Origin of the sequence: Streptomyces marincola (assembly GCF_020410765.1) — a bacterium.
GTDB classification, from domain to species: Bacteria; Actinomycetota; Actinomycetes; order Streptomycetales; family Streptomycetaceae; genus Streptomyces; species Streptomyces marincola.
Genome location: NZ_CP084541.1, coordinates 5009280 through 5065794, shown reverse-complemented (window position 1 = coordinate 5065794; position 56515 = coordinate 5009280). Strand labels below are relative to the sequence as shown.

Annotated in this window: 50 protein-coding genes (2 of these 50 only partly in view); 19 read left to right on the top strand and 31 right to left on the bottom strand. The window is 73.1% G+C overall.

What is annotated here, in order from left to right; translation table 11 throughout:
* Window positions 1–1998: the 3' portion of a S8 family peptidase gene (locus LC193_RS22345; protein ID WP_226076877.1), read on the top strand. The gene continues 1308 nt to the left of window position 1, outside the view; the window shows 1998 of its 3306 coding nt (coding positions 1309–3306); its start codon lies off the left edge, out of view; its stop codon occupies window positions 1996–1998.
* An 84-nt stretch (window positions 1999–2082) separates the two neighbouring features.
* Here the strand turns inward: LC193_RS22345 and LC193_RS22340 are convergent, their stop codons facing one another.
* The 4 genes from LC193_RS22340 to LC193_RS22325 form a co-directional block, all read right to left on the bottom strand.
* A complete protein-coding gene (locus LC193_RS22340; protein ID WP_226076876.1) occupies window positions 2083–3009 on the bottom strand; it encodes an RNA polymerase sigma-70 factor in 927 nt (308 codons plus the stop codon).
* Window positions 3006–4103, bottom strand: coding sequence for an NAD(P)/FAD-dependent oxidoreductase (locus LC193_RS22335; protein ID WP_226076874.1), 1098 nt, complete (start codon window positions 4101–4103; stop codon window positions 3006–3008). The genes LC193_RS22340 and LC193_RS22335 overlap by 4 nt, the downstream gene beginning before the upstream one ends.
* Before the next feature lie 173 nt (window positions 4104–4276).
* Entirely contained in the window at window positions 4277–5008 is a 732-nt protein-coding gene (locus LC193_RS22330) for a PaeR7I family type II restriction endonuclease (RefSeq protein ID WP_226076872.1), read from the bottom strand.
* A gap of 12 nt (window positions 5009–5020) precedes the next feature.
* Window positions 5021–6697, bottom strand: coding sequence for an Eco57I restriction-modification methylase domain-containing protein (locus LC193_RS22325; RefSeq protein ID WP_226076871.1), 1677 nt, complete (start codon window positions 6695–6697; stop codon window positions 5021–5023).
* Between the two features lie 496 nt (window positions 6698–7193).
* Between LC193_RS22325 and LC193_RS22320 the strand changes: the two genes are divergently transcribed.
* Window positions 7194–7817 (top strand): hemopexin repeat-containing protein, encoded by a 624-nt coding sequence (locus LC193_RS22320; protein WP_226076870.1) that lies wholly within the window; start codon window positions 7194–7196, stop codon window positions 7815–7817.
* 184 nt (window positions 7818–8001) lie between these two features.
* Here LC193_RS22320 and LC193_RS22315 read toward each other — a convergent pair whose 3' ends face one another.
* From LC193_RS22315 to LC193_RS22300, 4 genes are all read right to left on the bottom strand, one after another.
* Window positions 8002–8526: a hypothetical protein gene (locus LC193_RS22315; protein ID WP_226076869.1), complete on the bottom strand. Its 525-nt coding sequence runs from the start codon at window positions 8524–8526 to the stop codon at window positions 8002–8004.
* A 192-nt stretch (window positions 8527–8718) separates the two neighbouring features.
* Window positions 8719–9174 (bottom strand): NUDIX domain-containing protein, encoded by a 456-nt coding sequence (locus LC193_RS22310; RefSeq protein ID WP_226078850.1) that lies wholly within the window; start codon window positions 9172–9174, stop codon window positions 8719–8721.
* 142 nt (window positions 9175–9316) lie between these two features.
* Window positions 9317–9652, bottom strand: a complete 336-nt coding sequence (locus LC193_RS22305) for a hypothetical protein (protein WP_226076868.1) — start codon at window positions 9650–9652, stop codon at window positions 9317–9319.
* Window positions 9649–10176: a DUF6232 family protein gene (locus tag LC193_RS22300; RefSeq protein ID WP_226076867.1), complete on the bottom strand. Its 528-nt coding sequence runs from the start codon at window positions 10174–10176 to the stop codon at window positions 9649–9651. Before LC193_RS22300 ends, LC193_RS22305 begins: the two co-directional genes overlap by 4 nt.
* A 203-nt stretch (window positions 10177–10379) precedes the next feature.
* Between LC193_RS22300 and LC193_RS22295 the strand changes: the two genes are divergently transcribed.
* The 3 genes from LC193_RS22295 (at window position 10380) to LC193_RS22285 (ending at window position 12771) form a co-directional block, all read left to right on the top strand.
* Window positions 10380–10877: a SigE family RNA polymerase sigma factor gene (locus LC193_RS22295; RefSeq protein ID WP_226076866.1), complete on the top strand. Its 498-nt coding sequence runs from the start codon at window positions 10380–10382 to the stop codon at window positions 10875–10877.
* 5 nt (window positions 10878–10882) lie between these two features.
* Window positions 10883–11674, top strand: a complete 792-nt coding sequence (locus LC193_RS22290; RefSeq protein WP_226076865.1) for a hypothetical protein — start codon at window positions 10883–10885, stop codon at window positions 11672–11674.
* A 146-nt stretch (window positions 11675–11820) separates the two neighbouring features.
* On the top strand, window positions 11821–12771 hold the full coding sequence (locus LC193_RS22285) for a DUF3152 domain-containing protein (protein ID WP_226076864.1): 951 nt from the start codon (window positions 11821–11823) through the stop codon (window positions 12769–12771).
* A 21-nt stretch (window positions 12772–12792) separates the two neighbouring features.
* Here LC193_RS22285 and LC193_RS22280 read toward each other — a convergent pair whose 3' ends face one another.
* The 4 genes from LC193_RS22280 to LC193_RS22265 form a co-directional block, all read right to left on the bottom strand.
* Window positions 12793–13170 carry a DUF488 domain-containing protein gene (locus LC193_RS22280; protein WP_226076862.1) on the bottom strand — a complete coding sequence of 126 codons (378 nt, stop codon included), beginning with the start codon at window positions 13168–13170 and terminating at the stop codon, window positions 12793–12795.
* A 151-nt stretch (window positions 13171–13321) separates the two neighbouring features.
* The gene (locus tag LC193_RS22275) at window positions 13322–13519 is read right to left on the bottom strand and encodes a DUF397 domain-containing protein (protein ID WP_226076860.1); all 198 of its coding nucleotides are present in this window, start codon (window positions 13517–13519) and stop codon (window positions 13322–13324) included.
* Window positions 13506–13712 carry a DUF397 domain-containing protein gene (locus tag LC193_RS22270; RefSeq protein ID WP_226076858.1) on the bottom strand — a complete coding sequence of 69 codons (207 nt, stop codon included), beginning with the start codon at window positions 13710–13712 and terminating at the stop codon, window positions 13506–13508. The genes LC193_RS22275 and LC193_RS22270 overlap by 14 nt, the downstream gene beginning before the upstream one ends.
* Window positions 13709–14539, bottom strand: a complete 831-nt coding sequence (locus LC193_RS22265) for a helix-turn-helix domain-containing protein (protein WP_226076857.1) — start codon at window positions 14537–14539, stop codon at window positions 13709–13711. Before LC193_RS22265 ends, LC193_RS22270 begins: the two co-directional genes overlap by 4 nt.
* Before the next feature lie 116 nt (window positions 14540–14655).
* Between LC193_RS22265 and LC193_RS22260 the strand changes: the two genes are divergently transcribed.
* Entirely contained in the window at window positions 14656–14976 is a 321-nt protein-coding gene (locus tag LC193_RS22260) for a hypothetical protein (RefSeq protein ID WP_226076856.1), read from the top strand.
* Window positions 14973–15233 (top strand): hypothetical protein, encoded by a 261-nt coding sequence (locus tag LC193_RS22255; protein WP_226076855.1) that lies wholly within the window; start codon window positions 14973–14975, stop codon window positions 15231–15233. The genes LC193_RS22260 and LC193_RS22255 overlap by 4 nt, the downstream gene beginning before the upstream one ends.
* A 64-nt stretch (window positions 15234–15297) precedes the next feature.
* On the opposite strand, the gene LC193_RS22250 is transcribed toward LC193_RS22255, so the two are convergent.
* Window positions 15298–15720: a VOC family protein gene (locus LC193_RS22250; protein WP_226076854.1), complete on the bottom strand. Its 423-nt coding sequence runs from the start codon at window positions 15718–15720 to the stop codon at window positions 15298–15300.
* Window positions 15721–15864: 144 nt separating this feature from the next.
* On the opposite strand from LC193_RS22250, the gene LC193_RS22245 reads away from it, so the two are divergent.
* On the top strand, window positions 15865–16836 hold the full coding sequence (locus LC193_RS22245; protein ID WP_226076853.1) for a helix-turn-helix transcriptional regulator: 972 nt from the start codon (window positions 15865–15867) through the stop codon (window positions 16834–16836).
* Between the two features lie 126 nt (window positions 16837–16962).
* A complete protein-coding gene (locus LC193_RS22240) occupies window positions 16963–19002 on the top strand; it encodes an elongation factor G (RefSeq protein WP_226076852.1) in 2040 nt (679 codons plus the stop codon).
* Between the two features lie 124 nt (window positions 19003–19126).
* Here LC193_RS22240 and LC193_RS22235 read toward each other — a convergent pair whose 3' ends face one another.
* Window positions 19127–19531, bottom strand: a complete 405-nt coding sequence (locus LC193_RS22235; protein ID WP_226076850.1) for a nuclear transport factor 2 family protein — start codon at window positions 19529–19531, stop codon at window positions 19127–19129.
* A gap of 320 nt (window positions 19532–19851) precedes the next feature.
* On the opposite strand from LC193_RS22235, the gene LC193_RS22230 reads away from it, so the two are divergent.
* A complete protein-coding gene (locus LC193_RS22230; RefSeq protein ID WP_226076848.1) occupies window positions 19852–20283 on the top strand; it encodes a MarR family winged helix-turn-helix transcriptional regulator in 432 nt (143 codons plus the stop codon).
* Window positions 20284–20304: 21 nt separating this feature from the next.
* Here the strand turns inward: LC193_RS22230 and LC193_RS22225 are convergent, their stop codons facing one another.
* The 4 genes from LC193_RS22225 to LC193_RS22210 all read right to left on the bottom strand — a co-directional run bounded on the left by LC193_RS22225 (window position 20305) and on the right by LC193_RS22210 (window position 22826).
* Window positions 20305–20895 carry a hypothetical protein gene (locus tag LC193_RS22225; RefSeq protein ID WP_226076846.1) on the bottom strand — a complete coding sequence of 197 codons (591 nt, stop codon included), beginning with the start codon at window positions 20893–20895 and terminating at the stop codon, window positions 20305–20307.
* Window positions 20892–21272 (bottom strand): hypothetical protein, encoded by a 381-nt coding sequence (locus LC193_RS22220; RefSeq protein WP_226076845.1) that lies wholly within the window; start codon window positions 21270–21272, stop codon window positions 20892–20894. Before LC193_RS22220 ends, LC193_RS22225 begins: the two co-directional genes overlap by 4 nt.
* 331 nt (window positions 21273–21603) lie before the next feature.
* Window positions 21604–21867, bottom strand: a complete 264-nt coding sequence (locus LC193_RS22215) for a GlsB/YeaQ/YmgE family stress response membrane protein (protein ID WP_226078849.1) — start codon at window positions 21865–21867, stop codon at window positions 21604–21606.
* Window positions 21868–21995: 128 nt separating this feature from the next.
* Entirely contained in the window at window positions 21996–22826 is an 831-nt protein-coding gene (locus LC193_RS22210; protein ID WP_226076844.1) for a DNA-formamidopyrimidine glycosylase family protein, read from the bottom strand.
* 208 nt (window positions 22827–23034) lie between these two features.
* Here LC193_RS22210 and LC193_RS22205 point away from each other — a divergent pair, with 208 nt between their 5' ends.
* Complete coding sequence (locus tag LC193_RS22205; protein ID WP_226076843.1) at window positions 23035–23661, top strand: hypothetical protein; 627 nt, start codon at window positions 23035–23037, stop codon at window positions 23659–23661.
* Window positions 23662–23738: 77 nt separating this feature from the next.
* On the opposite strand, the gene LC193_RS22200 is transcribed toward LC193_RS22205, so the two are convergent.
* The 5 genes from LC193_RS22200 to LC193_RS22180 all read right to left on the bottom strand — a co-directional run bounded on the left by LC193_RS22200 (window position 23739) and on the right by LC193_RS22180 (window position 28410).
* Window positions 23739–24758 carry a serine hydrolase domain-containing protein gene (locus tag LC193_RS22200; protein WP_226076842.1) on the bottom strand — a complete coding sequence of 340 codons (1020 nt, stop codon included), beginning with the start codon at window positions 24756–24758 and terminating at the stop codon, window positions 23739–23741.
* 5 nt (window positions 24759–24763) lie between these two features.
* Window positions 24764–25720: a DUF6895 family protein gene (locus tag LC193_RS22195; protein WP_226076841.1), complete on the bottom strand. Its 957-nt coding sequence runs from the start codon at window positions 25718–25720 to the stop codon at window positions 24764–24766.
* A complete protein-coding gene (locus LC193_RS22190; RefSeq protein ID WP_226076840.1) occupies window positions 25717–26421 on the bottom strand; it encodes a hypothetical protein in 705 nt (234 codons plus the stop codon). The genes LC193_RS22195 and LC193_RS22190 overlap by 4 nt, the downstream gene beginning before the upstream one ends.
* Before the next feature lie 84 nt (window positions 26422–26505).
* Entirely contained in the window at window positions 26506–26703 is a 198-nt protein-coding gene (locus LC193_RS22185) for a hypothetical protein (RefSeq protein ID WP_226076838.1), read from the bottom strand.
* 366 nt (window positions 26704–27069) lie between these two features.
* Window positions 27070–28410 carry a tetratricopeptide repeat protein gene (locus tag LC193_RS22180; protein WP_226076836.1) on the bottom strand — a complete coding sequence of 447 codons (1341 nt, stop codon included), beginning with the start codon at window positions 28408–28410 and terminating at the stop codon, window positions 27070–27072.
* 251 nt (window positions 28411–28661) lie between these two features.
* Between LC193_RS22180 and LC193_RS22175 the strand changes: the two genes are divergently transcribed.
* From LC193_RS22175 to LC193_RS22155, 5 genes are all read left to right on the top strand, one after another.
* Window positions 28662–28820, top strand: a complete 159-nt coding sequence (locus LC193_RS22175) for a hypothetical protein (protein WP_226076834.1) — start codon at window positions 28662–28664, stop codon at window positions 28818–28820.
* Window positions 28821–28840: 20 nt separating this feature from the next.
* A complete protein-coding gene (locus LC193_RS22170) occupies window positions 28841–30763 on the top strand; it encodes an albusnodin/ikarugamycin family macrolactam cyclase (protein WP_318842180.1) in 1923 nt (640 codons plus the stop codon).
* Window positions 30750–31031, top strand: a complete 282-nt coding sequence (locus LC193_RS22165; RefSeq protein ID WP_226076830.1) for a PqqD family peptide modification chaperone — start codon at window positions 30750–30752, stop codon at window positions 31029–31031. Before LC193_RS22170 ends, LC193_RS22165 begins: the two co-directional genes overlap by 14 nt.
* Window positions 31028–31447 carry a lasso peptide biosynthesis B2 protein gene (locus LC193_RS22160; protein ID WP_226076828.1) on the top strand — a complete coding sequence of 140 codons (420 nt, stop codon included), beginning with the start codon at window positions 31028–31030 and terminating at the stop codon, window positions 31445–31447. Before LC193_RS22165 ends, LC193_RS22160 begins: the two co-directional genes overlap by 4 nt.
* Window positions 31448–31584: 137 nt before the next feature.
* Entirely contained in the window at window positions 31585–33462 is a 1878-nt protein-coding gene (locus LC193_RS22155) for an ABC transporter ATP-binding protein (protein ID WP_226076826.1), read from the top strand.
* An 86-nt stretch (window positions 33463–33548) separates the two neighbouring features.
* Here the strand turns inward: LC193_RS22155 and LC193_RS22150 are convergent, their stop codons facing one another.
* From LC193_RS22150 to LC193_RS22135, 4 genes are all read right to left on the bottom strand, one after another.
* The gene (locus tag LC193_RS22150; protein WP_226076824.1) at window positions 33549–34250 is read right to left on the bottom strand and encodes an SIMPL domain-containing protein; all 702 of its coding nucleotides are present in this window, start codon (window positions 34248–34250) and stop codon (window positions 33549–33551) included.
* A gap of 109 nt (window positions 34251–34359) precedes the next feature.
* Window positions 34360–35541: a S1 family peptidase gene (locus LC193_RS22145; protein ID WP_226076822.1), complete on the bottom strand. Its 1182-nt coding sequence runs from the start codon at window positions 35539–35541 to the stop codon at window positions 34360–34362.
* Between the two features lie 215 nt (window positions 35542–35756).
* A complete protein-coding gene (locus LC193_RS22140) occupies window positions 35757–38015 on the bottom strand; it encodes a right-handed parallel beta-helix repeat-containing protein (RefSeq protein WP_226076819.1) in 2259 nt (752 codons plus the stop codon).
* 14 nt (window positions 38016–38029) lie between these two features.
* Window positions 38030–47368, bottom strand: a complete 9339-nt coding sequence (locus tag LC193_RS22135; RefSeq protein WP_226076817.1) for a hypothetical protein — start codon at window positions 47366–47368, stop codon at window positions 38030–38032.
* Window positions 47369–47574: 206 nt separating this feature from the next.
* On the opposite strand from LC193_RS22135, the gene LC193_RS22130 reads away from it, so the two are divergent.
* The 3 genes from LC193_RS22130 to LC193_RS22120 all read left to right on the top strand — a co-directional run bounded on the left by LC193_RS22130 (window position 47575) and on the right by LC193_RS22120 (window position 49489).
* Window positions 47575–48606 carry a hotdog family protein gene (locus tag LC193_RS22130; protein WP_226076815.1) on the top strand — a complete coding sequence of 344 codons (1032 nt, stop codon included), beginning with the start codon at window positions 47575–47577 and terminating at the stop codon, window positions 48604–48606.
* Window positions 48607–48672: 66 nt separating this feature from the next.
* Window positions 48673–48984: a hypothetical protein gene (locus tag LC193_RS22125; protein WP_226076813.1), complete on the top strand. Its 312-nt coding sequence runs from the start codon at window positions 48673–48675 to the stop codon at window positions 48982–48984.
* A gap of 61 nt (window positions 48985–49045) precedes the next feature.
* Window positions 49046–49489, top strand: a complete 444-nt coding sequence (locus tag LC193_RS22120; RefSeq protein ID WP_226076812.1) for a hypothetical protein — start codon at window positions 49046–49048, stop codon at window positions 49487–49489.
* 71 nt (window positions 49490–49560) lie between these two features.
* Here the strand turns inward: LC193_RS22120 and LC193_RS22115 are convergent, their stop codons facing one another.
* From LC193_RS22115 to LC193_RS22100, 4 genes are all read right to left on the bottom strand, one after another.
* Entirely contained in the window at window positions 49561–54237 is a 4677-nt protein-coding gene (locus LC193_RS22115) for an FtsK/SpoIIIE domain-containing protein (protein ID WP_226076811.1), read from the bottom strand.
* Between the two features lie 43 nt (window positions 54238–54280).
* Window positions 54281–55543, bottom strand: a complete 1263-nt coding sequence (locus tag LC193_RS22110; protein ID WP_226076810.1) for a hypothetical protein — start codon at window positions 55541–55543, stop codon at window positions 54281–54283.
* Window positions 55540–56196, bottom strand: coding sequence for a sigma-70 family RNA polymerase sigma factor (locus LC193_RS22105; RefSeq protein ID WP_226076808.1), 657 nt, complete (start codon window positions 56194–56196; stop codon window positions 55540–55542). Before LC193_RS22105 ends, LC193_RS22110 begins: the two co-directional genes overlap by 4 nt.
* Window positions 56197–56306: 110 nt before the next feature.
* A protein-coding gene (locus tag LC193_RS22100) for an RICIN domain-containing protein (protein WP_226076806.1) crosses the window boundary here: on the bottom strand, window positions 56307–56515 show its final stretch. The gene runs 673 nt beyond the window's last position; 209 of the gene's 882 nt are visible here — the last part of the coding sequence; its start codon lies beyond the right edge, outside the window; it ends in the stop codon at window positions 56307–56309.

Below are 56515 nucleotides of genomic sequence, written 5' to 3'. Positions count from 1 at the left end.
GTCGCGGACGGCTACGCCGGGATCTCCGGCACCTCCATGGCGGCCCCGCACGTCGCGGGCGCGGCGGCGCTGCTCGCGCAGGCGCACCCCGACTGGGACGGCGAGCGCATCAAGGCCGCCCTGGTCGGCTCGGCCGCCGCCCCCGCCGACGGCGGCGAGATGCAGCAGGGCACCGGACGGCTCGACGTGGCCCGCGCCATCGCGCAGGAGGTCGTCGCGGAACCGGTCTCGCTCGACTTCGGCACCGCCGCGTGGCCGCACGAGGACGACGAGCCGGTCACCGAGGACCTGACCTACCGCAACCTCGGCGACGAGGACGTCACGCTCGACCTCGCACTCACCACCAACGGCCCCGGCGATGCTCCCGCGCCCGAGGGCATGTTCGCCCTCGGCGCCGACCAGGTCACCGTCCCCGCCGGGGGCACCGCCACCGTTCCCGTCACCGCCGACACCCGCCACGGTGACGAAGCCACCGGCCACTTCTCGTTCACCGTCACCGCCACCGGTACCGACGGCACGACCGCCGTGCGCACGGCCGGAGCGGTCGAACGCGAGGCCGAGGTCTACCAACTCGCCATCGAGGTCACCGGCGACGACGGGCTTCCCGCCACCGGCTGGGCCGGGTACGTGACGAACCTGGACACCGGCGAAGCCCACTTCTTCAGCCACTACGAGGAGGACGGCCCCGCCCGGCCGGTGCTGGAGGTCACGCCCGGCACCTACGTCCTGTCGCTGTCCACGACCGTGTGGGACTCCGAGGCCGAAGAGGTCATCGAACGCATCAACCACACGGCCGCCCTGCCGGACCTGCGCGCCGACACCACGCTCGCCCTGGACAACCGGGAGACGGAGCCGGTCGACATCACGGTGTTCGACGCGGAGGCCGAGCCGTCCGGCCAGGCGATGAACGTGCGCACCCCGCGCGTGCGGGAGATCGGCAGCGACATCGACCGACCGGCCTACCGCACCCTGCACACCGGCCCCGACGTGCCCGAGGACGGCCTGACCGTCAGCATGTACCGGAGCTGGATCAGCGGCGAGAACACCGAGTACCACGCCGCGTTCCAGCGCCGGGGGACCGGCTTCACGGGCCTCGACGAGCACGTCGAGGCATCGGAACTCGCCCGCGTCGAGGTGGCCCAGAACGCCGTCACCGAGGGCTCGACCGGCTCCCTGTGGGTCAACTCGGACGACTACAGCTCCGACTCCCCGGAGCGCGAACTGCCCGCCACCACCGACCTGTACGTCATGGCCGGCGACATTCCCTGGAACGCCAACCTGAGGGTGCTGGACGACACCTACGAGTACCAGGTGTTCAGGGCTCCGACTCGCACCTACCAGGCGGGCGAGCACGTGCGGACCGCCTTCAACGCCCCCGTTTTCGGGCCCGGCTTCGGCACGTACAACGGACTGTTCCGCCAGGGCGACGTGCTGTGGGGCTCGGTCGGCCTGTTCACCGACGCCGATGGCAACACGGGCGAGTCCGAGTACACGTCGGCGCTCTCCACGCTCGCCCTCGACGGTGAGGAGATCGCCAGGTACGAGGACGCCGGATACATCGAGGCCGAGGGGCTGCCAGCCGAGGACGGCCGTTACACGTGGACGTCGACCGTCAGCCGCCCAGGCCCGTTGAGCAGCGAGGTCCGTGCCGAGTTCGGCTTCGACTCCGCCCACGTGTCGCCGGAACGGGCCACGCCCCTGCCGCTGTCCGTCGTCCGGTTCACGCCGGAACTCGCCCCCGACGGCACCGCGCCGGGCGGCGCCCCCCTCCGCATCCCCGTCGAGGTCCAGGGCCCGGCCGCCGACAACCTGGCCGACCTCACCGTCGAGGTGTCCTTCGACGGCGGCGAGACGTGGCAGGAGAAGCCCGTGCGCGGCGACACCGTCGTCCTGCGCAACCCGCCCGCGGACGGCTCGGTCTCCCTGCGCGGCTCGCTGACCGACCAGGACGGCGGCACCTCGACCGTCACCGTCATCAACGCCTACCTCACCCGCTGACCACACCAAGGGACGCGCCCGGGCCCGGCCACCACGGCCGGGCCCGGGCCCTTCCCCGACCGGCCCTGACGGGTTCGGACCGACTCAGACCGTGACCGCCGTGAGCTTGTCCGGGTTGCGGACGCTGTAGATGGCCGTCACGGCACCGTCGCGGATCTCGAAGGAGGTCAGCTGGTCGAGCCGGCCGTCGAGGAGCACCGCGAGGGAGGGCATCCCGTTGTAGGTGCGGAAGCGCAGGTCGAGTTCCCCCATCTCGGACCCCTTGGCCAGCAGCCCGAGGAACAGCCTGGCCACCTTGTCCCGCCCGGCCACCCGGCGCCGCACCGCGCTCACGACCCCGCCGCCGTCGGCCAGGAACACCACGTCGGGTGCGAGCAGTTCCATCAGGCCCTGAACGTCTCCGGTCTCGGCGGCCGTCAGGAACCGTTCCGCGACCGGCCGCGCCTCGGCCGGACTGGCGACGGCCGCGTGCCGGCGGGCGCGCACGCTGTGGCGGGCACGCCGGTTCAACTGCCGCACGGCGCCCTCGGACTTGCCGACCGCGGCGGCGATCTCGGCGTAGTCGAAGCCGAACACCTCGCGCAGTACGAACACCGCGCGCTGTGTGGGTGTCAGCGCCTCAAGCACCAGCAGCATCGCGGTGGTCACGGCCTCGCCGGTGAGCACGTGGTCGATGCCGTCCGGCGTGCCGCCCACCGCGTCGGTGCCCAGCGGCTCGGGCAGCCAGGGGCCCACGTACTCCTCGCGGCGGCGTGCCGCCGACCGCAGCACGCCGAGCGCCTGCCGGGTGACGATCCGCGCCAGGTAGGCCCGCGCGTTCTCCACCGAGGCGCGGTCCACCGACCGCCACCGCAGGTAGCTGTCCTGGAGCACGTCCTCGGCGTCGGCCACGGACCCGAGGATCTCGTACGCGATCGAGAACAGCAGGGCCCTGTGCGCGGTGAACTCCTCGGCCGCGTCGGTCCTTTCGGCAGCGTCTCGCGGACCAGTGGTCTCCCGCCGTTCGGTCACTTCGGGTCCCGCAGCCAGGTGTAGGTGGCGGTGCGGGCGCCGAACAGCGTGAACCGGCAGACCCGTTCCTTGATCCCGGCCGCCGCGCGCCCGGCGAGGTGGCGCCGGCGCACGGTGTCGTCCCGGTGGCTGAGCTGGATGACGCCGTCACGACGGCCCAGGCTCAACGCCTGCCCCGCGTAGCTCATCGAGAAGGCCGTCGGCCTGCGGCCCCCGACCGCCCGCGCCAGTGTGTCCGCCGCGTGCGCGCCCTGCGGCATAGCCGTCGCGCAGGACGCCCGGGAGCCGGGGACGGCCGCGCAGTCACCGACGACGTAGATCCGCGGGTCGGTCACGCTGCGCAGGTGCGCGTCGACCACCGCGCGCCCCTCCGCGTCCACATCGAGCCCGCTGCGGGCGGCCAGGTCGGGCACACTCCCGATGATCCCCCACACCGTGAGGTGCGAGACGAACGACCGGCCGGAACGAAGCCGCAGCACGTCGCTCCCGCCCTCCCCCGTACCGGGGTCGATCCGTTCGACACTGTCCTCCACGACCTCGACGTTCAGTCGGTCAAGACCGAGTCGCGCCCGCTGCCGCGCTCCTTCCCACAGGCTCGGGGCGATCGTCTCCCCCACGATCCGCACGCGCAGGTCGGGTCGGCGGAACGCGACCTCGGCGGCCGTCTCAATGCCCGTCAGCCCGCCGCCGACGACGGTGACCACGCGTCCGCCCGGCAGCCCGGCCAGCGTGGACCGGGCCTGCTCCGCGCCCTCCCAGGTCCCCACAGGAACGGTGCCGGGCAGAGGGGCGACCGTGCTGCCCACCGCGAGGAACAGGTGGTCGAACGAGAGGCTCGCACCGTCGCCCAGGGTGACCTGCCCGTCGCCGATCTTGTCGACGACGCCGAGCCGCGTCGCGATCCCCTCCCTCAGCATGGTTGTCAGCGGCACCGCCGCGCCCGAGGCCCCCGCGAGCCGTTCGTGCAGCCGTATCCGCTGGACGAAGTCGGCGCGCGGATTGACCACCGTGATCCCCGCCGCCCCCACCTTCTTGGCCAGCCGGTTCGCCGCGATCGTCCCCGCGTATCCGGCGCCCACCACCACGACCTTCATGTTCCGCCTCCCGTTGTGCCATCGGTACACACGGGATGCGCCCAAAGCCCCGCCCGTGACGGCCTGCGGGAGTGACGTGCGTCACCTTCGCGGCCGACCGGACCGCGTACGCCTCAGCACCCGCACGGCGGGCGGCTGTCGGCGGCGTGCGCACACGCGAGAGGCGGCACGGCTCACCGCCGTCCGGGGAAGCCGAGTTCCTCGAGGTAGGCGAGCCGCGCGTTTATCGCGGCGGAGAAGTGGCGCCAGTCGAGCTTGTCGACAGGCTCATGCGGTACCGGGTCGGCAGCCGAGGAGGTGATATAGCAAGCCGCGTCGTAGAGCCGCTCGGACAGGAGCCTTTGACAGAAGACACCGAAGCGCTCCTGGTAGGACATTCCGCGCCAGATGTCGTCCACGGGCAAGGCGCCCTTGGCCGGCTTGACCGGCCTGCGGGACCCCGCCTCGTCCTGCATGATGAAGAAGTATCCGAGCCAGGGTTCCTCTCCGGGGTACAGCTCGGCCAAGGCCGCGTGGCGCAGATCGAGCGCGCTGCCGAGTGCCTCCTCGACCCGGTTGTTGTAGTTGTTGCCGAACGACGGGCCGCCAAGGGCCTTCAGCTCGAAGGCAGCCACGAGCGTGTCCCTGTGGACGACCACCAGGTCCCACTGCTTCTGCGGCCGGTAGTAGCCGGGCAGTTCGAGCCCCTGCGACTTGGCGACGCGAATACTCTCCGGCGGGTACCCGGCGTCGAGGAAGAATTTCGACAGGAGAACGGCGATGGCGTCGAAGTGTTTGCCGCCACGCACGGAACCTGCTGTCCCTGCCCCCACAGCGGCTTTGATCGCCGACTGCTCCCTCTGGAGTTCTCTGGCACCCCAGTACGCCGCGATGGCGTCTTCGAAGTCTTGGCGGGTGACCGTCAAGATCCGTTCCTCCTAGTCAGGCAGCTCGACGAGCCCGTAGACGCGCAACGCGGCCTCGGTGGCAGCCTCCACATCCCGGTTGTCGAAGGCTTCGGCGAGAGCGGCCCGGTCGCTTTCGCCGACCTCCGCCGGGTCCGGGACGCGAATCTTCCGAAGGTACTGCGCTTGGAAGCGGAGGGTGCCTCCCCGCATCTTGACCGCGTACGCCTCCACGAAGGCTTCCGCGACCCTGGAGAGCAACAGGCCACCGAGTACCCGCATGTCCCAGACGTCCGAGACGATGAAGTACAGGTTGTGGTGAGGGTACAGGCGCCCTTGATCGAGGACGGGGTGTATCCGCGACTTCATGTCCGGCAGCAGCAGCTTCGGTCGATGGGTGAGTCGGTGGTCGACCTTGTCGATCGTCTTGTACCAGCGCCTGGGCTGTCTGACGGCCACGTAGCGCCTGCGCAGGACCTCACCGTGCTTCTCGAAGTAGGAGGCGAGACGCGGATACGCGTCGAGGTCGACCAAGTCGCCGTCTGCCGACCACGGGTTGACGAGATGGGTGCCGTCCCAGTCGATCGTGCCGCTGGTCGTGTCACGCACCGTGGCCATGGGGAGCAACCGTTCCTCCTCGACCAGGTCGCGGGCCTTGGTGAGGAAGACTTTGTCCGCGCCGGTGGCGATACCGATCCCCACCCTGGTTCCGGTCTCGCTGTCCTCCAGCGGGCGGAAGCGCTCGGTGAGCTGTTCGAGGACCGCGAGCCTCGCCGGCGAGGCGGCCGGCCAGCTGTCCTCCTCCGGGAACCAATGGGGCATGCGGGCAGCCTGGTAGGAAGGCGTGGCAGTCGCGGACGGCTTTCCGAAGAGGTACCAGTCAGCGAAGTCCCGCGCCTGTGGTGCCCGGAAGGAGCGGTTCGTGTCGGCGGCGACCGCTGCGGCTTGGGGCTTGTTCGAAATGAGCGTGATCGCGGGATAGGCGGAGACCTGGTCGTCGAAGGCGTCGACATCGTGCATCACGAGGGCGAGGTCCATGCTGAACCGCTCGGTCACCAGCCGTCGCAGCCGTCGCCCGTACTGGTTCCGCATCCAGCGGTCGGCGCAGATGAAGCCCAGCTGGCCGCCTCGGTTGAGGCTGCGCAGGGCCACCTCGTAGAAGCCGATGTAGATATCGGCTCGGCCTCCCATGGTGGAGCAGGCACGCCGGTAAGCGGCCATCCGGTCGTCGGGCACGTCCTCCAGCCTGATGTACGGAGGGTTACCAACGACGTAGTCAGCCTGAAGATCGGTATCCGCTTGCAGGAGGTAGTCGCCCTGCCGCACCCACGCGGTGGCGACCCTGGCCGCACCCCCCGTATCCCAGCCCTCCTCGCGCAGCGTTCGCGTGATGAGCGTGCGGCTCTGTTCGACGTTGCGGTCCAGCAGGTCGAAGGCGCGGACGGCGTCGATCGCGTCCGTGAGGGGACGCCGGTGGACGCGGCACGACGCACTGATCCTGGAAGCGACGACCGTCAGGAACGCACCGCCGCCGCAGGCCGGCTCCACGAGCCGGAGGCCGCAGAGGTCCCTGTCCGGCGTGTAGCCGAGGAGGTCCAGGATCAGCTCGACCACCCATGCACGCGTGAACACCTCACCGTGCTCCACGGCCTCCTGGAGAGACTCCGGCAGGGAGAGGTCGTCTGTGCTGAACAGCGCGAGAGATGCCACGTGAGGACAGTACCGTCCGTGCGCTGCGAGGGCTCATCTCCATCCACAGCGCGTAGTCATCCGATAACACTTACCGAGATGTAGAAGGCCATGGGGCGGAGGGGGCCTACGGCACTCGATGACCAGGCCATGGAACGTGCCCGGGAGGCCGAGAGGGCGCCGTGCGTCGCTGCCACGGGAGATCCTTTCCACAAGATGACAGGACCGGGAAGGTGGTGCAATCTGGCAGTGGAGGCTTGAGTAGAAGAGGTCAGAAAAGCGCGGGAGAGCCGCACCGACCTCATCCGCAGTTCCCCAGATTCCGCGTCCGCTCATCCCGTGCACCCCGCCTTCGAGCGCCCTGCTGCTGACCACCGCGTGCCGGAGCGACCCGGCCGAGTCCCAGCCGCCGACGGGCCGCGGGAGACTCCGCGCGCGTGCCCGCGCGACCGGTCCTCCGCGCAGTGCCGGAACGATCAACCGCACGAAACGGACGGCATATCACCAGGGAGAATCCATGAACGCCTACAACGGCGCGATTCTGTGGCCGGACGGGAACGCGTATTTCTTCAGCGGCCCCGACTACTACAAGTTCGACATCGCGGCCAACAGGGTCCCCGGCGGCTACCCGAAGCGGACCGCGACCTACTGGCCCGGCCTGGGCGACGCCTCCATTCACGGCGCGATGGTCTGGCCCACCGGCGGCAAGGCGTACTTCTTCGACCGGGACGAGTACTACAGCTACGACATCGCCGAGGACAAGGTCGACGACGCGTACCCCAGGCCGACGGCCCTCAACTGGCGGGGAGTTCTCGGCGGCTTCCAGGACCACCGCATCGACGCCGCCGTGCTCTGGCCCAACGAAAGCGTCTACTTCTTCCAGGACGACAGGTACTACCGCGTGAACCCGAAGACCAAAAGGGTGGACCCCGGCTACCCCCGGGACACCAAGGACCACTGGCCCGGCCTGTGGACAACCGGCCAGAACCTGCGGGGAGGTTTCGTGTGGCCCCACCCGGTCCGGGGACGCCGAGTGGCCTACTTCTTCCTGTCCGCCTACTACATGCGGTACGACATCGAGAACAACGCGGTGGACGAGGGCTATCCGAAACCGCTGGCGGGCAACTGGCCGGGCTTGTGACCCGGCCTGGTCACCGAACCCGCGCCCTACCCGGCATCACCCGCGCCGCACCACGCCCACTGAAATTTTCTCAGCGAGATGATCTTCGCGAAGCGGGTTGACCTGGGTTCGTCCGCCTAAGTGGGACATCGGCGCCCTGGCCACACAGGGCCCCCGACCCTACTGAGGAAATGCCGATCGGGCTCTACTCCGGCGGGAGCCTGGAGAGGACTTGGCTACCTATTGCAGAACTCGCAGCGTATGGATCGTTTGCCTGGAAATTCAATGCGCCCGCAATGACAGAGTAGCTGCCGCTCACTGCCGAGTAGCCGTATCCGTCTACACCACTCGACTGTTCCCATTGTCGTCGATCGTCAACGTATCGTGCGGCTGCTTCGTTATCGGCATAGACAGCGACTGACACCATCACAATTAATCCAGGATCCTCGGTGGTGTATTCCGCTTTGATGTTTGCGATGCAGCCCCAACCTTCCTCGCACTCGTCCCAAGTGTCCGGGCGGGAAGTGGCCGTCAACGTCCAACCCTGGTGAGTAAACGACACCGGAAACAGTTCGGTGCCACTAGGCCGAGCCGCGGACTCAAAGCCGAAAAGCTTCGAAGTGAGCGAGTTCCAGTCAGGAATCCCGAAGAAGGTAAGGATGCCCAACACCGAGGCTATGACTCCGATCGCTGCCGCAGCACGCTTCCCAAAGTCCGAATCGTCCCCCAAGTGCGACTCCTAGGGCTAGGGCTGTCTGGATAAACTGGATAAATCCGCACACGCCCCGTCGACGTGCCGGTGTCGCATTCTATCTCTAGCCTCGATCTTTTGTGGTCAGCCGGGGGTCGGCATGGTCGCGAGGCGTTGCACGGCTTCGGTGATCACGTCGGTCCAGGGCCAGTCTCGGCGTCGCGCGCTCCGTCAGGCCGGTGAAGCCGCATTGATGAGCTGGACGTGCGACTCCTGCATTCCCTCCGGGAGCGCGTCCGGGCTGAACCATTCGGCCTCCAGAATTTCGAAGCTGTCGAGCTTGAGGCTTCCGCCCACGTGCAGCGCTTCGTACGCGACCTCCACGCGGAGTTTGTAGCCGCCGACGACCCGGACCAGTCGGCCCGGCTCGACATCGAGGCCCGTCTCTTCCCGAACCTCTCGAACGATGGTCTGCGGGAATTCCTCGCCCTTGACCGCGTAGCCGGTCGGCAGTCCCCACGGGCGGTCGGCGGGCCACATCCGGTGCTTGAGGAGGAGAACGTGCCCTTCCTCGTTCCGCACCACACCCGTGACGCCGACCATGAACGTGGCGTGCGTGAACCACAGGACACGCCATTGCAGAGGACCGCGAAGGACTTTCCACAGCCGGGCAGCGATTCGCTTCATGACCACCGTTTCGACAGGACGGGCGCGGGGAGCGCCTGCGGGTAGCTGGTACAACCTGGACCGCAGGGCATCGGTCACGCCCCGACTCGCCCGCTCCCGGTGGGCCGAAGTTCGGGGCCCGGGGCCGGGGCCCGGGGCGAGGTCAGGGGGCCAGGAGTGCCGTGATCTGCTGGACCGCCGCGACCACGGGGGCTCCGGCCGCGCCGACGAGCGCGGCGACGCCCGCTATCGCCGCGAGCGCCCGCGCGACGACGCCGGGTTCCGCGTCCTCGCCGGTGCCGATGGCCGCCACCGACTCGTCGAGAACGGCCCGGTTCTCGGGCGTGACCTGCCCGCGCAGCGCCGTGACCGCCCGGAACAACTCCTGATACGCCTCTCGCGCGTTCGCGGGCGCCGCGCCGTGGTAATGGACGATGCCGGAGTTGCCCTGGCCGCCGTCCATGCTCACCCGGTCACCGAAATGAATGTCGCCGCTCACTGATTCACCTTTCCGGTATTGCCGCTGCCGCCGATCAACTTGATCGTGTCGCCGATCTGGAAATGCTCGATCCGGTAGTGGAACGCCACCTGCGGGTTGTCGAGCGCCGCGACGATGGCGGCCCCGACCCGCTGCATCAGCTGCTCGTCCCGGCTGTAGAGCCGGGCGAAGGGCGGCCCGGTCGTCTCGACCAGCAGCACGAAGTACGAGCGCCGGGTGAGGACGATGAGGAGTTGCACGGTCAGGCCCAGCGTCACGACGGCGGCGACACCCTCCACCGCGTTGGCCACCGCCTCGCCCGCCCCGCCCGCCAGGAGGGTCACGAGCAGCCTGAGCAACAGCAGGAGAACGAGGAACTTCAGCAGCGCGCGCATGCGGTCGGGCCGGTACGGGGTCACGGTGACGCGGGCCACGTTGTCCAGGGGGAACACCATCGTCTCCAGCCCCGGGGGCGAGGGCACGCGCGTCGTGACCCACAGGATCTTGCGACTGACCTGAACCGTGGTCTCCACACCTTTGGCCATCGTTTCCCCCCTGTCCACCCGCTCTCGTCATGCCCTTCGGACAAGGTCAATAGACCGGCGGCGCGCGGTGGCCGCACCCGAGGCCACGGGCCTGCCGCGAGGGCCCGCCCGTTACTAAGTCGTTACTCAACCTTCTCGCGGGGTCGGTGACTCAGAGAGGATGACGGGCCGGAACACACATGCGAAGGACGGCAGGGAAGCGGATGCGGAGATACGCAGAGTTCGAGGAGTACGCGCTCGCCCGTCAGCGCTGGCTCCACCGCACCGCCGTCCTGCTCTGCGGCGATCCGCACCGTGCGCCCGACCTCGTGCAGACCACGCTGGTGAAGCTGCTGCGGCACTGGGCGAGGGCGTCGCGCGCGGACAGCCTCGACGCCTACGCCCGCACCGTGCTGACGCGCACGTTCCTCGCGGAGCAGCGCCGGGGCCTGCTCAGCCGCAGGGCCCACGCGGTCGAGGACCCGGCGCCCGCCGCCGACGACCCGGAGCTACGGGTGACGTTGCTCGCCGCGCTGTCCGAACTGCCGCCCAAGGCACGGGCCATGGTGGTCCTGCGCTACTGGGAGGACCTGAGCGTGGCCGAGGTGGCGGGCCTCATGCAGTGCAGCCAGAGCACGGTCAAGAGCCAGTGCTCGCGCTCGCTCGCGCGGCTGCGCGTCGAGCTTCAGAACGCCGGCCTGTTCGCGGATCAGAGGTGCTGAGCGCCATGCCATGGGAAACGGGAGAGCGGGGGGACGGCATGGGAGAACTCCCGCCGGACGAGTCACTGGTCAGAGGCGCCATGGAACGCGCGGTGGACGGCCTGCTGCCGCCGCCCGGCCTGGTGCACGGCGCGATCGCGCTGGCCGAGCGCCGCCGCGCGCGGGCGCGCGCGCTCGGGCTCGGCGCCGGGGTGTGCCTGGCCGCCGCCGCGGTGACGGCCGCGCTCGCGCTGTCCGCGCGGCCGGGCGGCGCGGCCGAGCCCGCTCCCCCGCTCCCCGCCGCCCCGCCCGCCCAATCCGCCTTCCCCGAGGCCACCAGCACCCCGGACCTGGCGGCCGACGCCGCCGCCCGGGCGGAGGACGACCACCGGCGGCAGGTCGCCGCCGCGCTGCGGGACCTGCTCACCCCGGCCGTCACAGAGGTGACGCCCGTCGCGGGGGACATCGACCGCTATCAGGGCCGGGGCCCCAACGGCGCGTCCTTCACCCTCACCCTCCAGGTCCGCCCGCCCGGCGACGGCCCGCTCGCGGGCCCCTGCGCCTCGACGGACACGCGGCCCGGAGCCTGCGCCGCGCACACCCTCGCGGACGGCACCCCCGTCGCCGTCCACACGGGCGTGGAGGCGGGCCTGCCCAGCATCGCCGCGCGGGCCCGGTTCGGCACCGAGGACCTGTTCGTCGAGATCACGCCCGACACCGACTCCCGGGTCGGCGCGCTGGTGGCGACCGAGCGGCTGCTCGCGTTCCTCGCCAACCCCCAAGTCCGGTCCCTGGCCATGCCGCCGAACGCCCCGTAACGGCCCGCACCGCCCCCTCCCGCCCGCGTGTCGCGGGCCGCCCCGGGCCCGTTTGATCACTTCAGCCCCTTCGGAACCACCAGTCCCTTAAACAACATCAGCACCATCAGCACCTCCAGCACCAGAAACATCGGAAGGAATCGCCCATGGGTTCCCGAGGCATGCACGCCACGCCCCACGGGCGGCGGGCGGGCCACCGCCGCCGTCCCGGACGCGCGGCGCGGCTGCGGCGCGTCCGGCTGCCCCTCGTGGTGGCCGCGGGCGTCCTGCTGCTCGGGTCGGGCTCCGCGTGGTTCGTCTCGTGGAACGGCGCCGAGGCCGGGAACGAGACGCGGAACGACGCGGCCGGCCCGCCGCCGCACGCCCCCGGGCCGACGGCCGGTGAGGACGAGTCGGTCGCGACCGACCCCACGCCGCCCGCCCCCGACCCGGAGGCGGAGGCGGAGGCGGATGACGGGCAGGACGCCCATCAGGAGCAGGAGCAGGAGCGGGAACAAGAGCCGGACGCGGAGGTGGAGGAGTCGGAGCTGCCCGAGTCGGGCCCCGGAACGTTCCGCGTGGCCCCCGGCGGCGGGGAGCCGGTGGGCGGGCCCACCCTCTACCGCTACCAGGTGCAGGTGGAGGACGGCATCGACCTCGACCCGGACGCCGCAGCCGCCGAGGTGCACGCGATCCTCAGCCACGAACGCGGCTGGACCCAGGACGGCCACAGCGGGTTCCAGCTGGTGGGCGCGGGCGAGACCGCCGAGTTCATGGTGCGGATCGCGACGCCTGGCACCGTGGACGACATCTGCGGCCAGTACGGTCTCGACACCGGCGGCGAGGTCAACTGCCGGGTCGGTGAGTCCGTCATGGTGAACCTCAAGCGCTGGATGACCGGGTCGCCGCAGTTCGACGGGCCGGTCGAGGAGTACCGGGCGCTGATCATCAACCACGAGGTGGGGCACGCCCTCGGGCACGGCCACGAGGGGTGTTCCGCGCCGGGGGCGCCGGCACCGGCGATGATGCAGCAGATCAAGGGACTTGACGGCTGCGTGGCCAACGCCTGGCCCTACGACGAGAACGGCGAGTACATATCCGGCCCCTGGATGCCCTGAGCACCGGCCGCGCGCTCAAGCTCAACGGCCGCCCGAACGTCCGCCGTCCGCGAGCCACTCGGCCAGCACGGCGGCCTGGCTGTGGTCGACGTCCTTCGAGGCGGTGAGCAGCGTCAGCTTCTCGTGCCCGGCCAGGTCGTGCAGCTCATCGGCCGCGTTCCGGTGCGCGGCGTCGCGCAGTTCGGCGAGGTAGCGGCGCCTGAACTCGTCCCAGCGGGCGGGCGCGTGCCCGTACCACCTGCGCAGTTCCGTGGAGGGCGCGAGATCGCGCAGCCAGCCGTCGATGTGCGCGTCCGCCTTGCGGATGCCGCGCGGCCAGATCCGGTCGACGAGCACCCGCGTGCCGTCCTCGGGGGCGGCCTCCTCGTAGATCCTGCGGCAGGTGATCTTCCTGGCCATCGTCCGCACCTCCTCCGGGACGGGCCGCCCCGATGTCGTGGCGGCCCGGCAGACGCGGACCGCAGGCGATATGCCCAGTTTAGGGGAGTTCGCGGCCCGCCGCGCGCCGGGCGCCCGGGGTCCGGCCGCGTGGGCCGGACCCGGGCGTCCGTCAGGCGGTGCAGCGGGTCAGGTCGCGCAGGAACGCGTCCCAGGAACCGGACGGAACGGACAGCACCGGCCCGTCCGCCACCTTCGAATCCCGCACCGGGACCACACCCGTCGCGGCGGCGATCCCGGGCGCCCACGCGACGCACGCACCGCCGCCACCGTTGCTGTAAGTGGACGTGACCCACTCAGCGTGCGACATGCCGGACCAGCGCCTCCCAGGAGTCCGCGGGAACCGACAGCACCGGACCACCCGCCACCTTCGAATCCCGCACCGGAACGACGCCGGTCGCGGCGGCGACGCCGGGCGCCCACTCGACGCACGCACCGCCGTCCCCGTTGCTGTAACTCGACTTGACCCACTCCGCTCCGGAGAGATCAAAGGTGATGCTCATGCGGGCAGTGCCTCCATTACCGATCGGATGAATGCTGCGCTCTCGACCGGCGACAGCGCGTGCGACCTGAGCAGGTCGTACGCGTGCAGCCGTTCGTCGACACGCTCACGGTCCTCCATGAGGGTGCCGCTGGCGATGCTCTCCTCGTAGGCGAAGGTCTCACCGTCCTTGAGCGTCAGCAGTCTCAGTGTGCCCCCGAGCAGGCCGTGTTCGCCATGGGTAAAGGGCAACACTTGCACCACACTCGTCGGCGTGTTCGACCGCTCGATCAGCGCGGCCAGTTGGGCCCGCATCACGGCCGGGCCGCCCACGGGCCGCCGCAGCACCGCCTCGTCCAGGATCACCGAGTGGTCGGGCGGGTTCTCCCCGCGCAGCAGCTCCTGCCGAGTCAGCCGGGCGTCGACCTTCTGGAGAATGTCCTCCTCGCTCGCCTTCGGCGCCGTGGCCCGGAACAGGGCGTAGGCGTACTCGCGGGTCTGGAGCAGCCCCGGCACCAGCTGCCCGGCGTACTCGCGGATGATGACGGCGCGCGCCTCGATCTCCATGTGCCGCCGGTACTGCTCGGGATGGATCTCGTGGCTCACCAGCCCGAAGAGGCGGGCGAAGTGCCCGTCCGTCTTGAACACGCGGTCGAACTCTTCCGAAAGACCCGTGGACGGTATGGCCTCCGCCGTCTCGATCCGGGCCAACTGGCTCTTGCTGCACGGGACTTCCCCCGCCAGCGTGGCGAGTGAGATACCCGCGAGCATCCGGAGCCGCCTCAGGTCCGCGCCATAGAAGTGCCGCGCGGAACGATGCGGCGTCAGTTCATTCGGTTCGAATGTCATATGCCTCCCGTCCCTACCCATCCGTCGGGACACGCCCCTACTGGGCAGGGGCCATCCCGGCACGTAACGCTAGAGACACGTTAGGTAGTTGAGCAAACCTCGGGAGGCAACCCCCCATGACATCACTCGTCGAACCCGTGGCCGTACCGGCCCGGCCCTGCTGCCGCCTGTGCGCGGCGCCCGGGGACTTCGGCGCGTTCGTGCCCGCCGAACCGCACGCCGGACTCTGCCCCGAGTGCGTCCTCGCCGGTCGGCCGACCCGCGCCGGTCTCGAACAGGCCGTGGTGATCGTCGCCCGCCAGGCCCTGATCGCGGTCGAGGCGGTGCACGTGCCGCTCGCGACCGCCGACGAGCTGACGTTCCACGTCTGCGCGCTCAAGCGGAGCCTGTGCCGCATGCTCCAGCTGTTCGCCACGGTGAGGAGCCCGCAGCGATGATGCCCCCGGCGAACGGCGCGGGCCCCGGCGTTCTCGTGTCCGTCGAGGTCGACGCCGGGACCGTGCGGCGCGGCGACCAGGTCATGATCGGCGGCCAGGTCTTCACCGTGCTCGACATGGCCGCGATGCGCGGGGGCGCCCGGCGCCTCCAGTTCTCGTCGGGCGAGTCGCTGATAATGCTCCGGACCACCGTCCTGTGGGCGGCCCGCCGCGTCTCCCCCCGCCGCTACCGCGACGGCCGCCACCACGACTGGTGACCTCGCGGGCCGGGATGCCGCGCGACCCCCGCACGGCATCCCGGCACCGAGGGAACGGGCGCGGTCAGCCGTCCTGCGGCGCGCTGCCGAGCAGTTCCAGGAAGTGCGGGCTGTGCATGAGGCCGAGCACGTTGCCGAAGGGGTCGGCCACGGACGCGGTGACGAACCCCGCCTCGCGCCGCACCAGCTCCTGGTACGGCTCGGCCCCCATGGACAGCACCCGGTCGAGCGCCGCCCGCACGTCGTCGACGTGCCAGTACATGACCGCGCCGCCGGGGCCCGGCGCGGCGCCCTCCGGCGCGTACCCCCGGTCGATCAGGCCCAGCTCGTCCTGGTGCGGACCGACGCGGAACTCGACGTAGGCGAGCCGCCCGTCAGGACCGGAGCGTTCGAAGTAGGGCCGGATGCCGAGGAGTTCGGCGTACCACGCCCTCGCCGCCTCGACATCGTCCGCCCAGTAGCTGATCGTCGTGAATCCCCGCAGCATGGTCGCGCCCTTTCGTTCGCCGCTCGTTCGCCGCTCGTCCGCCGCAGCCCCGGCCCGTGCGGCCGGTGCGGTGCGGTGCGTCGCAGGAGAAGCTAGGAGCCGTCGCGGAACGAGGCTTTCCGCCATGGCTGCCAGACTCGGCCCATGGAAACCTCGGTGCGGCTGCTGCGCCTGCTGTCCCTGTTCCAGGCGCGGCCCGACTGGACCGGGGCCGAGCTCGCCGGTCGGCTGTCGGTGACCACCAGGACCGTGCGCAACGACATCGAGCGGCTGCGCGCCCTCGGCTACGAGGTGCGTTCGACGTCAGGAACGGCGGGCGGCTACCGGCTCGGCTCCGGCGCCGCCCTGCCGCCCCTGCTCCTCGACGACGAGGAGGCCGTCGCCGTGGCGGTCAGCCTGCACGCCGCCGCCACCGGCGGCGTCACCGGCATCGAGGAGACGGCACCGCGCGCCCTCGCCAAGCTGCACCGCATGCTGCCGCCCCGGCCGCGCCACCGGTTCGAGGCCCTGCGCACCGCCACGGTCGCGGTGACCGGGCGCGGCCCCACCGTCGCCCCCGGCACGCTCACCGCCATCGCCGCCGCCATCCGCGACCGCGAGCAGGTGCGCTTCGACTACCGCGACCGCGACGGAACGACCAGCGCGCGCACGGCCGAACCGCACCGGCTCGTCCACACCGGCCACCGCTGGTACCTGCTCGCCTGGGACACCGCGCGCGGCGACTGGCGGACCTTCCGCGCCGACCGCGTTCGCCTGCGCACGCCGAACGGCCCCCGGTTCGCGCCGCGCCACCCCCCGGAGGGCGCGGCAGAACACGTCCTGCGCGGCGTCGCCTCCCGGGCCTGGGCGCACCGCGCGCGCGTGCGCCTGCACGCCCCGCCGGAACGCCTCGCCGCGCTGCTGCCCCCGGCCGCGGGCGTGCTGGGCGAGGACGGCGTACTGGAGACCGGCGGGCCCTCGCTGCCCGACCTCGCCGGGTTCCTGCTCAGCCTCGACGTTCCCTTCACCGTCCTCGATCCGCCCGAACTGCGCGACGTCCTGGTGAGGTTGGCCGACCGCTGCACGGCGGCGGCCGGTCCCGGCGCCCCGGCGGCGCGCCGGGCGAAACCGCGTTGACAGCGCGGGACGGGCTCTTGGAGCATCGCGCCGACCCGTTGTGCTGTGACCGACCGAGAGAAACGGACCCCGACATGCGCCGACTCGTGTGCCCCGCCGCCACCGCCGCCCAGCACACGAGGAGCCATGAACCGTCCGCACTCTCCCGTTCCCGCACCCCATGACCCCCACGACAGCGCGACCACCGGCCCGGCGCCCGGCGCCCGGCGGCTCAATCTCGGCGTAGTGGCCCACGTCGACGCCGGCAAGACCAGTCTGACCGAGGCGCTGCTGCACGTCGGCGGTGCCATCGAGCAGGTCGGCCGGGTGGACGACGGCACGACGCAGACCGACACCCTGTCGCTGGAACGGCGGCGGGGCATCACGATCCGCTCGGCCGTCGCGGCGTTCGAGATCGACGGCGTCGCCGTCAACCTCGTGGACACCCCGGGCCACCCCGATTTCATCGCGGAGGTCGACCGCTCGCTCGCGGTCCTCGACGGCGCGATCCTGGTGCTGTCCGCCGTGGAGGGCGTGCAGGCCCAGACCATCGTGCTGTACCGGGCGCTGCGCCGCCTCGGCATCCCCGTGGTCTTCTTCGTCAACAAGATCGACCGGGCCGGTGCCGCGCCCGGCGCGGTCGTCGAGCGGATGCGGAGCCGCCTGAGCCCGGCGCTCGTGCCGCTCGGGCACGTGCGCGGCCCCGGCACGGCGGCGGCGGAGGCCGTTCCGTGCGCGTGGGAGGACCCCGTCGAGGCCGAGCGGCTGACGGAACTGCTCGCGGACCACGACGATGACCTGCTCGCGCAGTGGCTCGCCCGGGACCGCCCCGCAGGACCGGGGCGGCTGCGCGCCGTTCTCGGGCGCCTCACGCGGGCCGGTGAGGCGCACCCGGTGCTGTTCGGGTCGGCGCGGACCGGGACCGGGGTCAGGACGCTGATCGGCACCGTGACCGCGCTGCTGCCCGTGCCGCCGGGCGACGGGCAAGCACCGCTTGCGGCACAGGTGTTCAAGGTCGAACGGGCGCCGGGCGGGCAGCGGGTGTGCACGGTGCGGCTGCGCGCGGGAACGCTCGGCGTCCGCGACCGGGTGCCGCTCGGCGGCGACCGGACGGCGGCCGTGACGGCCGTCGAGGTGTTCGAACCCGGCGGTGCCGTTCCGCGCCCCCGGGCGACGGCCGGTCAGATCGCGCGCGTTCTGGGCCTGGAGGGCGCGCGGATCGGGGACTGGATCGGCCGCCGCCCGGCCGCGAGCGGCGCGGTGGCCGCCCTGCCGGAGCCGGGGTTCGAGACGAGGGTGGTCGCGCGCGACCCCGCCCGGCAGGGCGAGGTGCACCAGGCCCTGACCGAACTCGCGGACATCGACCCGCTGATCGCGCTGCGGCCGGAGCGCGGCGCCGCGCGCATCCGGATCTACGGCGAGGTGCAGCAGGAGGTCCTTGCCGACACGCTGGCGGCCGACTACGGCATCGACGTCGACTTCCGTGACACCGGCGTGGTCTGCGTGGAGCGGCCGTCGGGCCCCGGCGGCGCCGCGCTGCGCCTGGGCGAGGCCGGCAACATGTACGAGTACGGCCTCGCGGTGGCCGTCGAGCCGGCCGCGCCCGGCTCCGGTGTCGAACTCGTCGTCGCCGCAGACAGGTTGGCGCTCCCCCTGCATGTGTACGGCAATGTCGCCGGGTACCGGGCCGCGCTCCTCGCCTACCTCGACGAGCCGTTGGCGGCGGGACCGCACGGGTGGCGGGTCACCGACGTGCGCGTCACGGTCACCGACAGCGACTACTCCGCGCCGAGCCCGCGCGCCGTGGAGGTCAGGCGCATGACCGGCCTGCTGGTGAGGGAGGCGATCAGGCGGGCCGGAACGGTCGTCTGCGAGCCGGTCGACCGGTTCACGCTCGAAGCGCCTGCGGACGACCTGTCCGCCGTGCTCGCCCTGCTGGGCCGCCACGGCGCCGTTCCCGAGGGGATGCGGACCACCGGGCCCGTCGCCGTGGTCACCGGGACCCTGCGGACAGCGGACGTGCAGGCGGTGCGGGCGGGGTTGCACGGCGCGGCGCACGGCGAGGGCCTGCTCGAATCCGCCCACGACCACTACCGGCCGGTGCGCGCGGGGGCGGGCGCCGAGCCGCGCGGGGACGGCGGGCCGCGCGGGGACGGGACGGTTCGAGGCTCGAAGGGACGGGGCTAGGTCCTGCGGGACACCACCCCTGAACTGGCCGGCAGCCACGGCAAGCACCGCTGCCGTACTGAAGCCGCAGTCCGCCCGACAGCGGCTCCGCCCGGACGTCGGCGCGTGCAGGGCAGGAATCGGCTCAGCTGCCGAAGACAGCTGCTCCACGCGCCGTGTCGAGGTACTCCCTGGCCACCATGACCTTGCCGTCCCTGATCTCGAAGAGGAAGTGGTAGACCTGGCCGAACGTCTTCCCGTTGCCCAGCGTGCCCGACGACTCGGCCTCCACGGCGACGCGATCACCCTCTGCCGTCACTCCGGTCACAGTCATGCGGAGTCCGTTCGGAGTGACGGCACGGAAGCCCTTCATGTGCTCCACGAACTGCGCCTTCGACATGTCGCCCGAAGCGCCGAAGGACGCGGGATGCGCCATCACCGTCCACACCGCGTCCTCGTGGAGGAGAGCGAAGGTTTCGTCGATGTCGCCATCCACGGAGAAGCCCTGCACCAGCCTGCGGGCGATCTCCTTGTTCTGCTCGACACTCACGAGGTCTCCTGCTGTTCTCAGAGCGGCACGCGGTACCCCGCGATGCTACCCATCCCCTTGACGGGGCCCGCTGTTCCGCTCCTGGACCTCTTCTCGGGAACGTGCGCCCGCCCGGACACCTCTCGCTCAGTACCCCGCGTACGGGCCGACACCGACTCCCTCGGCTCCGACCTGGTGCACCGGTGCACGAACCGCTCACGCACAGCATCCAGTTGATCTCCCCGCGACCTGACATCAGCGAGGTCCCCACCCATGACCGCTCCAACGGCCCACCTGGCCGACAGCCCGGCCGTGCACCGCCCCAGTACTAGGGTGAGGCCATGACGCGAAGCTCCCTTGAAGCGGCGGTGGTGATGAGCCACGAACTCTTCATGCGGACCAGCGACCGGGTCGAGAGCGTGCTGGCGGAACACGGCTTGACACACGCGACCGCCCAGGCCCTGTGGGCGATCGACCCGGCCGAAGCGCCGCCCTCGATGAAGGAGTTGGCCGGTCGGCTGCACTGCAACGCGCCCAACCTCAGCTTCGTCATGAACCAGCTCGGCGGCCGGGGGCTCGTCGAGCGTTCCGCCGACCCCGCCGACCGCCGGTCGCGCGTCGTCACGCTGACGGCGGACGGCCGGCGGGTGCGGTCCGCGGTGATCGAGGCGACGCTGGCCCTGAGCCCGCTCGCCCGGTTGGACGCCGACGACCTGCTCACCCTGGTGGGGCTGCTGGGAAAGGTGCTCGAACCGGCGCCGCGCCCGGCCTGAGGCCCGGCGGCGCCGGAGCGGTCACGGCGCCGGGCGCATCGTGGTCAGGCCGTCGATGTCCCGCGCAAGGCCGGTGAGCCAGCCCGGCTTGTCGGGGGCGGCGTCCCCGGCCTCACCGAGCCGTTCGGCCACGAACGCGCCGTAGGTGTCGTAGTCGGCCGCGAGCGCGCGGGCGCGGGCGCGGACGGCGTCGAGCCCCGGGCGTTCGCGCGCGGCCCGCGCCTCGGCCTCCAGCGCGCGGGCGTCCTGCTGGGCCTCGCGCATGTGGTCGGCCCAGTCCTCCAGCACGTCCGCCACGGCGGCGAACGCCTCGCGCGCCGCGGCCACCTTGGGCCGGAAACCGCGTTCGAAGCCCTTGAGGGCGGCGGCGGGCCGCCCGCGCCACTCCCCCGGCGGCACGACCGAGTCGAGCAGGCCGAGGACGGTGCCGAGGGTGGCGGCGGCCTCCCGCACATTGCGCGCGATCTGCGCGGCCACCGGCTGGTCCCCCGGGCAGGGCACGAAGCCGAGGGCCGGGTAGTCCGCCTCCTGCCCCGGCCCCTGGCCGCCGCCGGGTGGCAGCGGCCGGGGGTGCGAACCACGCGGCGCGCCGGGCCCGTTGACCACGCTCATGCCGCGATCACCCCGTCCGAGCCGCACGCGTCGCACGTGTCGCACGCGCCGCGGCCCGCCGCGCCGCCCGGGCCGCCGTCCCGCGCGTCGCCGCGCGCCGGCTCCGGGGGCGCGGGCAGCGACCACAGGACCATGTCGAGCGCGCGTACCGCGGCCTCGGCGCACTCGCCGAGCTGCGCGACGCCGTGTTCCCATTCACCACTGAAGTCGTCCATGCGTTCCACGAGCCTCCGCACCCCCAGGGCCGGTCCCTCCGCCTGGGCCAGCGCGAGCGCCGGGCCCTCAAGCAGTTCCGCGATGGCCGCCAACGTGTCACGGGCCACGCGCAATCGGCCGTGCTCCGGCGGCGGGTCGACGTGCGGATTGATGTCGACCATGCCGAGATCCTCCCCCCTGGCCGCGCCGAGGCCGCGGCCCACGTTCCGCGATGCTGCCGATCGTAGCGGGACGGCTACACAATTCACATACAAACGGGGGCGTATGGGGGCGGCCGGTGCTTTCGCCGGGGGATGTCGCGGAACGTGACGGCCGATGGGCCGCTCGCGAGCGCCGTTTTCCCGGGAACCACGTTCGAGCAGTGGATCGGCGGTGCCCGCCTGGACGCCCTTCTGGGGCAATCCGTGGCCCTCCGGCCGCCTTCCGCACGCGCGGGCCCGCCGCGACCGGTCGGTCGCGGCGGGCCGCGGTGGGCCGTGGCGTCAGGCGGTGTCAGGCCCGTGATTTGACGCGGTCGAGGAGCGTCACGCCGAGCGCGGCGAGTGCGAGCTGGAGCAGCAGTTCGAGCCAGTCCACGCCGTCGGTGTCGGCCACCCCGAGCGCGGCTGCCAGGGCCGTGCCGATGAGCGCGGCGATGATGCCCACGGCGATCGTCCACAGGACGCCGATGCGCTGACGCCCGGGCAGGACCAGCCGGGCCAGCGCTCCGATCACGAGCCCGATCACAATCGCGCTGATAATTCCGGAGATCTCCACTTTCTCGCCCTTTCCGTGCTTGTGTGCTCTCCGGGTGCCCAGCTCGCGGCGGTGCAGTCCTGTTGCCGGGCCGTCGATATTCGCACGCGCGTTCGCGTTCGCGTTCAGGGGTGGCGGGGCGCGGGAGATCAGGCGGGCGCCGGGCCCCGCTGGCAGCGCGGGCACCAGAACGCGGGGCGTTCCTGCCCGGCCCGGTCGCGGGACTCGGTGGCGGTGCGCACGGTCGCGCCGCACAGCAGGCAGGGCCGCCCGGCCCGCCCGTACACGTACAGGCGCGGTCCCGGCGAGCCGCGCACACCGCGTTCGCGCGGGTGCGTGCGGGTCGTGGTGGTGCGGTCGGGCCGGTCGCGGTTGGCGACGAGCAGCCGCCTGGCCTCGGCCACGAGCCGGTCGGGAGCCGCCACCTCGCCCACCGGCGTCCACGGCGTGACCCCGGCGATGAAGCACAGCTCGGCCATGAACACGTTGCCCACCCCGGCCAGGTTCCGCTGGTCGAGCAGGGCCGGGCCGACCTCGCGGGCCGGGTCCGCCAGCAGGCGCCGCAGCGCCTCGTCCGCGTCCCAGTCCGCGCCGAGCAGGTCGGGCCCGAGGTGGCCGACCACGCGCGGCTCGTCGGCCGTGCGCAGCAGGTCGAGCACCGGCAGCCGGTAGCCGACGGCCACGCGCGCCCCGGTGTCGAGCACCGCGCGGATCTGGTGGGCCGGGCCGCCGGTCCAGCGCCGCCCGGCCGGGAAGACCCGCCAGGAGCCGTCCATCCGCAGGTGCGAGTGCAGGGTGAGGCCGCCCTCGACGCGCGTCAGCAGGTGCTTGCCGCGCGGGACCACGTCGAGCACGAGGCGGCCCCGCAGGTCCGCGGTCGCCAGCCTCGGCACGCGCAGGTCGGCGCGCACCAGCCGGTGCCCGGCCAGCGCCTCGCGCAGGCGGCGCGCGGCCTGCGCGACCGTGTCTCCCTCGGGCATGCCTCCATGATGCGCCGAGCCCCCGGACGGCGGCGTCTCGGCGGGGCACGGCCGGCTCGGACCGGTGCGCGGCGGCGGAGGGTGACGCCGCGGGGCACGGCCGAGCGCTGCTGATCGTGCGGCAGTTGAGGCAACCTCGCCCGTGTGGAAGAGTGCACCGCGCACGTGAAAACGAACAAGAATCGAACACGAGGCGAGGTGTGCGGGCATGGGCGCCGACAGCGCCATGAAGGACTTCGCGCCGGGTTTCATCGCGACCAAGTGGGCTCCCGGCTCGCTCGGCGGGTGGTACAGCGATCCGCCGCAAGCCGTCCGTTGGGCCGGGGATCTCGTGGTGGTCGGCGAGGTGGTGCGCTGGACCAGCCCGGAACGCGAGAACGAGGGGAACGGGGCGTTCGTCCATCGCGTACCGGACGGCACCTATCCCGTGTACGTGAACGACGGCGTGCCCAGCGGGTGGGAGGACGAGGACCCGGAGCGGTATCGCGTGGACACGCTGTTCATCCCCCTCGCGGGGCCCGAGCGGTTGCGCACGACGCGGTGGAGCCACGGCTACGACGACGTGGGCCAGTACCTCGACGGCTACGCGTGCCTGCGGAGCGAGGGCGCCAGGCGCGGTGACGAGGACGGCGCGATACGCAGGGCGAAGCGGGCGTTGCTGTCCGAAGACGCCCGCACCGGGGCGAGCCATGGGATCAACGAGGTCGTCGATCCGGAGACCGGCGCCAACATGCTCTCCTTCCCGGTGTGCCGCTACGGCGAGGTGCACGGCTTCGAGGCCCTGGGCGAGGGCGACGAAACGCTCGCTCTCCTCTTCCTCGCCAACCACGACTGACCCGCGCGCCGCCGCGAGGGGCGCGAGATCTGCCACAGGCCCGAGGCGGCGCGAACCGGCGCTTCGGGGGCGGGCGTTCAGCCGCGTTCGCCGGTGCGCTCCGCCGCCTCGGCCGCCAGGGAGCGCAGCAGGAGGTAGGCGCTCTGGATGAACCGGCCGCGCACCGTCGGCCCGGTGGCGGCCAGGGCCACGACGTGCACGCCGTGCTCGGGGCAGAAGCCGGCGAACGCGGTGCTGCCCCGCGTGCCGCCCGAGTGGTGGTACAGCACGTGCCCCGGGCGCTCCCGCGTGCTCCACGCCAGCGGCAGCGCCGGGCCGCCAGGTCCTGTGACGCGGGGCCGCACGACCTCGCGCAGCGCGGCGCGCAGCGGGCCGCCGCCGGGCACGGCGGCGTCGGGGCCTGTCAGCGCGGCGAGGTAGCGCAGCAGGTCGGCGGCGCTGGAACGCACCGCGCCCGCGCCCGGCAGGGCCGGGATGTCCCAGGGCGGCAGCGGACGGCCGTGCCGGTGCCCGACGGCCTGCGGCAGGGAGCGGTCCGCCGTGGTGTCGCGCAGCCCGAGCGGGTCGAGCACGCGGGCGGTGAGCAGCGTTCCGTAGTCGGTGCCCGCCTCCTCCGCGAGGAGGCGGCCGAGGAGGCCGACCCCGAAGTTCGAGTAGTGCACGCGCGTGCCCGGCTCCCGGCGGACGCGGGTGCGGGCCAGCGCGGGCAGCAGCCGTTCGGGCGGGTAGTGGCCGTAGGGGTTGGTGTACCAGGAGCGCCACGCTGTGCGCAGCAGGCCGGGCGGCAGGCGCGGCAGCCCGGAGGTGTGGGTGGCCAGGTGTTCGAGGGTGACGCGGTGGCCGCGCGTGCCGGCCGGGTCGTCGAGCGCGACATCCCCGCGCTCCGCCATCTCGGCCAGCAGCAGCGCGGTGAACGTCTTGCTGACCGACCCGACCTCGAAACGGGTGCGCTCGGTCACGGGCGCGCCGCCCCTGCGGTCGGTGGTCCCGCGGCACAGCGTCGCGTCGCCGCCCGGGGCCCGGACGGCGACCGCGATCCCGGCCGGGGGGCCGGCGGCGTCCGCGACGGCGGACAGCCGCCGGTCCAGCCCGGACACGCGCGTCACACGAGGGCGCGGGCGCCGCGGTGCCTGGACAGGGCCAGGGTGCCCGCGACGGCCGCGACCACCGTGGTGTGCTGGTGCTCGCGGAACGCCTCGTCGGGGTCCTCCGTGACAGGCTCGCCGTTGCGCGGCACGAGGCCGTCGGGGCGCTGCACCGCGGCCAGCCGCTCCCACACCTCGGGGGCGGAGCGCGGCTCGGGCAGGCAGGCGTCGACGATCAGCAGCTCGGCGACCAGGTCCCACTCCTGGATCTCCTGCCAGATGTCGATCCACACCGGCAGCCACCGGCCCAGGTAGTCCTGGATGCGGGGCGAGAGGGCGTCGGGCCGCCCGCCCCAGTCGGTGACGTGGAAGACGGTGTGGGTCACGCAGTAGGCCGTCATCCAGTCGATCGCCCACGGCTCGGGCGTCTGGCCGAGCCAGGTCGCGTCCGTGAGCACGGACCAGTCGGCCTGCCGGTCGAGACCCGCGACGCGCGACGCGTTGGCCACCGCGAGGCGGCGGTTGGGCAGCTGCTCCGCCGCGCCGCGCGAGGTGAGGCCGCCGAGGTGGTTGAACAGGGCGTGCAGCCGGTCGTGCCGGAACCCCGCCCGCGCGAAGTGCGTGTACAGCTCAAGCGGGTCGGTCATCATCATGTAGCGCAACTGCCGCTCGTACAGCAGATCGCCCTCGCGCAGCTGGGCCCACGCGAACTCCATCAGGCTCTCGGCCGCCCGCCGGTCGGTCGGGGACGCGATGCCCTCGCGCAGGACCAGGGACGCGGCGAGTACGGACTCGCCCAGCGGCTTGTACACGCTGTCCGGGTCGGTCAACTCCCCGGTGACATCCGGGGCGAACGCACCGCGCTCCCGGTTCGCGTGCAGCCAGCCGATCGCCCCGGTGGACAGGGCGTGCGCCGTCCTGCGCACGGCGGCGGGCGAGGACGGCGGCGGTGACTGGGGGGACGGGGCGGTCATGCGGTCCGCCTTTCTGCTCCCGCCGCGAGCCGGCGGGCGACTGCGGTGTCGAGCGCGGTCCGTGCCGTGCCGCCGTGCAGGTCCACGTGGTCGAGCACGGCGAGCAGGTCGAGAGGTGGCGAGGCGCCGTGGCCGTGCGCGAACGCGGCCCAGCGGGCGAGGCGGGCCGCCGTCGGATGGTCGCGGCGCAGCAGCGCGCGCGTGGTGCCCATGGCCAGGGCCTGCGCCGCGCGGAGGTCGGGCCGGGGCAGCGGCCCGTTCACTCCCGGCAGCGCCAGCGGGGAGAGCCCGGCCAGCCAGGATGTCCAGGGCCGCCAGCGCTCCAGGGGTCGGGCGACGGGCGGGCCCCCCGAGGCCACCGGGTCGCCGCCGTGCCGGGTCAGGAGTGCGGCCGTGGCGTGGTCGCGCCACACCGCCTCGGCGGTGTCGTCCGGGCCGGGAGGGAAGACGCGGAACGCCTCGGTGACGGCCTCGCAGTCGGCCGGGCCGAAGGGCGCGCCGACCAGCAGGGCCGGGGCGAACACGTCGGGGCCGAGGACCCGGACGGCGGCCAGGGCCGCCTTCGGGTCCTCGGCTTCTTCGACGTGGCGCGCGGGCCCCGCCGGTGCCGGGGCGCCCGCGAGGGCGTCCCGGACGCGCCCGGCCAGACTCTCCACCTCGGCGGCGTAGACCGCGCGGGGCGATGGGTCCGGAAACGACATAGGTGACTCACCTTCCGTCAGCTTCTGTCCGTTCGTGACGAGCGCTGGCAACCGGCGGGGCAACGCGCGGCCCCGCGACCGGCGTTACTTGTCGCGCGGCTCCGACGGCTGCTTCGGGGAAAGCAGAATCAGGAGCAGCAGGAAGCCGGCCGCCTCGGGCGAGTAGACGGGGGCACCGCTGACGGGGGCCTCGGGCTCGGAGATCAGCGAGGTGAGGGCGGAACGCTCCGCCGACCCCGCCTGGACGGGAGAGATGCGAGTGCTGACCTGAACGGGCATCATGCCTCCAAGTGACTCTCTGACGCGCACTGGACGCGCCGTGTCGATCGTGAGGTGCCCCCTCCACGACGCGGATAAGACAAAGAGCTTGAAGTGCCACACGGAAGGATGAATAACGTCAATACGTCCGCAACTACCCTCACTCCTAAGAGGGTTGACCGACAGCGGGCATCTTCGGTAGAGCCACCGCCCCCCGCTTTGGCCCCGCCCCGGTCGGCACCGGGCCGCCACGGGACGCCGACGGCCGCCGCGGAACCGGCGGCCGAGCCCGGGCGCGCACGCCAGCGGCCCGCCCGGCGTGAACGGCCGTGTGTGCCCGGCGCGTCCGGCGCGGGACACCGCAGGGAACGGGCTCCCCGGCGCCCGGGGTCAGGCGGTTCGGGCGAGGAACTCGCTGACGACGGGCACGGTCCTGTGGGCGTGGAATTGCCGGCGCACGTCGTCCAAGGTGGAGGTGCCGCGGGCCGAGGTGACGCCCCCCATGTGGTCGACGGCGCGCTGGGCGATATCCACGGCGCCGTCAAGATCTTCCAGGGCGATGCGTGCTTCGGCACCGCGGGCAAGGTAGATGACGGCGGCGCGCGGGAAGTCGTCCTCGCGGTACTCGCCGGCAGCGGTCTCGAATTCGGCCAGCGCCCGCCGGGGTCGGCCGAGGTTGAGGGCGCAGGAGCCGTGCAGCATCCGCAGCTCGCCGAGACTCACCCAGTACACGCAGTCCGGGTCCTCGTTTGGTGACTGGTCCCGGGCACGGTCGTAGGCGGCGAGTGCGTGGCCTTGGGAGTGAAGGCTGGCATGCTCGTCTCCGGCCTTGGCGTGGGCGCGGGCGAGCCGGGCGTGAAGCATCGCCTCCATCCGGGCCGAGCCGATCCGGCCGGTCAGGGTCAGGGCGTGGGCGATCAGGTCGGCAGCACCGCGCGGGTCCCCCGTCGAATACCGCTGGATGGCCCAGAACGCCAGCGTGTTCGCGGTGACGACGGGATCGGCTGCTGTGGCGGCGGCCCGCAGCGCGGCCAGGTAGAACTCCTCGGCCAGTGCGTGGCGGCCGGAGTCATAGGCGGTCCAGGCACAGATGCGGGCGGCCTCGGCTGCCGCGCCGTGGAGCCGTCTTCCGGTGGCCTCGGTGTAGGAAGCGTTCTGCAAACTCGCGGTGATCAAGCGGAGCTGGGCTCGGGCGGAGGTGTGGACCTGGCCGGAGCCGAACTGGTCATCCTGGCGCCGCAGGACCGCCAAGGACTGCTCGAACAGCTCGGGAGCTGCCGCGCCGATGCGGCGGCCGGTGGCGTGAGCGGTGGCCGGCTGAGCGGTGACGGCCCCGGCCAGGACGGGGGTGATCCCCGTGACGAGCAGGAATCCTCTGCGGTCCATCGGGCCTCCAATCGCGACGCGGTCTAACAGGTGCAGGGTTGTGTCCGGGGTCCAGGCAGCGCTGAGCAGTTGCCGTTCGCGGATGCAGGCGAGCTTGAGCCATTCCGGCCAGGGGCGGGCGGTGATCTCATCTTCCGGGATGCGGTGGAGATGGGCCATCGCCCGTTGCGCCGGCATGTCCGGGGTGACGTTGTAACGGGTCCATCGGGTGATCCGCTTGCGGTCCTTGGCGATCGGCCCGTAGCCAAGCTTGACGTGGACGGCACTGAGGCGGGTGAGGTAGTCGGTGGCTGACCAGCCGTGGACACGCAGCAGATACACCAGCGGGTGTTCGTCGAGATGCAATTCCCTCCACCCCCCTGCCCGTTACCGGTGGGCCCGATGCCATGGTGCCCGCATTCGCGCCCGCCCGGCAGAAGGCGACCGCTCCATGCGCGGAAGCTGGTAACACCTGGGCACACGGTGGGCACACCTGGGCACATCGCGGCGCTTCCTCCGGGTGCCCGGGCACGGCCATGGTGTGAGGCATCCCCACCGCGGTTCACCGGCCCGAGCGCCGGACCACGAGCCGCAGTGCCTATGCGACGGAGGTACCCGTGAGCACGGAGCCCACCACCCCTACTCAGGCCGCCTACCAGCCGCCGACGTTGTCCGACGGCGGCCCGGTCGCCGACGTGACCCTCGGCAAGAACGGCTTCGACGTCCAGGACAACACCGAGTACCGCCAGAAGACCCCGGGAGTCTCCGCTCTGTGACGGAGCCAGCCACATCGTGAGTGATCCGGGCGCCGGTACCGCGCGTGCGGTGCCGGCGCCCGCCTGTTCCACCGACCGAGCGTGTGAGGGGAGTAGCAGTGCAGTGGTGTGCGGGATGGCACGGACAGAAACCACCGGCCCGAGCGCCGGTGAACAGCCAGGAGGTGCCCGGCTGCCCGGGCACGTGGACGTGCGGGTGGCCGGCCGCGCGGGTAAGGACCACCGGAACGGCGGGCGTTGGACTGACGGTCATCGGCATGTGCGGCGCCCGGCCGGGCGATCTGGAGTCCGGCTTGGCCGATGTGCGGGCGGGCCGGTGGCGAGCCCTCACCCGGTGGCCCGGCTCCTATCTGGCGATCGCGACCCGGGGCCAGGTCACCGCGGTGATCGGCGACCTGGCCGGGCAGCACTCGGTGTACTGGCGCCCGTTCGACGCCGGTGTGTGGTGGGCGACCGCAGCGATGCCGCTGGCGGGTCTGGACGGTGCCCGGGTCGACCGGATCGCTCTGGCAGCGCGGCTCGCGCTCGGGCAGCCTGACATCTCGGGGAGCCGGAGTCTGTTCCACCGAGTCAGCCGAGTGGCCACCGGGCACCTGCTCCTGCTCGAACCCGGGGGCGCACACTCCGTTCCCTTCGAGCCGAGCCGTCCTCGGCCGGTGAGCATGGCGGAGGGGGCGTCGGCGGTGGCCGGGGCTCTGTCGGACGCGGTCTCCGTTCGCCTGGACGGCCGACCGGTAGTCGCCGACCTGGCCGGTCTCGACTCCACCACGCTGGTGTGCCTCGCTGCCGCTCAAGACGTGCCGGTGACCGCGCTGACTCATGCGGACCCGCGAATGCGCGACGACGACCTGGCGTACGCCCGGCGCACCGCGGCCGTGGTTCCCGGGGTACGGCACCACGTGTTCGCGGGCAGCGCAGACGCGGTGATGTACGCGGGCCTACAGGGCCCGCGATCGGTGCCGCAGACGGACGAGCCGACGCTCTACAGCGCGACCGCGAGGATCAAACGCGCCCAACTGGAGCTGGTCGCCGCCGACCACGGCGGAAGCGTGTACTTCACGGGTGAGGGCGGCGATGTCGTCCTCTCCGCATCCGCCGGCTATCTCGCAGACCTCTACCGAGCCGGACGGCGGCGAGAGGCGTGGCGACACACGGTGGCGCACGCCCGGGTACGGCGCATGAGCCCGCTGGCGTTATGGCAGCGCGTCGGGCCGCTGGCGCGCGGCGGTGTGGCCGGCGGGTGGCGCCGGGCGGCCGAGGAGTTGCGTGCCGCGCAGCCCAGCGTCGTGGTTGCCACTCCGGAAGCCGCCGCGCGCCAGGTGCTGTCGCCGTGCGCGCGCTGGATGTCGTCTGAGGTCCGCGAACTCCTGGCGGACCGGGTGGACACGGTGGCTGACACGCTCGGCGAGGAACCGGGTATGTCGGTCTGGTCCGATCGCCAGGACCTGGCCCGGATCGGCGGCAGCCTGGCTGGATGGCACGCCATCACCCGCAGCCAGGGCCTCACCCTGGCCGCCCCCTATCTGGACAACGAGGTGGTCAGGACCTGTCTCTCAATCGACGCGGCCGAGCGGGGCGCGGCCGACCGGTACAAGCCCTTGCTCGCCGCCGCGTTCCCGACCGGGCCGGTGCCCGGCTTCGTGCTGGGCCGCACCACCAAAGGCGGCCTCGACGGGGTGGCACACGCAGGGCTGCGGCGGCACGCTCGGGTCATCAGTGAACTCCTGGGCCCGAACTCTCGCTTGGCCGACCTGGGGCTGCTGCCGCGCTCCGGCGTGCTCGACGATGTGGCCTCCGCTGCGGGTGGGCGGCTCACGGGGGCGGGGGCGATTCACTACGCGGTCGCCGCCGAGCTGTGGCTGCGGCAGGTCGAATCGGTCTCCGCTTGGTGGTCGTCGGTCAGGCACTCGCCGGGGGAGGCGCAGAGCCATGCGGCTGCGTGACGGAGTACACGCCATTCTGACCGACACGGCCGGGGCGCTTCTCGACGAACGCTCGGGACGGTGGACTCACCTGTCCGGTACCGCGGCCGTCGCGCTCCGACTCCTGCTGAGTACCGAGGAACGCCGACAGGCGATCGAGGAGTTCGCCGGCCGGTTCGCCGTGCCGCGCGAGCAGGCCGAACAGGACCTGCTGGCAGTCGAGCGCGGCTTGACCGACCGTGGCCTGCTCGCCGCGCCGCGCCGCCGCGGACGGAGGTGGTGGCGGTGACTTCGATCGAGTCGTACCGGACCGTGCGGGCCGGTACTCCCCGGCAGCGGGCAGTTGCCTGGCTGGGGTTGGCCGCCGCCGTCCTGCTGCTGCGGTTGCCGTTCCGGTGGACCGTTCGCGCGGCGCGGACCGCGCGCTTCATCGGCCGGCGTCCTCTGCCCGCCGAGCGGGCGCAGGTGATGGTGGAAGCCGTGCGGCATGCGGGCCGCGGCTGGCCGGTGCGGGTCGCGTGCCTGGAGTCCTCGCTCGGCGCGGTCCTGGCGTGTGCCCTGTGCGGCCGACGCCTGGCCTGGTGCGTGGGTGCGCGGGTGGCACCGCCGGTGGAGTATCACGCCTGGGCCCGGATACCCGGGGACGAACCGGTCGGGGAGTACGTCGGCGACGGCTGGCACTACCTGCCGGCCCTGGAGATCTGACGCCTCGAAGGCTCACTCGTAGGGGTGTATCGATGGATGCCAGTTTGACGCCTCATAGGGCGTGACCTGCGCCGGGTCCCGGATCGCTATGGGAAACCTCGTGCCGCACGCCGCGGCGTGCGGCACACATGGACCGCATGACCAGCTCGAACAACCCGCCCCCGCCCGACGTGCACCACCAGCGGACACTGGCGATGACCGGCCGGGCCGTCACCACCGAACTGCCGACCATTCTGGGCCAGGCGACCCGGCTGGCATGGCGGACCGACCGGCCCGCGGTCGTGGCCGTCGCCCTCGGGCAATCGGTGGCCGCGGTGGCCGCCGCCACCGCCCTCATCGCCACCACCGCCGTCCTGGAGCATCTGCTGGCCGACCGGCCGTGGCGCGACTCCGCGGACGCGGCGTTGCCCGTGATCACGATGCTGCTGATCGCGCTGGTGGTGCGCTACACCGCCGACGGCGCCGCGCGCATGGCGGCGGCGCGGGTCGGCCCGCGCGTCGTCACCGAGGCGAGCTATGCCGTCGTCGCCAGCGCCAACCGGATGGAGTTCACCGGCTACGAACAGCCGGGCGTTCGCGACGCGTTGGAGGCGGCGGACGACGGCGCCCAATCGATGGCCGACCTCGTGACGGACGCCCAAGCCGCCGTCGCGTCCCTCGCGCAGACGATCGGCGCGTTGTCGGTCCTGGTGACGCTGCACCCCGTCCTGCTGCCGCTGATCGCCATGACCGCCCTGCCGGGCGCGGCAGCAACTCTGCGTGTCGCCCGGATCGAGCACACCGTGCGGCACGACACCATGTCGGACCGACGCCTTCGGCGCTACCTCTACTTCCACACGACCGACCGCGACAGCGCCGCCGAGATCCGCGCCGCCCGCATGGCTCCTTTCCTTCAGGGCCGCTTCCGTGCGGTCTCCCGCCGCTTGGACGCCGCGGTGCTCGCCGGCGCCCGCCGGGCGGAGCGCGCTCGGGTCGCAGGGGACCTCGGCGCCGCCCTCGGGCAGTTGGTCACCTGGGCCGCGCTCGCCGCGTTGGCTGCCACCGGCCGCATCGACCTCGCCGCGGCCGGGGCGGCGGTGATCGCGGTGCGTACGATCACCGCCGCGCTCACCGGTCTTGGCGACAGCGCGGGGCGGCTGTTCCGCAGTGCCCTGTATGTCGGGGACTGGGACCGGTGGAACGTTCTGGCCGCCGAGCACGCTGCCCGTCGCGGCACCGTCCCCATCCCTGCCCGGGGGCCCGATGTCATCGAGGTGGATGACGTCAGCTACGCCTATCCGGGCACCGAGCGGCGGGCGCTCAACGGTGTCTCCCTGAGCGTGCGCCGAGGTGAAGTCGTCGCCCTGGTCGGAGAGAACGGAGCCGGCAAATCCACGCTCGTGCAGCTCCTCACCGGGCTCGCGCTGCCGGACTCCGGCGCGGTGCGGTGGGACGGCGTCGACCTGGCCGACGCCGACCCGGACACGGTGTGGGCCCATGTCGCCCTGGTTCCACAGCAGTACACCCGCTGGCCGCTCACCGCCCGGGAGAACATTCAGCTCGGCACACCACGCCCCGAGGGCGACCAGGCGGTGCACAACGCCGCGGCCACCGCGCGGGCCGACAGCGTCATCGCCGCCCTGCCCCAGCGACTGGACACCTCACTCGCCCGCTCCTGGGCGGGCGGCCACGATCTCTCGGGCGGGCAATGGCAGCGCATCGCCCTGGCCCGCGCCTTCCACCGGGACGCCGCCCTGCTGGTCCTGGACGAACCGACAGCCGCTCTCGATTCCCGCGCCGAATCCGCCCTGTTCCGCACGATGCGAGACCTGGCAGCCGACCGCGCCACCGTACTGGTGACCCACCGCCTGATCAGCACCCGCCATGCCGACCGCATCGTTGTCATGCACCAGGGCCGCATCGCCGAGCAGGGCACGTTCGCCGAGCTGTCCGCCATGCCCGGCTCGGTGTTCGCCGAGCTGCTCGCCCTCCAGGAAGGCCGGCAGTCCGCCGTTCCGACCCTGACCGCGACGTAGCGGCCGGATGGGACTCCAGGCCGGCTCATGGCTCATTCGCGGCCCGGCGAGCCCCCGGCGCGTCCGGCGCGGTGAAGGGTGACGGGTCAGAGGACGGGCGGGACGATGGTGAAGCGGGCGTTGACCTGGGCCCGTACGGTCTGGCGGCGCGGCTCCAGGTCGAGCGCGGGCGGCGGCGCCTCGGCGGCCCCCGCCGCGGCGGGGGCGGCGGCCCGCGCGCCGCGGCCGTAGGCGACCGGCGCCTCGATGTCGGCCCCGACATCGGCCAGTTCGACGAGGGCGGCGAGGTCGGAGCCGAGCGCGGCGGCGTACTCGCGGGCGCGCGTCACGGCCTCGCGCACGGCCTGGACGCGGGCCTCGCGGTGCACGGGCGAGGTCGGGCGCAGCGCCCACCACGGGCCGTCGACGCGGGTCAGGTCGAGGTCGGCGAGCCGCGTGGTCAGCTCGCCGAGCACGCCGAAGTCGGCCACGGTCACGGAGAGATGGACGCGCCCGTGGTGGGCGCGCACCTGCTCGCCGCGCCCGCGCCTGGTCAGCTCCGGGGTGATCACGAAGCTGCCGGTGCTCATGCTCTCGATCGCGTCGCCGTAGGACTTGATCAGGTCGAGGGCGTCGGCGTTGCGCCGGGTGAGGGCCGCGAGCGCGGCGGCCCGGTCGGCGCCGCGCGCGGAGACGGCGACGCCGAGGCGGGCTATCTCGGGCTCGACCTCAAGGCGGGCCGAGCCGCGTACGGAGACGCGCGGCGCCTCCGGGGTCGCGGGGACGGGGGCGGGGGCGTTGTCGGTCATTCCCCCACCCTGGCAGACCCCTGTGACAGTCCTCGCGGGGACCGCGCGGCGGCGCGGCCCCCGCGGGACCGGGGGCCGGGGCCGCGCGGCGGGCCCGGCCCCCCGGGGGTTACGCGGTGTGCAGGCGCAGCCCGTAGGCCGACAGGATCTCGTTCACCGGCTGGTGCCAGGTCTGGCCGCCGGACGAGCAGTTGCCCCAGCCGCCCGAGGTCACGCCCTGGGCCTGGTCGCCGCTGATGTACGAGCCGCCGGAGTCACCGGGCTGGGCGCACACGCTGGTGCGCGTCAGTCCGTGCACGACCTCGCCGCCCACGTAGTTCACCGTCTCGTTCTTGCCGAGCACGGTGCCGCAGTGCCAGCCGGTGGTGGAGCCCGAGCGGCACACGGAGGCGCCGATGGGGGCCTCGGCCGAGCCGCGCACGAGGGCGTCGGAGACCGTGCCCCAGCCGAGCACGACGGGGACCGTCCACCAGCCGTGGCCGACGCTCACCCAGCCGTAGTCGTTGCCGGGCCAGGAGGAGCCCTCGAACCGCCCCATCAGGGAGCCGTCCCAGCCGTAGACGGCCGCGCCCGGCTGCCCGCAGTGCCCCGCCGTGACGAAGCCGCCGTGCACGGAGAAGCCGATCGAGCAGCGGACGTTGCCCGTCCGGTAGGGGTCGCCGCCGACGACCCCGGCGGCGAACGGCGCGGGCGCCGCGTCGGCCCGCTCGCGGACCTCGACCGGCCCGGCGCGGCGCGCGTCCGCGACGAACGCGGCCACCTCCGCGTCGCCCGCGGTGCCGCGGACGATGTCGAGGGTGACGGTGTTGGCGCGCGTGTCCACGCCCCAGCCGACGACGCCCTCGGGCGGCGCGCCGCCCTCGGCCAGGTCGGCTATCGCCTCGGCGGTGGCGTCGAGTTCGGCGGCGCTGTGCGCCACCAGCCGGGTCTCGGCGCCGGTTTCGCGGACCTCGCCCGCGGCGGCCGGGTCGGTGACGGCGACGACGAGGGAGCCGGCGGCCGGGTCGAACCAGGCGCCGGCGAACGCGTCGCCCGCCGCGTCGCGCGCGGCCGGCTGCGCCTCGGCGGCCTCGGCCTCCTGGGCGAGCCGGGTGCGGGCCTCGTCCTCGCCGATGCCGAGGTCGCGGGCGAGTGCGTCGACGAGGGCGGGCGCGGCGGCTGCCGCCTCCCGCGTCGCGTCGGGGGCGGAATCGGGGGCGGGGTCGGCGCTGGCCTCGGTGGCGCCGAGGACGCCGAGGACGAGCAGGGCGGAGGTGCACACACGCAGGCGCAGGGCCGTGGCGCGTCTCATGGTGGGGGTCTCCTTCGGTCGTTCTACCTGCCTGGGGGCGGAACGGAGCAGACGGAAGCGCGCTCGTGTCGACTGGACGCAGCGTAGAGAATCGACATGTACATGTCTAGACCAAGGGCCTGCCGCCGCGCCGGGACCCACCACCGCCCGGCGCGGGCACGACCGGGCCCGGGCGGGCCCGCATGCGCCCGGAACGCGCCGCATTCGGAACGCCCCTACCCCGGCAAGTCCTCCTCGGTGAGCGACATCAGCGCGTCCGCCTCGGGGTCGGTGAGTTCCGCGACGCGCATCGCCTGGCGCTCGGTCATCTGCTGGAACAGCTGGCGCGCGGTGCGGCCGTTGCCGAAGCCCTCGCCGCGCGGGATCGCGCCGATGTAACCGCCCAGCGCCTTCCGCGCGTTGTCGGTCAACTGGTAGCGGTGCTTGCGCGCGTTGTGCTCGACGATGCGGACCAGCTCGTCGGTCGAGTAGTCCGCGAACGTCAGGCTGCGGGTGAAGCGGGAGGCGAGGCCCGGGTTCGAGGCGATGAACCGGTTCATGTCCCCCGGGTAGCCGGCCGCGATGACGACGACCTCGTCGCGGTGGTCCTCCATCAGCTTCACCAGGGTCGCGATGGCCTCGCTGCCGAAGTCCTGCGCCACCCCGGGCGGGGTGAGCGCGTACGCCTCGTCGATGAACAGCACGCCGCCCATGGCCTGCTGGAACGCCTCGGTGGTCTTCGGTCCCGTGTGGCCGATGTACTCACCCACCAGGGCGCTGCGGTCCACCTCGACCAGGTGGCCGCGCGAGAGCAGCCCGAGCGCGCTCAGCAGCCGGCCGTAGAGCCGGGCGACCGTGGTCTTGCCCGTGCCGGGGTTCCCCGCGAAGACCAGGTGGCGGCTGAGCGGCGGGGCCGGCAGGCCCGCCTCCTGCCGCATCCTGACGGTCTGCATCAGCTTGACCAGCCCGCCGACGTCCCGCTTGACGCCGTCAAGACCCACCAACTCGTCCAGCTCCGCGAGCAGTTCCGGCAGCGACTCCTGCGTGGGCCCCTCCTCGTACTCGTCCTCGGACGACCGGGCGCCCGGGTCGGCCGACGCCTTCGGCGTGGGGGCCGCGGCGGCGGGCCCCCGGCCCCGCTCCCGGTCCTGTTCCGGCCCCGGCGCCTTGCGCCGCGGGTCGTGGCCGGGGCCGCGCGTCGGCGGCTGCTCGGGACCGCTGCCGCGGTCCATGCCCGGCAGCCGGGGCGAGCCGACGTTGATCGCGACGCAGTTCTCGAACACCGCCTGCGCGCCCGCCTCCACGCCCAGGTCGTGCGCCGAGTCGAAGACCCGGCAGCCGCGGAAGCGCGGCGCCGCGTCCCGCGCCACGTGCAGCGCGGGCAGGGCGCTCGCGATCACGTCGCAGTGGTCGAACGTGCCCTGGGCGCCCTCGCCCACGAACACGCCGTGCTTGCCGGAACGCGCCACCCGCACCCCGCGCAGCCGGGGCGCCGCGCCCGCGGCCAGCTCGACGCCGTTGCCCTGCTGCCCCGTCACGGTGCAGTGGAAGATCAGCGACTCCTCGCTGGAGCGCAGCCGCACGCCCGTCTCGCCGCCCGTCACGCGCGCCCCACGCGCCATCACCCGCGCCTGGTCGCGCACTTCGACGCCCGACAGCCTGGCGCCCGCGAGCGTGGACTCGTTGATCTCGGCGCGCGCCGTGTGGTCGAGCCTGACCCCGGAGCGCGCCGGGTTCTCCACCCGGCAGTCGGTGAGCAGCGCCTCGGCCGTGTCCTGCACCAGCACCCCGTTGCGGCCCGCGCCGAACAGGCCGCTGCCGCGCAGCAGCACGCGCGAGGAGTCGCGGGCGCGCAGCGCCGAGCCCGAACCGCCGTGCACGCGCAACTGGTCGGCCCGCAGCACGGCCTGGCCCGAGACGGCCACGCCGATGCCCTCCACGCCCTCGATCGCGGTGTCGTCCAGGCGGGCCAGGGCGTCGCCCGTGAGGTGCAGCGCGGTGTGCCGCGCGGCCCGCAGCCGGGTGCGGCGGGTCACCAGGACGCCGCCCGCCGTCGGGTCGGCCAGCTCGGCCGACAGGTCGTTGTCCAACGGGATGCTGCCGACCGGCACTTCGGGCCGGGGAACGAAGTTCCGCGACCCGAGCACCTCGACCCGGCCGTGGGTGACGACGCAGTCCTCAAGCGTCAGGCCCGAGGCGTCCTCGACCCACAGCAGGGCCTCGGCCGGGTCGGCGCCGCGCAGCACCAGGCCGCGCATCCGGCAGTCGGGCGCGGCCACCGTCAGGGGCCCCACGCCCGGCGGCAGGGCGACGGTCACCGAGCCGTCGCCCGCCTGCGGCAGCAGCGTCACGCGGCGGGCCAGCCGGAACGTCTCCGCGTACTCGCCGGGCGCGATGCTGATCACCGCGCCGGCCTGGGCGACCGCCAGGGCCTCGGCGATGGTCCGGTGGGCGCCCCTGGTCCTGGGCGCGACACGGATCGGCTCGTCGGTCATGGACCCGACTCCTCCTATGGGTTGGTCCCCGGCGCGGGCGTGGGCACGGGGGTCGGGGTGGGCTGGGGCGCGGGCTCGGGCGGGGTGATGCCGAGCGCCGGCCGGATGATCGGCCCGAACACGAGGTAGGCCAGGGTCTTGTCCATCAGCTTGCCGATGATCGGCATCACGAGGAAGTCGATCACACCGGCGCGGTGGTAGAACCGGCTGGCCGCCGTGTTCTGGATCATGCCGCGCACGGCGGCGACGCTGAGCCCGCCGATGACGCCGCCGAGCGCGCCGGCCGCGCCGAACAGCGCCGCGTCGCCGCCCGAGAGCAGGTGCCGTTCGCCCTCGGAGTCCTTGACGCCGAAGATCGCCGCGCCCGCCGCCCCCGCGGCGAAGCCGGTCAGGGCGCCGACGGACGTGTCCTTGAAGAAGTCGTAGGTGCCGGCGCGCCAGCGCAGCACCTTCTCGTTGCCCGCGAACTCGCCCGCGACGTCGTCGTTGTTCTGCCGGTAGTGGTACGGCAGGCCCTGGTCGTGGTTGCCCCAGCCGGACTTCCAGCCGAAGCGGTGGGCCGCCCAGTTGTGCAGGCCGCCGGAGAGGGTCTTGACGCCGGTGCCGAGGGCCGCCGCGAAGGCGGCCTGCTGGACGTCGGTGATGGTGAACGGGGTGCCGGTGGCCGCCGAGACGATGCCGAACACCGCGAGGTTCATCACGAAGTCGAGCACGAACTCCTGGGCGCCCTCGACCAGCAGCGCCCCCGTCGAGTTGAACAGGAACGGCGTGTACAGGGACTCGGCGCCCCGGACCCCGCCGGGCGCGTTGGTGACGGCCGGGCCCCAGCTCCAGCGCAGCGGTTCGCGCCATTCCCTGGTGTACCCGCGGAACTCGTTGGAGAAGTCGATGAAGTGGGTCTCCCGGCCGACGAGCGTGGCCCGCCCGAAGGTGTCGTACTCGAAGACGTTGCCGTGGATGGTGCGCTCGTTGATCACGTGGTGCGTGCCGTCCGCGCCGAAGGCGTACCGGCGCCACTGCTTCTGCCAGGTGTCCTTCTCCAGGAACGTGCCGTCGGGCAGCCGCTTCATCTCGCGCGTCACGATGCCGGCGTCGTGCTCCTTCCACGCGCGGTAGGCGTCGGCGCCCCGCACCGCGCCGAGGTCGTCGGGCGTGGCGGCGTACTCGCGGACGCGGAACGGGTTGGTGGTGAGCATGTCGCGCACCGGGTTGCCGCTCTTGGCGAAGTTCGGGATCTCCTGGATGCGCACGGCGTCGTCGCCCGTGCCCATGAAGTCGACCCAGCGGGCGCCCGGCTGCCACGAGTCGAACTCCGTGTTGCCCTTGTACCACACGCGCACCCGGTCGCCCTGGTTGCCGAACTCCTTGGCCACGCCGTTCGCGTCCATCTTGTTCCAGCGCCAGTTCTCCCCCACGTCGCCTGCGGCGCCCGGCAGCTTCCAGGACTGAACGGTGGCGCCGTCGGCGAACAGCCGGTGCTCGTGCACCAGTCGGCCGCCCTGGAAGTCCTGGAAGGAGTGGCGGTCCCAGCCCCGGTAGTGGATGCCGTTGGCGGCCGAGACCTTGCGGATGCCGGTGTTGCCGTTGCTGTCCTCCCACTTGAAGGAGTTGCTGAACGGGTTGTCGCTGCCCTTGGCCCAGACCTGGAAGCCGTCGGCGCCCAGTCCGAACGTGTCCTGCCTGGCGATCACCGCGCCGTGGTGGTCGAGATGCGTCCAGTCCGCGTTGCCGCCCTGGTGGGCCGTCCGCCGGACGTCGAGCGCGTTGTCCACGCCGGCCTGCGGGCGCGGGCGGTACTCCAGCATGGTGCCGTCCTTGAAGCCGACCCTGGTGATGTTCCAGTCGGCGGCGTTGGCGGTCGGCGTGAACGCGTCGGCGGCGTTCGGGTTGACGTGGAAGCGGTCGACGAACAGCACGTCCTGGCCGCGCAGCCCGCTCTGGGCCGGCAGGTTGATGTTGTTGAAGTCCGCCGGGTTGTAGGAGCGGTGGCCCTTCAGGTTGTCCGCGCCCTCCGACCACGCCTGGTAGTGGTTGGGCAACGTGACGCCCTCGGGCATCTCGACGTCGCCCACGCGCAGTTCGTTGCCGTTCATGAGCTTGCGGGTCTCGTCCGTGACCGCCCCGGTGTGGCTCATCCGGATCTTCAGGTACTCCTGCTGGCTGGTGAACGACACGCCGTGGTCGATCGTCTCGCCGCCGCGCACCTGCTCCCAGCGGCCGACCTGCAACGTGTTGTCGCGCGCCCAGGGCGCCTGCACGACCGGCACGCCGTCGGCGTCGAGACGCGGAGCGCCGCCGAAGTGCCGGCCGAACCAGCCGGGGCCGAAGTCCGTGTGCCGCACCTCGGAGCTGAGCCACGTCCGGTACCAGTGCGGGGGCCGCTGCTCGGCGATCCGCTGGGTGTTCAGCGTGTCGCCGTTCTTCATGGGCGCGGAGCCGCCGACCTCCTTGCCGTGCGGCGATACGCCCTTCCAGTGGCTGCTCCAGCTGCCGTTCGGGTTGATGTCGTGCGCGTGGAAACGGCGGAGGTTGTCGAGGTTGCCCCAGCCGGCGACCCGGCTGATCTTCTGGTGCACCAGCTTCATCTGGCCGGTGGCCGGGTCCAGCATGTTGTCGGTCCACGCGCGGCCGAGGCCCCACGTCCTGTCGCCGGTGGCGACCTGCGTGTACTCGGCGTCGTACCGGTGCCAGACGCTGGTGCGGCCGTGCCACGAGTGGGCGGGGACGCCCCGCATGTCGGCCAGGATGTGCCCGCCCTGCGGAACCTCGCGGAAGTGCCGGACGGGGTTGCCGTTCTGGCTGTAGTCCACCCAGGCGCGCCCGCTGACGCTCCACTTGCGGCGGCCGAAGTCGCCGAGGGTGCCGTCCGTCCTGATCTCGGACCAGTGCTCGCGGCTGCCTCGCCCGTAGGAGATCCCGCCGCCGGTCAGGCCGGGGTTGGCGGCGTGGCTGTCGACGATCCTGCCGCTGGGCAGGACCCGGCGGTCGAAGACCACATCGCCCGTGTGGGAGATCAGCGCCACGTGGCCGTTCTTCATGCCCTTGATGTCGACCTCGCCGAAGTCGTGCCACGAGCGGTGCCCCCCGGCGCCTTCGGCCCCCCTGGTCCAGGTGGGCGTGCCCTGCTCCGGGTAGGTGATCCTGAAGGACTGGCCGTCGACGACCCGGCCGCCCACGTAGACGTCGATGCGCTGCCCGGTGATCTTCCCGCTGGTGCTGTACGTCTGCCACTCGTTCGCGCGGACGCCGCCCTGCGGGCGGACCTCGAACCCGGCATCGTTCGCCAGGCGCGTGACGGCGACGCCGTCCATCCGGCTCATCTCGCCGTCGAGCAGGCGCGGGGCGTCCGCGCGGGTGACGTCGACGAAACGGGAGTTGACGCCGTCCGACAGCTCGACGACGCGCAGGTTCGTCGGGGCGCCGCCGTCCGCCGCGTGGATGGTGACGTTGCGGATGCCGTTCGCGTCGGGGGCGCTGACGGCGACGTCCACCCGGCCGCCCGGCCCGTGCAGCCGGAACGCGCCGTCGGCGCCGTCGACCCGGAATCCGGTGGAGCCGTCCTGGAGCGGCCTCGGCAGCGCCGAGCGGTCGGGGATGGCCACGTTGTTCTCGTCGAACAGGCCGAAGACGGGCCGCCCGGGGTCGTTCCCGGCGTGGCGCATGCGCACGAACTCGTCGGCGCCCTGCGGGCCGTTGCCCGGCAGCCGCGTGGTCCGGGACTGCCAGTCGCCCCGGGCGGTGAAGTCGTCGACGACATCGCCGTTCCGGGTCGAGAGGGAGAAGCCGCCGTCGGGGAGCCGGGCGAGGTCCGCGCCCGGCACCGCGCCGCCGTCGACGGTGCGCACGGTGAGGTCGTCGGCATCGGCGCGGCCGATGAAGCCGAACGACCCCGGCGCGCCCGGCGTGCCCGGGGGCCTGAGCCGGACGACGTCGTGGGTGATCTCGCCCCGCGGGTTGATGACGAGGTGGTGGCCCTCGCCTTCGAACCTGAACCCGGTCGGCACGCCGTCCGCGAGCTGCGGGGTGACCGTGACCGGCCGCGCACCGGCGGCGGTGTGCAGCTGCCCGGTGGTGCCGTCGGCGGAGACGGCGAAATCGCGGCCGTTCAACCCGTCCGGCCCGCCCCGCAGGTGGAACACCTCCTCCACCAACGCACCATCCAGACGGTGCACCGTGGTCACCTCCGCACCCGGCACCCGCACCACACCGCCCGCCACCGTCCCCGCACCCGCACCGTCAGCGGCCCGCACCACCGGCGCACCGCCCCCGACCGGCGTATGCACGAACGCCCCCACACCGCCCCCACCGCGCCCGGTCACCTCCACCGCCGAGTGGGTCACATCGCCCCGAGGACCGACCACCGCATGGTGACCGCCGCCCTCGAAGCGCAGCCCACCACCGACCTGCGGCGTGAGCGTGACGTCCACCTCGCCGCCCGCCGTCCCCAAACGCCCCGTATTGCCGTTGGCAGGCACGGTGAGGTCGCGGCCGTTCAACCCGTCCGGCCCGCCCCGCAGATGGAACACCTCCTCCACCAACGCACCATCCAGACGGTGCACCGTGGTCACCTCCGCACCCGGCACCCGCACCACACCGCCCGCCACCGTCCCCGCACCCGCACCGTCAGCGGCCCGCACCACCGGCGCACCGCCCCCGACCGGCGTATGCACGAACGCCCCCACACCGCCCCCACCGCGCCCGGTCACCTCCACGACCGTGTGCGTCACATCGCCCCGAGGACCGACCACCGCATGGTGACCGCCGCCCTCGAACCGCAGCCCACCACCGACCTGCGGCGTGAGCGTGACGTCCACCTCGCCGCCCGCCGTCCCCAAACGCCCCGTATTGCCGTTGGCAGGCACGGTGAGGTCGCGGCCGTTCAACCCATCCGGCCCGCCACGCAGATGGAACACCTCCTCCACCAACGCACCATCCAGACGATGCACCGTGGTCACCTCCGCACCCGGCACCCGCACCACACCGCCCGCCACCGTCCCCGCACCCGCACCGTCAGCGGCCCGCACCACCGGCGCACCGCCCCCGACCGGCGTATGCACAAACGTCCCCAGACCGTTCCCACCGCGCCCGGTCAACTCGATGACGTTGTGGAACTCGGTGCCGGTGGCGTTCACGGACACGTGGACTCCCGCACCCTCAAGGCGTGTGCCGCCGCCCACTTGCGCGGTCGCGGTGACGCCGTCGACCTGCTGCCCGTCGAGGGTGCGGATCGTCGCCCCGCCGGGCGGGCCGCCGACCGGCGCGAACACGTGGTGGCCGTTGGTGCCCCCGGGCACCGGCACGACGCGGTGCGTCACCAGGCCGTCGGCGCCGACCACGAGCCGGCTGCCGTCGAACGTGACGAGGCTGCCGTTCAGGTGGGCGCCGAGGTTGGAGACGGCGTTGGGCTGGACGACCTCGGCCCCGTCCGCGCCACGCCGCAGCAGGGTGGGTGTGCCGGTGCCCGACAGTTCGTCGAAGCGGAGCCTGGCCCCCTGGAACCCGTCGAAGCCGCTCAGGTCGGCGTGCCGGTACACGGTGAGGTCCGCCAGCTCGTTGCCGTCGAGCCGGAACCGCCAGTCGCGCGTCACGCCGCCGCCGAGGTCCTGCTGCGCCCGGAACGTGTCGGCCGCGTCGTCGGCGCGCGTCGCCGCGATCGTGTCGCCGCCCGGTGCGGTGACGGTGACCCGGCCGATGTCGCCGCCCTCGCCGATGGTCGCCGTGACGTGGAACCCGCCCGGTCCCGGCACGGGGATCGTGACGGTGGCGGGGGCCGGCGGGGCGGCCTGCGCGGGCAGCGGCGTGATCCCCGAGCCGCCTCCCGGGGTCTCCGAGAGCCGCACGATCGCGGAGTCCGGCGGCGCGCCGGTGAGGTGCCCGCCGCCCGGCGCCGCGTGGGACGGGCCGGGGGTGGGCGGGCGCGAGGCGTCGTAGAGGTCGTCGAGGTCGTCGAGAGGCCCGAACGTGTGCGTCGCCGACGTGCCGCCGGCTCCTCCGGCCGTCGAGGCGGGCGGCGGCGGCCCGAAGGACGAGGTCGTCAGGGGCGACGGGGGGCCGCCCGCGGGCGCGGGCACGGTGCCCGGCGGGGTGCCGAGACCGTGGACCGGCGTGTTGAACGTCTGGGTCCCGGCGGGCAGCGGCCCCGTGCCCGCGGGTCCTGACTCGGTGACGGCCGGCGCGACGTTGGGCGGAGTCGGCGTCGCCGCGGGGTCGGTGACCTGCCCCGCGTTGTTCTGCGTCAGGGTGCGCAGTTCGATGCCCTCGACGGGGTCGAAGTCGGTCGGCGGGGTCTTGGCGAACCCGATCATCGGACCCGAGCCGTACAGGGCGGGCGGCGGCGCGTTGCGGGTGAGGCCGAGCGCTTCGAGTGCCCGCCACGCCGCCAGGTCCGGGTTGATGTCCCAGAGCTTGCCGGTGAACAGGTCGTCGAGCGACGAACCGCCGCCGCCACCGGTCCCGTTGCCCTTGACCGGCGCCGGGGACGGGGGCGGTGTGCCGTTCGCCGTCGACTGGGAGGCCGCCGCGGGGGGCGGCGCGGGGGCGGGCTGCGGAACGGGGACCGCGGCCTCGGGCAGGTGGGTGGTGACCGGCGGGGTGGCGCGGCCGGTGGCGATGAGTCCGGGTCCGTCGACCGCCTCGGTGCCGCGGCTCACCCCGTTCGCGCCGTCGGTGAGTCCCGTGGGCACGGGGACATCGGGCGTGGCGGCGGCGGGGGTGGGGATCTGGGCGGCCCTGATGCCGTCGGAGACGCCGGGGCCCCCGGCCTTGAGGCCGGCGTTCAGAGCGCTGTCGGCGTTCGCCGCGGAAGCGACCGGCTTCGCCTCGATGGAGCTGATCTTGATGGGGGCGATGCCGTTGACGTTGACGCTGATGTCCGCGAGGGAGCCGGTGTCGGCGCGCGCCGGGGGCGGTGTGGCGCCCGCGGGAGAGGCGGTGATCCCGCCGGCCGGCGGCGCGACGGTGGCGTCGACGTTCCCGAACTGGCCGTTGGGAGTGGCGGCCGTGAGGTCGTCGACGGAGTGCCGCAGCCCGTCGGCCAGGTTGATGGAGAAGTTGTTGGCGTTGCCGAGGCCGACGTTCAGCTGGTTCGCGTGGGGCGCGGTGACGGAGACGCCGGGCGGCAGTCCGCCGGCGTGCACGCCGACGTTGACGCCGGCGTGGTCGGTCTGGCCGAGTGCGGGCGGGGTGAGGGTGCCGGTGTCCGGGAGCGCGGGCGCCGCGTTGTTGATGCCGCTGAGGGTGGGGGTCTCCACCGGGGGGAAGTCGACCGTGGGGCGGCTCGCGCCGGTGAGGGAGATGTCCGGCATGCTGAGGGACAGGCCGTCGTCGGCGAAGTTGAGCCGGAGCGAGGGCATCGAGCCCACGTTGATGTCGAACGCGAGGTCGTTGGCGCCGAGTCTGGGGGCGCCGTTCAGGCCGCCGAGCGCCTGGTTCGCGAGGTCGGCCGAGGGGCTGAGGTTGGCCGGCGGGATGGAGAGGCCGGACGACGGGACCAGCGACATCTCCCCGAGCTGCGGCATGCCGCTCACGTTGATGGCCGGCATGCCGCCGCCCGCGTTGACCGGGACGATGGTCAGCCCGTTCTCCCCGTAGGTGACCCTGATGGGGGTGAAGCCGTCCAGGTTGATGACCACGCTGACGTCGCCGCCGCGGCCCCCGGCGGCGAAACCGTCGGAGAGCAACGGGACGGTGATGGCGACCGGGCGGCCGTCGACGCCGGGCGCGTGCACGACCAGGCTGGCGGGGGGCATGCCGCCCAGGCCGCCGCTGCCGCGCGGCACGTCGGCCAGGCTGTCGCCCAGGCCCGGGATGTGGGTCATGCCGACGTGCAGGCCGCGGTCGGCGAAGCTGAGCGAGATGGGGCTGGACGAGGGCATGTCGCCCATGCCGAAGTTGCCGGGCACCAGGCCCTGCGCGCCGCGGCCGATGTCGCCGAACGCGACCAGGTGCATGGTGTTGCTGATCGTGTGCAGACCGGCCGCGCCGCCCGGCTGGTACCTGATGAGCTTGTTCACGTCCGCGACGACTTTGCCGTCGTCCGCGATGCCCCGGAAGGCGCGGATGTCGATGGCGTTGTTGCCCTGGACGAAGGCACCGGTCCTGAACTGGTTGAGCACGCCGCGGTTCCAGAAGCCGATCTTGGCCGCCTGGCCGAGGCCCGTCCACGTGAACTTGGCACCGATCTCCGCGGCGTTGACCGGTACGACGAGCGTGAGCCCGCCGAGCTTGGCGTTGGCCCAGACGTAGCCGGAGAAGCCGGTGAGGCCGTTGAGCCTGGTGAGCGCTGTGCTGCCGGCCCAGCTGATGCCGTCGCCGACGGTCCTGATGGCACCCGCGAAGCCGTTCGCCCGCCACGCCGTCGCGAGCGCGTCGGAGCTGAACGAGGCGAAGGTGGCGCCCGCGCGCGTCAGGTGCACGGGGACGAAGGCGAGGCCGCGGAAGGCGAGGTTCCCCAGGTACATGAACTTGCCCAGGGTGTTCATGTTGCTCATGTTGGCGAACATCGGGGCGTTCTTGATGCCCCGGAACAGGTGGACCGGCACGTAGAGGATCGGCCGGCCCACCAGGTAGGTCAGGTACATGAACTTGCCGAGGCCGTTCATCTGCCCCATCGGCTTGAACGTGGTCTTGGACCAGCTCTTGAACGAGGAGCCGATCTTGGTGATGTTGATGCCGCGCGTGGTCGGGATCAGCACGCCGAGGATGCCGAGCACCAGGTCGGTGACGCTCGCGTCGCCCTTGGAGAAGTCGACGGCGGTCTTGATCAGCAGCGCGGCGTTCAGCGCGATGGCCGCCAGCGCCACCACACCACCGAAGATCATCGCCGGGATGATCAGCACCAGCGCGAAGATGGTCAGGAACTTCCAGAACTCGGCGCACTCGTCCACGGCCGAGGGAATCGAGTAGGCCGCGGAGTTGAGGGCCTCGCCGGCCGTGTTGGCGGCGCTCTCCAGCGTGTCGCGGGCGGTCTCCGCCGTGGACTTGTGGGTCTCCCGGCCCTCCTCGTCGTCCTCGTCGAGCCCCTGGGCGGCGGTCAGCGCGGAGTCCGCGATGCCCTGCTGCTCGATCATGACCGTGCGGTAGGTGACGAGCGCGTCCTGAACGGTCTGGTGCGCCTCCCTGAAGCCGCTGATGTAGTCGCGCAGCCGGCCGTCCATCATGTCGCGCAGCGCCTGGGCCGTCTGGCCGACGAACGTCGTGCTGTGCGCGTTCATCAGCTCGGTGAGGGCGCCGTCGATCTCGTCCGCGAGGTCGACCAGGGCGCCCTGCGAGGTGATCAGCTCCTGGAGCTGGTCGGGGTCGCCCGGCGTCGGGTCGTCCATGCCGAGCGCGCTCCAGTCCGGTGGACGGGCCATGACCTGGGGTCCTCACCTTCTCGCTGCCACGCGCTCGCTGCGGCCGACCGGGAGCCGCCCGGCGCGGCCCCTCGCAAGCTCCACGCGCGAGCGGGCCGGATGGTTCACACGAGTTTGCTGTGAACCATCCGGGCGGCTGGTGCGTGGAGGGTACGAAGGCGCCTCCGCACCCGGGGGTGCGCGGCGACCGGGCCAAGGAGGCGTGCATGGCCGACTTCTCGATCAACTACGAAGACCTGTACGACATGCGGGACGGCATGCACCAGCTCGCCAAACGGGCCGCCGACGGGGGCGGCGACGGCAAGTTCGCGGAGATGGGCAACAACAACCCGGGCGACAACACGGCCATCTTCGGGAACAGCTACCTGTCCCAGCAGTTCAGCGTCTTCTTCCGGATGTGCAGGACCCGCACGGAGAAGGCCAGCGAGAAGCTGGAGCAGTTCGGCGACACCTTCGGCGGCGTGGCCGACGCCGTGTTCCAGCAGGACGCGCAGATCGCCAGCGGTGCCGCGTCCGCCTCCGCCAAGGCGGAGTTCAACCGCTGGCGCGGCGAGGTCGAGCGGCACGAGAACTGGGTCGAGGCCACCGAGGAGTGGAACGCCTACCTGGAGGAGATCGGCGCGGCCGAGTACTTCGCGGAGCACCCCGGCGCCCAGATGGGCGAGGTGTGCAAGGAGGACGACCGGCCCGCCTTCTGCGACACGTGGGAGCAGGACGTCTCCGACCTCAACGCGCCGCACCAGCCGGGCGAGGAGCCGCCCGTCCCGGACGAGAACCCGCCCAGCCGCATGCGGTTCACCAACCCCGACGGCTCGACGACGGAGATCACGCTCTCCTACGACGAGAACTACACGATCACCAGCGAGACGACGACCACGACGCTTGAGGACGGCCAGGAGTTCGTCTCGACCACCGAGTACACCTACGGCGACGACGGCCAGGTGACGCAGGAGGACGTGACGGTCACGCTGCCGGACGGCGGGGAGATGACGACGGTCACGGAGTACTCGGGCGAGCTGAACGAGGACGTCGGCTTCGACAACCGCGACTACACCAGCACCACCAACGGGCCGGACGAGAGCACGACGGTCGAGGAAGTCACGATCGACGACGAGACCGGCGCGGGCACCAAGACGGTCACCACCACCGAGGTCGACGACGACGGCAACGAGGAGGTGACCGTCGAGGAGTACACCCGCCCCGGACCCACCGACGACTGGGAACCCGTGGAGAAGTGACGGCCCGGAGGGCCGCGAGAACGCCCTTTCCCAGCCCCGAGCACGTGACTGAGGAGACTTCCAGCCATGCCCAACATCAGCATCACCTACGGCGACGTGGACGCCGCCGCCGCGGCCATGAAGGCCGCCAACGACAACGTCATCAGGCCCGCCTCCGACGCGGCCAAGGGGGCGGTGGACGACGCGCTGGCCAACCACCTGATCATGCCGCAGACCGGCACCGTGCTGAACCAGAAGTTCACCGAGTTCCACCAGCAGCTGACGGAACTGATCAACAACATCGACTCGTTCGCCGACCAGTTCGTCAAGATCAAAGAGGGCATGCAGGACCTCGACGAGCAGATGGCGAACAACCTCAACAACCCGCCGGCGGCCTGACGCCCAAGGCTCCGGCCACCCCCGTTCACCCCGTTCACCATTCTGATCGAAGGAGGCGAGCATGGCGGACCTCTCCGCCGATTACGCGGGCATTCTCGAAACCACGACCCAGCTCAGCACGCAGTGCGGGATCATCATCCCGGAGCTGTACCGGCTGATGGGCGAGGTCAGCACGCTGCTCGACAACGGCCTTTACCTGGAGCAGGCAAGTCCGGCCCTGAAGACCGCGTACGAGGAGTTCAGCCGGTCGCTCCAGGGCGCGGCGGGCAATCTCCAGATCTTCGCGAACATCTTCACCAGCATCAAGGAAAGCCTTCAGAACAACGACGCCGAGCTGTTCGCCGGCACGATCTCGGGGCTCGACGGCGAGGGCGGCTACGAGGTCACCGCCGAGGACTTCACGACCGAGCCCCCGGACCCGCCGGAGTGGGACTCCAGCCAGGAGATCGGTGGCACCGCGACCCACTGGAACGAGGACCGCACGGTCCTGCACGGCCACGGCTGACGTTCCAGGCGCCACCAGCACGGCGGCCGGGCCCGGAAAGGGCCCGGCCGCCGCGGCGTTCCCGGGGGCTTTCAGTCCTGGAGCACCGTGTGCGGGATCTGGAGCGCGACGGGGCGCCCCTGCCGGTCGGCGGCCCAGGCGCGGCCGGGGGCCACCGGGGGCCGCAGCTGCTCGGGCGCCAGGCGCATGCCGACCAGTTCGCCCTCGCCGAGGTTCTTCGGCGCGAGCAGCAGGCCGCGCCGCGAGCGGCGGACGATGCCGAGCCAGCCGATCGCCGTCATGCCGTCGCTCGGGCCCGCGATCAGCAGGCCGAGGCCCCGGTCGCGGCCGGCCGAGGCCACCTTCCGCAGCGCCTGGTCGGCGCGCCCGCTCATCAGCAGGTCCGCGTCGTCGACGACGACGACGGCAGGGCGGCCCTCCAACGAGGCGAGCGCCTTCTCCAGTTCGTCGCCCGTCGGGTCGGACCCGGGCAGCACGCGGGCCAGGCCGTGCGCCGCGAGCCGCCGCAGCGGCGAGTCCCTGGGCGTCAGCACGACCAGCGCCGTTCCGCCCATCAGCAGCGAGACGGCCATCGCGGCCAGCGTGTTGGACCGGCCGCTGCCGGGCGGGCCCGCGACGATGAACGAGCCCGCGTCGGCGGCGAAGTCGTAGCCGATCGGGGTCGCGTCGTCGCCGCCCACGCCGATCATCGCCCACAGCGGGCGGCGGTTCTCCTCGGGGATCAGGTCGGCCGCCTTCTGGAAGCCGATCACGGTGGGCAGTTCGCTGATCGGGAACGGACGCAGCGCGGCCTCGACCCCGGCGTCGCGGGCGGTCGCGCGGCGGCCGATGGCGCGCAGCGCGTCGGCCTGGTCGCCCTTCCTGGCGGGCTCCTTGGCCAGTTTCGAGCCCTCGCCCGCGGCCGGCGCGGGCAGCAGCAGGACCTGCGCCTCGGTGGCGCCCGGGGTGAGCCAGCCGCGGCCGGGCGCGACCCGTTCCGGCACGGCGCGCCGGTTGACACCGGCCGCCGCGAAGTCCATCCGGTCGGTCTGGCGCAGCAGCAGCCTGCGGTCGTTGTGCTGGGCCGGGCGACCGCCGAGCAGGATGCGCTCGGAGGTGGCGATCACGTGGATGCCCGCCGTGGCGCCCTCGCGCAGCAGCCGCAGCAGCTCTTCGAGGAGCCGGCCGCCGTCGTACTTGTCGAGCATGTTGTTGAGCGCGTCCCAGCCGTCGATCAGCACGAGCAGGTGCGCCGGGCGCTCGGCCTTCGGCAGCTTCGCGCGCAGTTCGGTGATCGAGGACACGTCCGCGCGGGCGATGCGGCTCTGCCGCTCGGTGAGTTCGGCCAGGAGGCGGCGCACCGTGCGGTCGAGGCGTTCGGGGTCGTGGCGTGTCACCACGGCGCCGCAGTGCGGCAGCGCGCCGAGCGCCGCGAGGCCGCCGCCGCCCGCGTCGATGCCGTAGATGTGCAGCTGGTCGGTGGTCAGGTGCAGCGCGCACGCGCCCGCGATCGTGCGCAGCGTCTGGGTCCTGCCGGAGCGGGGCGCGCCGATGACGTAGAGGTGCCCGAAGGTGGCGAAGTCGATGTGGCCCATGCGCTGCTCCTGCCGGCCCGGCAGGTCGAGGCGGGCGTAGGGCACGGGCGGGAGCCGCAACGCGCCGGGCCCCGGGTCGCGTTCCGGCGCGTTCAGCGTGATCCGCTCATCGAGCGGCGGGAGCCAGGGGCGCGGCTGCGGCTGGAAGTCCGGCAGCGCCTCGGCCGCCGCGCGCACGGCCGCCACCAGCTCGCTGAGGTCGGTGGGCGGGTCCTGGGCCTCGCCCGGCTCGTCCTCGGGCAGCGCCTCGTCGGGCTCCTCGGGTTCGATCGGGGCGGGGGCGACCGCCCGGCCGAGCTGCTGCCAGGTCAGCTCGGTCCCGCGCACGGCGCGGCGGCCCGTTCCGGCGCGCACGTCGCCCGCGCCGTCGGCGGCCGGGCGTTCCGCGCCGACCCAGGCCGTCTGGAACGGCAGCGGCGGGCCGTCGCCGCGCCTGATCATGGCCCGGCCCGGCGTCGCGGGCGAGATCCCGGACGCGGCCGGGGAGTTGATGATGTCGGTGCTCTCGGTGCGGTCGGTGACGCGCAGCGCGATGCGCAGGTTGGTGTTGGCGCGGATCTCGTTGCTGACCGCCCCGGCCGGGCGCTGGGTGGCGAGCACCAGGTGCAGGCCGAGGGAACGGCCGCGCTGAGCGAGGCTGATCAGTCCCGGTACGAACTCGACCAGCTCGCGCACAAGCGTGGCGAACTCGTCGATGACCAGCAGGAGCCGGGGCAGCGGCGGCAGTTCGGGCTCGCGGGCGCGCTTGGCCCGGTACTCGCGGTGGTCCTTGACGCCGACGTCGGCGAGCAGCTGCTCGCGGCGCTTGAGTTCGGCGTCGAGCGAGGCCAGGGCCCGCTGCACCAGGTGGCCGTCGAGGTCGGTGATCATGCCGAGGGTGTGCGGGAGTTCGGCGCACTCGCGGAACGCGCTGCCGCCCTTGTAGTCGATGAGCACGAACGTCAGCTCGTCCGGCCGGTTCACGGCGGCGAGCGAGGCGATCATCGTCTGGAGCAGCTCGGACTTGCCGGACCCCGTGGTGCCGCCGATCAGGCCGTGCGGGCCGTCGTGCGCGAGGTCGAGGTGCGCGGTGCCCTCGAAGCCCGTGCCGATGACGAACGCCGTGCTGGCCGGCCTGCGCAGCCAGTCGCGCACCAGGGCGGCCGGGTCCGGCGGCTCCTGGCCGAGCAGCGGGAGCAGCCGCACCTCGGTGGGCAGTCCCGCGTCGGCGTCCACGCTGACGTCGCGCAGCGGCGCGAGGGCGCGGGCCGCCTCCTCGCACCACTCGGGGTCGACCTGGTCGGCCCGCACGCCCGTGACGGTGGGGCTGCCCGAGCTGCGGACGGTGAGCTGGTTGCCCGCGGCGGTGACGACGGCGTTGCACTGCTCGGGCAGCAGCCGCTCGCGTTCGTCGAGGCACAGGCTGAAGATCCGCACGGACGGGCCCTCGGACAGGATCTGGGTGACGCCGGGCACCTCGCGCAGCCGGTAGGCGCCGTCCATGACGACCAGCACGTCGGGCTCGGCGGGGGCGGCGGCCTGCCGCCCGGCGCCGCCGGCGAGGGTCATCCTGTTCTGGATGTCGGCGAACAGCTCGCTGACCCGGCGGGCGGTGGAGTCGGCGTCGTTGCCCAGCGCGATCAGCGGCGCGCCGGGGCCCCGCCTGGCGGGGCGCAGGTGCGGCAGCCAGCGGACCCAGGACCACTCGTCGCTGTGCCGCTCGTCGGTGAGGACGACGATCCGCAGGTCGCGCGGGCTGTGCAGGACGGCGGCCTGGGCGACGGCCCAGCGCGCCACGGCGCGGGCCGTGGCGGGCGTTCCGGTGAGGCCGAGCACGCCGAGCTGGGGCAGTTCCGCGCCGATGGGCACGTCGGCGAGGCGCCAGTGGACCTGGCGGTGGTTGTTGTCGCGCAGCTGGTCGGTGACCTTCTTGAGCGAGGCGCGGGCGACGGTGCCGATCCGCAGGGTGAGGTAGTCGCCGTGGTGCCTGCGGCGCTCCCACAGCTGGCGGCCCGGGCCCGTCGCGGTGAGCTGGACGCTCGCGGGGTCGGGGGACGCCTCGTTGCGCAGGGCGCGTTCCTCGACGCTGGCGCGGCGGATCTCCATTTCGAGGGAGGCACGGCGCAGCCGGTAGCGGCGCATCGCCTCCTCGTGCTGCTTGCGGTTGTTGCGGCGCCCGGTCAGCCAGTTGCCCACCGCCATCAGCGGCGTGAACACGATCAGGATCATGAAGTAGAACGACCGGAAGAGCGCCATCATGGCCAGGCCCATCACCAGGGGCGACAGCATGAGCATGAAAGGGAACGCGCGCGGGCCCGGGGGCGCCGGCGGCCCGGGGAGGCTCAGGTTCTCCGCGTCGAGCGGCGGGACGATGCGCGGCGGCCTGTTGTAGTCGAGGGTCAGCCCGTCGGCGGCCGGCTTGACGGCGGCGTCGGGCTCGAACGGCGGTGCCAGGCGCAGCAGGTGGTCCCCGAGCGCGAGGTCGGCGTACAGGGGCCAGTCCTCCGAGCCGTCGCCGGGCGCCGGAAGCTGCCCGGGCGGCAGCGGCTCGGGCGGCTGCGGGGCCCCGTCGGGGCCCGCCGGGGCCGGTTCCGCGCTGTGCCCGCCGGGGCCGCCGTCCTGCGGCCCGGCCGGCTCCTCGTCGGTGAGCGGGGTGCCGGTGTCGGGGTCGACGGGCGGCGGCGGGGTGAGGCTGCGCAGGCCGCAGACGTCGGGGTCGGCGTCCTGGGGCAGCCGGAAACTGGCGGAGCCGTCGGCGTGCACCGTGATCCACGTGCCGCGCGGCGGGAGTTCAGCGCCCTCGTCGGCGTCCTCCGGCGGGCCGTCGGCGAGGCGGATGGCGCAGCTGCGGTCGCTGCCGACCTCGTAGGCGCCGGGGCCGAGCCGCCACACGCGGCCCGCGCCTGGTCCCGAGACGTGGCGCAGTTCGAGGAGCGCGGGGTCGGTGCCCGGCGGGGTCCAGGCGCGGGCGGCCACGGGCCGGGGCGGGGCGGGCGCGCCGCGGCCGAGCAGCACGCCGTCCCTGACGCCGTCGCGGCCGAGCGGGGCGTCGGAGTCGAGCTGGCGTTCACCGAGGTAGAGCCTCGGGGTGCCGAGCGCCGCCGCCAGCTCGGCGACGGTGGCGTCGCCCGGCAGGTCGAGCAGGTGGTCCGTGAGCCGGCCCTGCTGGTCGGCGGTGGTGACGGTGAGCTTCACTGGCGGTCCAACCGGGGGTCGGTGTGGTGGGTCGGGGTGCGGGTCAGGCCGGCAGCGAGCCGGTGGTCCCGGTGGCGGCGGGCGTGCCGCCGCTCGGCGCGGCCTCGGGCTCGCGGGCGGGTCCCGACGGGCGCCGCGCGGGCTCGCTCTCGGCCTCGTCGTCCAACTCGGCGGCAGGCGGGCGGGGGGCGACGACGGTGGGCGCGGACCAGCCGGCGCCGGTGGCGCCCGGCGCGCCCGCGGTCTCCTCCTCGTCCGCCTCCTCCTCGTCGTCGAGCTCGATGAAGGCCCTGGGGGTCTCGGTGCTCCCGGCGGGCGGGGCGGGCGGCAGGACCGGCGGAATGCGGTCGAGCACCGCCGCGATGGCCCGGCTGAGGGCGTTGCCCATGGCGAGCAGGGGCGTGCCGAGGACGGAGATCTGGCCGTGCCGGTCGGTCAGCAGGGTGCGCAGGTGGCCGCGTCCCGGGCCGAGCAGCAGCAGCCGCAGCTCGGGGAACAGGGCGGGCGGCTCGGAGAGTTCGGTGGGCACCGGGTCGGGCAGCTCGGCGGTGATCAGCACCGGCGAGAGGCCGAGCGTGGGGCGCTGCTCGCGCGCCGCCCGGTGCGCGGCGCGCACCGGCGAGCCGGGGAAGTCGCGGTGCACGCCCTCGGCGACGACCACGAGCCCTTCCGGCAGCCGGACCTCCAGTTGGGCGGCGACGGCCTGGTGCAGCGCGACGGCGGACCTGCGGTCGCCCTCGACGGACACCATCGGCGGGCCGGCCGCGAGGTCGACGAAGGCGCAGCGCCCGCCCACCTCGCCGACCGCGACCAGCACCGGGTGCACCTGGTCGGGCACGGGGACGACGGGCGGCAGTTCGTCCCTGGCCACGGTCCAGTGCCCCGCCGGGTCGTCCTCGGCCGGCCACCAGCGCCGGTCGTCGGGGAAGGCGTCGTCGCCGCCCGCGACGAGCACGGTGACGGTGTCGCGGTCCACGAGCGCGGCGTAGGCGCGGCCCCCGGCGTCCCGCGCGGCGGCGACGGCGCGTTCCGCGTCCCGCCAGGTGGCCGGGTCGCGCAGGCCGCGCACCAGGACGCGCAGCGAGCGGCGGTGCCGCAGCCAGGCGCGGACGGGTGCGGCGAACGCGTGGCCGGTGATGGCGAGTTCGCGGCGCAGGCGGCGCCAGCCGGCCCGCCAGCCGCCCTGGCGCATGGCCAGGTGCCGCACCAGCAGGAACACCACGAGCAGCACGGCGATGATGCCGAGCACGCGGAAGATGGTGTCCCGGTGCCGGTCGATGAACTCGAAGGGATCGGTGCTCCTCATGCCGCCTCCGCCGCCTTGGCCGCCTCGAACTCCGTACGCAGAGCGGCCAGAGCGTAGTGCAGGCGGGATTTCACGGTGCCCTTGGGTATGCCGAGCAGCCGGGCGGCGTCCTCCCGCGAACGGTCGCGGAGGTGCACGTGGGCGAGCACGTCGCGGTGCAGGGGGCTGAGCCGGGACAGCGCGCCGAGGACGGCGACCCGGTCGACGACCCGGTCGGCGACGTCGGCTCCGTCGTCGGCGGCCCGGCGCAGCAGCGCGGGCGGCAGGATGCCGACCGGCACGCTGCGGTCGCGGCGGCGCGCGTCGACGGCCAGGTTGCGGGCGACGGTGTGCAGCCAGGCGGCGAGGTGGTCGTCGTCGGCGTGGAACCCGCCCTCCTCGCCCGCGAACTCGTCGGTGGCCAGCCAGGCCCTGAGCATGGTCTCCTGCACGATGTCCTCGGCCCGGTGCGGATCCCCCGGCGTGAGGCGGTTGGCGTAGCGCAGCAGGCGGCTGCGGTGGCGTTCCGCGGCCGGCGGCCTGGCCGCCGCGCAGGGCGCGGGCCGCGCGGCGGGGGCCGGGGCCGGGGCGGCGGGGGCCGAAGCGGCGGGGGCGGCCTGGCCCGGCCGGAGCGCCGGCCGGGCCAGGGGGTGAGGCGAATGAGCGTCAGGCATCGCTCTGCTCCAACAGCGCTCGGACGGTGCGACACATGAGGCTACGCCAGTGCGAATGACCGGGACGTTACCTGCGGGTGGCGGCGGGATTTCCCCGACTCGCGGTCGGCTCACCGCGCTTCCAGCCGCCAGGTCTGCGCGGGGGTGCGGTTGCAGTCCCACTGCCGGACGTTGGCGCCCCAGTCGGTGCTGGCGTTGTCCACGTCCATGCACCGGCCGCTGACCATGGACTGCACGATGTAGCCGTTGAGGTTGGCCTCAAGGCGCCACTGCTGGGCCGGGGCGCCGTTGCAGTGCCACATGCGGATGTTCGCACCCG

Bases quoted from the DNA above. Each gene is read 5' to 3' on its own strand.
- LC193_RS22335 (WP_226076874.1), bottom strand. From the start codon at position 4,103: ATGAAGGTCGTGGTGGTGGGCGCCGGATACGCGGGGACGATCGCGGCG.
- LC193_RS22320 (WP_226076870.1), top strand. From the start codon at position 7,194: ATGAACGCCTACAACGGCGCGATTCTGTGGCCGGACGGGAACGCGTAT.
- LC193_RS22310 (WP_226078850.1), bottom strand. From the start codon at position 9,174: ATGAAGCGAATCGCTGCCCGGCTGTGGAAAGTCCTTCGCGGTCCTCTG.
- LC193_RS22300 (WP_226076867.1), bottom strand. From the start codon at position 10,176: ATGGCCAAAGGTGTGGAGACCACGGTTCAGGTCAGTCGCAAGATCCTG.
- LC193_RS22295 (WP_226076866.1), top strand. From the start codon at position 10,380: ATGCGGAGATACGCAGAGTTCGAGGAGTACGCGCTCGCCCGTCAGCGC.
- LC193_RS22290 (WP_226076865.1), top strand. From the start codon at position 10,883: ATGCCATGGGAAACGGGAGAGCGGGGGGACGGCATGGGAGAACTCCCG.
- LC193_RS22285 (WP_226076864.1), top strand. From the start codon at position 11,821: ATGGGTTCCCGAGGCATGCACGCCACGCCCCACGGGCGGCGGGCGGGC.
- LC193_RS22280 (WP_226076862.1), bottom strand. From the start codon at position 13,170: ATGGCCAGGAAGATCACCTGCCGCAGGATCTACGAGGAGGCCGCCCCC.
- LC193_RS22275 (WP_226076860.1), bottom strand. From the start codon at position 13,519: ATGTCGCACGCTGAGTGGGTCACGTCCACTTACAGCAACGGTGGCGGC.
- LC193_RS22270 (WP_226076858.1), bottom strand. From the start codon at position 13,712: ATGAGCATCACCTTTGATCTCTCCGGAGCGGAGTGGGTCAAGTCGAGT.
- LC193_RS22265 (WP_226076857.1), bottom strand. From the start codon at position 14,539: ATGACATTCGAACCGAATGAACTGACGCCGCATCGTTCCGCGCGGCAC.
- LC193_RS22260 (WP_226076856.1), top strand. From the start codon at position 14,656: ATGACATCACTCGTCGAACCCGTGGCCGTACCGGCCCGGCCCTGCTGC.
- LC193_RS22255 (WP_226076855.1), top strand. From the start codon at position 14,973: ATGATGCCCCCGGCGAACGGCGCGGGCCCCGGCGTTCTCGTGTCCGTC.
- LC193_RS22250 (WP_226076854.1), bottom strand. From the start codon at position 15,720: ATGCTGCGGGGATTCACGACGATCAGCTACTGGGCGGACGATGTCGAG.
- LC193_RS22245 (WP_226076853.1), top strand. From the start codon at position 15,865: ATGGAAACCTCGGTGCGGCTGCTGCGCCTGCTGTCCCTGTTCCAGGCG.
- LC193_RS22240 (WP_226076852.1), top strand. From the start codon at position 16,963: ATGAACCGTCCGCACTCTCCCGTTCCCGCACCCCATGACCCCCACGAC.
- LC193_RS22230 (WP_226076848.1), top strand. From the start codon at position 19,852: ATGACGCGAAGCTCCCTTGAAGCGGCGGTGGTGATGAGCCACGAACTC.
- LC193_RS22225 (WP_226076846.1), bottom strand. From the start codon at position 20,895: ATGAGCGTGGTCAACGGGCCCGGCGCGCCGCGTGGTTCGCACCCCCGG.
- LC193_RS22220 (WP_226076845.1), bottom strand. From the start codon at position 21,272: ATGGTCGACATCAATCCGCACGTCGACCCGCCGCCGGAGCACGGCCGA.
- LC193_RS22210 (WP_226076844.1), bottom strand. From the start codon at position 22,826: ATGCCCGAGGGAGACACGGTCGCGCAGGCCGCGCGCCGCCTGCGCGAG.
- LC193_RS22205 (WP_226076843.1), top strand. From the start codon at position 23,035: ATGGGCGCCGACAGCGCCATGAAGGACTTCGCGCCGGGTTTCATCGCG.
- LC193_RS22195 (WP_226076841.1), bottom strand. From the start codon at position 25,720: ATGACCGCCCCGTCCCCCCAGTCACCGCCGCCGTCCTCGCCCGCCGCC.
- LC193_RS22190 (WP_226076840.1), bottom strand. From the start codon at position 26,421: ATGTCGTTTCCGGACCCATCGCCCCGCGCGGTCTACGCCGCCGAGGTG.
- LC193_RS22185 (WP_226076838.1), bottom strand. From the start codon at position 26,703: ATGATGCCCGTTCAGGTCAGCACTCGCATCTCTCCCGTCCAGGCGGGG.
- LC193_RS22165 (WP_226076830.1), top strand. From the start codon at position 30,750: ATGCGGCTGCGTGACGGAGTACACGCCATTCTGACCGACACGGCCGGG.
- LC193_RS22155 (WP_226076826.1), top strand. From the start codon at position 31,585: ATGACCAGCTCGAACAACCCGCCCCCGCCCGACGTGCACCACCAGCGG.
- LC193_RS22150 (WP_226076824.1), bottom strand. From the start codon at position 34,250: ATGACCGACAACGCCCCCGCCCCCGTCCCCGCGACCCCGGAGGCGCCG.
- LC193_RS22145 (WP_226076822.1), bottom strand. From the start codon at position 35,541: ATGAGACGCGCCACGGCCCTGCGCCTGCGTGTGTGCACCTCCGCCCTG.
- LC193_RS22140 (WP_226076819.1), bottom strand. From the start codon at position 38,015: ATGACCGACGAGCCGATCCGTGTCGCGCCCAGGACCAGGGGCGCCCAC.
- LC193_RS22135 (WP_226076817.1), bottom strand. From the start codon at position 47,368: ATGGCCCGTCCACCGGACTGGAGCGCGCTCGGCATGGACGACCCGACG.
- LC193_RS22130 (WP_226076815.1), top strand. From the start codon at position 47,575: ATGGCCGACTTCTCGATCAACTACGAAGACCTGTACGACATGCGGGAC.
- LC193_RS22125 (WP_226076813.1), top strand. From the start codon at position 48,673: ATGCCCAACATCAGCATCACCTACGGCGACGTGGACGCCGCCGCCGCG.
- LC193_RS22120 (WP_226076812.1), top strand. From the start codon at position 49,046: ATGGCGGACCTCTCCGCCGATTACGCGGGCATTCTCGAAACCACGACC.
- LC193_RS22110 (WP_226076810.1), bottom strand. From the start codon at position 55,543: ATGAGGAGCACCGATCCCTTCGAGTTCATCGACCGGCACCGGGACACC.
- LC193_RS22105 (WP_226076808.1), bottom strand. From the start codon at position 56,196: ATGCCTGACGCTCATTCGCCTCACCCCCTGGCCCGGCCGGCGCTCCGG.